58 protein-coding genes and 1 pseudogene (2 of these 59 running past the window's edge) are annotated in these 55,354 nt (G+C 62.9%); 32 read left to right on the forward strand and 27 right to left on the reverse strand.

The genetic code is table 11. The features are described 5' to 3' along the window. The 6 genes from M2396_RS11300 to dadA form a co-directional block, all read right to left on the reverse strand. Window positions 1-1,014: the 5' portion of an acetyl-CoA hydrolase/transferase C-terminal domain-containing protein gene (locus M2396_RS11300; protein WP_259074800.1), read on the reverse strand. The gene continues 849 nt to the left of window position 1, outside the view; the window shows 1,014 of its 1,863 coding nt (coding positions 1-1,014); its start codon is at window positions 1,012-1,014; the stop codon falls past the left edge of the window. A gap of 113 nt (window positions 1,015-1,127) precedes the next feature. Further along, on the reverse strand, window positions 1,128-1,550 hold the full coding sequence (locus M2396_RS11305; protein WP_224785531.1) for a cytochrome c5 family protein: 423 nt from the start codon (window positions 1,548-1,550) through the stop codon (window positions 1,128-1,130). A gap of 135 nt (window positions 1,551-1,685) precedes the next feature. Then, complete coding sequence (locus tag M2396_RS11310; RefSeq protein WP_101322907.1) at window positions 1,686-2,234, reverse strand: cupin domain-containing protein; 549 nt, start codon at window positions 2,232-2,234, stop codon at window positions 1,686-1,688. 109 nt (window positions 2,235-2,343) lie between these two features. After that, window positions 2,344-3,417, reverse strand: coding sequence for an alanine racemase (gene alr / locus M2396_RS11315; RefSeq protein ID WP_150572499.1), 1,074 nt, complete (start codon window positions 3,415-3,417; stop codon window positions 2,344-2,346). A 93-nt stretch (window positions 3,418-3,510) separates the two neighbouring features. Beyond that, complete coding sequence (locus tag M2396_RS11320) at window positions 3,511-3,864, reverse strand: RidA family protein (RefSeq protein ID WP_101322905.1); 354 nt, start codon at window positions 3,862-3,864, stop codon at window positions 3,511-3,513. Continuing rightward, on the reverse strand, window positions 3,836-5,137 hold the full coding sequence (dadA, locus tag M2396_RS11325) for a D-amino acid dehydrogenase (RefSeq protein WP_259074803.1): 1,302 nt from the start codon (window positions 5,135-5,137) through the stop codon (window positions 3,836-3,838). Before dadA ends, M2396_RS11320 begins: the two co-directional genes overlap by 29 nt. A gap of 155 nt (window positions 5,138-5,292) precedes the next feature. Between dadA and dadR the strand changes: the two genes are divergently transcribed. Further along, the gene (gene dadR / locus M2396_RS11330) at window positions 5,293-5,781 is read left to right on the forward strand and encodes a transcriptional regulator DadR (RefSeq protein ID WP_039581953.1); all 489 of its coding nucleotides are present in this window, start codon (window positions 5,293-5,295) and stop codon (window positions 5,779-5,781) included. A 3-nt stretch (window positions 5,782-5,784) separates the two neighbouring features. Here the strand turns inward: dadR and M2396_RS11335 are convergent, their stop codons facing one another. Beyond that, complete coding sequence (locus M2396_RS11335; RefSeq protein ID WP_101322903.1) at window positions 5,785-6,138, reverse strand: YkgJ family cysteine cluster protein; 354 nt, start codon at window positions 6,136-6,138, stop codon at window positions 5,785-5,787. A 208-nt stretch (window positions 6,139-6,346) separates the two neighbouring features. Between M2396_RS11335 and M2396_RS11340 the strand changes: the two genes are divergently transcribed. Continuing rightward, complete coding sequence (locus tag M2396_RS11340) at window positions 6,347-7,639, forward strand: FAD-binding oxidoreductase (RefSeq protein WP_259074808.1); 1,293 nt, start codon at window positions 6,347-6,349, stop codon at window positions 7,637-7,639. 12 nt (window positions 7,640-7,651) lie between these two features. Here the strand turns inward: M2396_RS11340 and M2396_RS11345 are convergent, their stop codons facing one another. Next, on the reverse strand, window positions 7,652-7,879 hold the full coding sequence (locus M2396_RS11345; RefSeq protein ID WP_101322900.1) for a DUF1127 domain-containing protein: 228 nt from the start codon (window positions 7,877-7,879) through the stop codon (window positions 7,652-7,654). Window positions 7,880-8,058: 179 nt separating this feature from the next. On the opposite strand from M2396_RS11345, the gene M2396_RS11350 reads away from it, so the two are divergent. Continuing rightward, on the forward strand, window positions 8,059-9,489 hold the full coding sequence (locus tag M2396_RS11350) for a PLP-dependent aminotransferase family protein (RefSeq protein ID WP_101322899.1): 1,431 nt from the start codon (window positions 8,059-8,061) through the stop codon (window positions 9,487-9,489). A 60-nt stretch (window positions 9,490-9,549) separates the two neighbouring features. Next, window positions 9,550-11,106, forward strand: coding sequence for a phospholipase D family protein (locus M2396_RS11355; protein ID WP_103435563.1), 1,557 nt, complete (start codon window positions 9,550-9,552; stop codon window positions 11,104-11,106). A 112-nt stretch (window positions 11,107-11,218) separates the two neighbouring features. Here the strand turns inward: M2396_RS11355 and M2396_RS11360 are convergent, their stop codons facing one another. Continuing rightward, window positions 11,219-12,358, reverse strand: a complete 1,140-nt coding sequence (locus M2396_RS11360; RefSeq protein WP_259074812.1) for an MFS transporter — start codon at window positions 12,356-12,358, stop codon at window positions 11,219-11,221. A 129-nt stretch (window positions 12,359-12,487) separates the two neighbouring features. Beyond that, window positions 12,488-13,981, reverse strand: a complete 1,494-nt coding sequence (locus M2396_RS11365) for an aldehyde dehydrogenase (RefSeq protein ID WP_101322896.1) — start codon at window positions 13,979-13,981, stop codon at window positions 12,488-12,490. A 197-nt stretch (window positions 13,982-14,178) separates the two neighbouring features. On the opposite strand from M2396_RS11365, the gene M2396_RS11370 reads away from it, so the two are divergent. Both M2396_RS11370 and M2396_RS11375 read left to right on the forward strand, forming a co-directional pair. Next, window positions 14,179-14,538 (forward strand): cupin domain-containing protein, encoded by a 360-nt coding sequence (locus tag M2396_RS11370; protein WP_150571452.1) that lies wholly within the window; start codon window positions 14,179-14,181, stop codon window positions 14,536-14,538. A 96-nt stretch (window positions 14,539-14,634) separates the two neighbouring features. Beyond that, on the forward strand, window positions 14,635-14,835 hold the full coding sequence (locus M2396_RS11375) for a hypothetical protein (protein ID WP_101322894.1): 201 nt from the start codon (window positions 14,635-14,637) through the stop codon (window positions 14,833-14,835). Window positions 14,836-14,970: 135 nt separating this feature from the next. Here the strand turns inward: M2396_RS11375 and rpmG are convergent, their stop codons facing one another. Both rpmG and rpmB read right to left on the reverse strand, forming a co-directional pair. After that, window positions 14,971-15,126 carry a 50S ribosomal protein L33 gene (gene rpmG, locus M2396_RS11380; RefSeq protein WP_021702025.1) on the reverse strand — a complete coding sequence of 52 codons (156 nt, stop codon included), beginning with the start codon at window positions 15,124-15,126 and terminating at the stop codon, window positions 14,971-14,973. Window positions 15,127-15,137: 11 nt separating this feature from the next. Next, window positions 15,138-15,374, reverse strand: a complete 237-nt coding sequence (rpmB, locus tag M2396_RS11385; RefSeq protein ID WP_101322893.1) for a 50S ribosomal protein L28 — start codon at window positions 15,372-15,374, stop codon at window positions 15,138-15,140. A gap of 361 nt (window positions 15,375-15,735) precedes the next feature. On the opposite strand from rpmB, the gene M2396_RS11390 reads away from it, so the two are divergent. Continuing rightward, window positions 15,736-17,328 carry an ABC transporter substrate-binding protein gene (locus M2396_RS11390; RefSeq protein WP_259074819.1) on the forward strand — a complete coding sequence of 531 codons (1,593 nt, stop codon included), beginning with the start codon at window positions 15,736-15,738 and terminating at the stop codon, window positions 17,326-17,328. A gap of 6 nt (window positions 17,329-17,334) precedes the next feature. Here M2396_RS11390 and radC read toward each other — a convergent pair whose 3' ends face one another. Then, the gene (gene radC / locus M2396_RS11395; protein ID WP_259074822.1) at window positions 17,335-18,015 is read right to left on the reverse strand and encodes a RadC family protein; all 681 of its coding nucleotides are present in this window, start codon (window positions 18,013-18,015) and stop codon (window positions 17,335-17,337) included. Between the two features lie 123 nt (window positions 18,016-18,138). On the opposite strand from radC, the gene coaBC reads away from it, so the two are divergent. From coaBC to M2396_RS11430, 7 genes and pseudogenes are all read left to right on the forward strand, one after another. Continuing rightward, entirely contained in the window at window positions 18,139-19,350 is a 1,212-nt protein-coding gene (coaBC, locus tag M2396_RS11400) for a bifunctional phosphopantothenoylcysteine decarboxylase/phosphopantothenate--cysteine ligase CoaBC (protein WP_101322890.1), read from the forward strand. A 5-nt stretch (window positions 19,351-19,355) separates the two neighbouring features. Next, window positions 19,356-19,811, forward strand: coding sequence for a dUTP diphosphatase (gene dut, locus M2396_RS11405; RefSeq protein WP_150571449.1), 456 nt, complete (start codon window positions 19,356-19,358; stop codon window positions 19,809-19,811). Window positions 19,812-19,948: 137 nt separating this feature from the next. Beyond that, window positions 19,949-21,322 (forward strand): annotated as a pseudogene (locus tag M2396_RS11410) (phosphomannomutase/phosphoglucomutase); the annotation flags it as partial. 29 nt (window positions 21,323-21,351) lie between these two features. After that, window positions 21,352-22,263, forward strand: a complete 912-nt coding sequence (gene argB, locus M2396_RS11415) for an acetylglutamate kinase (protein ID WP_150571447.1) — start codon at window positions 21,352-21,354, stop codon at window positions 22,261-22,263. Between the two features lie 150 nt (window positions 22,264-22,413). After that, window positions 22,414-23,094 carry a CsgG/HfaB family protein gene (locus tag M2396_RS11420; RefSeq protein WP_101322886.1) on the forward strand — a complete coding sequence of 227 codons (681 nt, stop codon included), beginning with the start codon at window positions 22,414-22,416 and terminating at the stop codon, window positions 23,092-23,094. Window positions 23,095-23,124: 30 nt separating this feature from the next. Then, on the forward strand, window positions 23,125-23,496 hold the full coding sequence (locus M2396_RS11425) for a DUF4810 domain-containing protein (RefSeq protein WP_188036955.1): 372 nt from the start codon (window positions 23,125-23,127) through the stop codon (window positions 23,494-23,496). Next, entirely contained in the window at window positions 23,493-24,152 is a 660-nt protein-coding gene (locus tag M2396_RS11430; RefSeq protein WP_101322884.1) for a DUF799 domain-containing protein, read from the forward strand. Before M2396_RS11425 ends, M2396_RS11430 begins: the two co-directional genes overlap by 4 nt. Before the next feature lie 52 nt (window positions 24,153-24,204). Here the strand turns inward: M2396_RS11430 and M2396_RS11435 are convergent, their stop codons facing one another. From M2396_RS11435 to pyrE, 4 genes are all read right to left on the reverse strand, one after another. Next, window positions 24,205-26,634 carry a TonB-dependent siderophore receptor gene (locus M2396_RS11435; RefSeq protein WP_188036954.1) on the reverse strand — a complete coding sequence of 810 codons (2,430 nt, stop codon included), beginning with the start codon at window positions 26,632-26,634 and terminating at the stop codon, window positions 24,205-24,207. A gap of 77 nt (window positions 26,635-26,711) precedes the next feature. After that, on the reverse strand, window positions 26,712-27,680 hold the full coding sequence (locus M2396_RS11440; RefSeq protein WP_150571445.1) for a FecR domain-containing protein: 969 nt from the start codon (window positions 27,678-27,680) through the stop codon (window positions 26,712-26,714). Next, complete coding sequence (locus M2396_RS11445; RefSeq protein ID WP_150571455.1) at window positions 27,673-28,191, reverse strand: sigma-70 family RNA polymerase sigma factor; 519 nt, start codon at window positions 28,189-28,191, stop codon at window positions 27,673-27,675. The genes M2396_RS11440 and M2396_RS11445 overlap by 8 nt, the downstream gene beginning before the upstream one ends. Before the next feature lie 105 nt (window positions 28,192-28,296). Further along, window positions 28,297-28,938 carry an orotate phosphoribosyltransferase gene (gene pyrE, locus M2396_RS11450; RefSeq protein WP_101322883.1) on the reverse strand — a complete coding sequence of 214 codons (642 nt, stop codon included), beginning with the start codon at window positions 28,936-28,938 and terminating at the stop codon, window positions 28,297-28,299. Between the two features lie 81 nt (window positions 28,939-29,019). Between pyrE and M2396_RS11455 the strand changes: the two genes are divergently transcribed. Next, the gene (locus M2396_RS11455; RefSeq protein ID WP_101322882.1) at window positions 29,020-29,799 is read left to right on the forward strand and encodes an exodeoxyribonuclease III; all 780 of its coding nucleotides are present in this window, start codon (window positions 29,020-29,022) and stop codon (window positions 29,797-29,799) included. A 44-nt stretch (window positions 29,800-29,843) separates the two neighbouring features. Here the strand turns inward: M2396_RS11455 and rph are convergent, their stop codons facing one another. Beyond that, window positions 29,844-30,566, reverse strand: a complete 723-nt coding sequence (gene rph, locus M2396_RS11460; protein WP_101322881.1) for a ribonuclease PH — start codon at window positions 30,564-30,566, stop codon at window positions 29,844-29,846. A 225-nt stretch (window positions 30,567-30,791) separates the two neighbouring features. Between rph and M2396_RS11465 the strand changes: the two genes are divergently transcribed. Beyond that, entirely contained in the window at window positions 30,792-31,655 is an 864-nt protein-coding gene (locus M2396_RS11465) for a YicC/YloC family endoribonuclease (RefSeq protein ID WP_150571444.1), read from the forward strand. Window positions 31,656-31,668: 13 nt separating this feature from the next. Further along, the gene (gmk, locus tag M2396_RS11470) at window positions 31,669-32,298 is read left to right on the forward strand and encodes a guanylate kinase (protein WP_101322879.1); all 630 of its coding nucleotides are present in this window, start codon (window positions 31,669-31,671) and stop codon (window positions 32,296-32,298) included. A gap of 34 nt (window positions 32,299-32,332) precedes the next feature. Here gmk and M2396_RS11475 read toward each other — a convergent pair whose 3' ends face one another. From M2396_RS11475 to M2396_RS11485, 3 genes are all read right to left on the reverse strand, one after another. Next, window positions 32,333-33,880: an APC family permease gene (locus M2396_RS11475; RefSeq protein WP_101322878.1), complete on the reverse strand. Its 1,548-nt coding sequence runs from the start codon at window positions 33,878-33,880 to the stop codon at window positions 32,333-32,335. Window positions 33,881-33,989: 109 nt separating this feature from the next. After that, complete coding sequence (locus M2396_RS11480; protein WP_101322877.1) at window positions 33,990-34,763, reverse strand: gamma-glutamyl-gamma-aminobutyrate hydrolase family protein; 774 nt, start codon at window positions 34,761-34,763, stop codon at window positions 33,990-33,992. 4 nt (window positions 34,764-34,767) lie between these two features. Beyond that, window positions 34,768-36,150, reverse strand: a complete 1,383-nt coding sequence (locus M2396_RS11485) for a glutamine synthetase family protein (protein ID WP_103435549.1) — start codon at window positions 36,148-36,150, stop codon at window positions 34,768-34,770. A 208-nt stretch (window positions 36,151-36,358) separates the two neighbouring features. Between M2396_RS11485 and M2396_RS11490 the strand changes: the two genes are divergently transcribed. From M2396_RS11490 to M2396_RS11510, 5 genes are all read left to right on the forward strand, one after another. Continuing rightward, complete coding sequence (locus tag M2396_RS11490; RefSeq protein WP_188036951.1) at window positions 36,359-37,234, forward strand: LysR family transcriptional regulator; 876 nt, start codon at window positions 36,359-36,361, stop codon at window positions 37,232-37,234. Window positions 37,235-37,490: 256 nt separating this feature from the next. Beyond that, window positions 37,491-37,754 carry a DNA-directed RNA polymerase subunit omega gene (rpoZ, locus tag M2396_RS11495; RefSeq protein ID WP_101322874.1) on the forward strand — a complete coding sequence of 88 codons (264 nt, stop codon included), beginning with the start codon at window positions 37,491-37,493 and terminating at the stop codon, window positions 37,752-37,754. Window positions 37,755-37,813: 59 nt separating this feature from the next. After that, window positions 37,814-39,922: a bifunctional GTP diphosphokinase/guanosine-3',5'-bis pyrophosphate 3'-pyrophosphohydrolase gene (gene spoT, locus M2396_RS11500; protein ID WP_259074839.1), complete on the forward strand. Its 2,109-nt coding sequence runs from the start codon at window positions 37,814-37,816 to the stop codon at window positions 39,920-39,922. Between the two features lie 24 nt (window positions 39,923-39,946). Beyond that, the gene (locus M2396_RS11505; protein WP_101322872.1) at window positions 39,947-40,327 is read left to right on the forward strand and encodes a RidA family protein; all 381 of its coding nucleotides are present in this window, start codon (window positions 39,947-39,949) and stop codon (window positions 40,325-40,327) included. A gap of 60 nt (window positions 40,328-40,387) precedes the next feature. Next, window positions 40,388-41,122 (forward strand): hypothetical protein, encoded by a 735-nt coding sequence (locus M2396_RS11510; RefSeq protein WP_259074840.1) that lies wholly within the window; start codon window positions 40,388-40,390, stop codon window positions 41,120-41,122. Window positions 41,123-41,174: 52 nt separating this feature from the next. Here the strand turns inward: M2396_RS11510 and M2396_RS11515 are convergent, their stop codons facing one another. After that, window positions 41,175-42,038 (reverse strand): NAD-dependent epimerase/dehydratase family protein, encoded by an 864-nt coding sequence (locus tag M2396_RS11515; protein WP_259074841.1) that lies wholly within the window; start codon window positions 42,036-42,038, stop codon window positions 41,175-41,177. 190 nt (window positions 42,039-42,228) lie between these two features. Here M2396_RS11515 and exbB point away from each other — a divergent pair, with 190 nt between their 5' ends. The 6 genes from exbB (at window position 42,229) to M2396_RS11545 (ending at window position 48,941) form a co-directional block, all read left to right on the forward strand. Beyond that, window positions 42,229-43,194 (forward strand): tonB-system energizer ExbB, encoded by a 966-nt coding sequence (gene exbB / locus M2396_RS11520; RefSeq protein WP_259074842.1) that lies wholly within the window; start codon window positions 42,229-42,231, stop codon window positions 43,192-43,194. A 3-nt stretch (window positions 43,195-43,197) separates the two neighbouring features. Continuing rightward, window positions 43,198-43,626 (forward strand): TonB system transport protein ExbD, encoded by a 429-nt coding sequence (exbD, locus tag M2396_RS11525; RefSeq protein ID WP_101322869.1) that lies wholly within the window; start codon window positions 43,198-43,200, stop codon window positions 43,624-43,626. Beyond that, window positions 43,623-44,357, forward strand: coding sequence for an energy transducer TonB (locus tag M2396_RS11530; RefSeq protein ID WP_101322868.1), 735 nt, complete (start codon window positions 43,623-43,625; stop codon window positions 44,355-44,357). The genes exbD and M2396_RS11530 overlap by 4 nt, the downstream gene beginning before the upstream one ends. 93 nt (window positions 44,358-44,450) lie before the next feature. Further along, window positions 44,451-45,377, forward strand: a complete 927-nt coding sequence (locus M2396_RS11535) for a hydrogen peroxide-inducible genes activator (protein WP_101322867.1) — start codon at window positions 44,451-44,453, stop codon at window positions 45,375-45,377. Between the two features lie 3 nt (window positions 45,378-45,380). Further along, complete coding sequence (gene recG / locus M2396_RS11540) at window positions 45,381-47,459, forward strand: ATP-dependent DNA helicase RecG (RefSeq protein ID WP_259074846.1); 2,079 nt, start codon at window positions 45,381-45,383, stop codon at window positions 47,457-47,459. A gap of 78 nt (window positions 47,460-47,537) precedes the next feature. Further along, window positions 47,538-48,941, forward strand: a complete 1,404-nt coding sequence (locus tag M2396_RS11545) for an aminoacyl-tRNA deacylase and HDOD domain-containing protein (RefSeq protein ID WP_259074849.1) — start codon at window positions 47,538-47,540, stop codon at window positions 48,939-48,941. Window positions 48,942-48,977: 36 nt separating this feature from the next. On the opposite strand, the gene M2396_RS11550 is transcribed toward M2396_RS11545, so the two are convergent. The 4 genes from M2396_RS11550 to M2396_RS11565 all read right to left on the reverse strand — a co-directional run bounded on the left by M2396_RS11550 (window position 48,978) and on the right by M2396_RS11565 (window position 51,389). Beyond that, the gene (locus tag M2396_RS11550) at window positions 48,978-49,355 is read right to left on the reverse strand and encodes a helicase (RefSeq protein WP_101322864.1); all 378 of its coding nucleotides are present in this window, start codon (window positions 49,353-49,355) and stop codon (window positions 48,978-48,980) included. Between the two features lie 153 nt (window positions 49,356-49,508). Next, window positions 49,509-49,850, reverse strand: coding sequence for an HU family DNA-binding protein (locus tag M2396_RS11555; protein ID WP_101322863.1), 342 nt, complete (start codon window positions 49,848-49,850; stop codon window positions 49,509-49,511). Window positions 49,851-50,039: 189 nt separating this feature from the next. After that, entirely contained in the window at window positions 50,040-51,188 is a 1,149-nt protein-coding gene (locus tag M2396_RS11560; protein ID WP_150571437.1) for an NAD(P)/FAD-dependent oxidoreductase, read from the reverse strand. Window positions 51,189-51,221: 33 nt separating this feature from the next. Then, on the reverse strand, window positions 51,222-51,389 hold the full coding sequence (locus M2396_RS11565) for a rubredoxin (protein WP_101322861.1): 168 nt from the start codon (window positions 51,387-51,389) through the stop codon (window positions 51,222-51,224). Window positions 51,390-51,571: 182 nt separating this feature from the next. On the opposite strand from M2396_RS11565, the gene M2396_RS11570 reads away from it, so the two are divergent. Both M2396_RS11570 and ubiA read left to right on the forward strand, forming a co-directional pair. Continuing rightward, the gene (locus M2396_RS11570; RefSeq protein ID WP_101322860.1) at window positions 51,572-52,129 is read left to right on the forward strand and encodes a chorismate lyase; all 558 of its coding nucleotides are present in this window, start codon (window positions 51,572-51,574) and stop codon (window positions 52,127-52,129) included. Then, window positions 52,129-53,019, forward strand: a complete 891-nt coding sequence (gene ubiA / locus M2396_RS11575) for a 4-hydroxybenzoate octaprenyltransferase (RefSeq protein WP_150572479.1) — start codon at window positions 52,129-52,131, stop codon at window positions 53,017-53,019. The genes M2396_RS11570 and ubiA overlap by 1 nt, the downstream gene beginning before the upstream one ends. A 54-nt stretch (window positions 53,020-53,073) precedes the next feature. On the opposite strand, the gene M2396_RS11580 is transcribed toward ubiA, so the two are convergent. Then, window positions 53,074-53,454 (reverse strand): hypothetical protein, encoded by a 381-nt coding sequence (locus M2396_RS11580; protein ID WP_101322858.1) that lies wholly within the window; start codon window positions 53,452-53,454, stop codon window positions 53,074-53,076. 150 nt (window positions 53,455-53,604) lie between these two features. Here M2396_RS11580 and phoB point away from each other — a divergent pair, with 150 nt between their 5' ends. Together phoB and phoR are read left to right on the forward strand one after the other, a co-directional pair. Continuing rightward, window positions 53,605-54,294, forward strand: a complete 690-nt coding sequence (phoB, locus tag M2396_RS11585) for a phosphate regulon transcriptional regulator PhoB (RefSeq protein ID WP_103435541.1) — start codon at window positions 53,605-53,607, stop codon at window positions 54,292-54,294. Window positions 54,295-54,343: 49 nt separating this feature from the next. Continuing rightward, a protein-coding gene (phoR, locus tag M2396_RS11590; RefSeq protein WP_101322856.1) for a phosphate regulon sensor histidine kinase PhoR crosses the window boundary here: on the forward strand, window positions 54,344-55,354 show its 5' portion. Its footprint extends 300 nt past the window's final position; the window shows 1,011 of its 1,311 coding nt (coding positions 1-1,011); it begins with the start codon at window positions 54,344-54,346; the stop codon falls past the right edge of the window.

Below are 55,354 nucleotides of genomic sequence, written 5' to 3' on the forward strand. Positions count from 1 at the left end.
ACCACCGTGCACCAGCACCCCGTGTTCATCGGCCGGGCGTCGCACCACGCCGGCTTCGGCCAGCGCCAGCAGGCCGTTGACGAACATTTCGCTGCAGCCATAGAGGCCTTGGGCGAAGCCATCCAGGCCGCCTTCACGTTCGATCAGCGCCAGCCACGGCTGGATATCCAGCTCGTCCAGCACGGCGCGGTAACCCTCGTTGTCGCCCTGGCGCGCCAACAACGCAGCAGTTACCGCATCGCCCATGGCGCCGATGCCGATCTGCAGCGTGCCACCGTCACGCACCAGGGCGCTAGCGTGCAGGCCGATGCAATGGTCCTGAGTCGCCACCGGCATGTTCGGGGTGGAAAACAGCCGGCGCTGCTCGGGCTCGTCGATCAACAAGTCGAAGGCCTGGCGCCCCAGTTCGGCAGCGCCGGGCATGTACGGCAGCTCGGTGTGCACCTGGCCGAGCAGAAGAATGGTCTCGCCGGCGGCGCGGCGCTTGGCGACCATCGGCAGCAGGTCGAGGGTGATGTCCGGGTTGCAGGCCAGGCTCAGGTGATCCGGGCGCTCCGGGGTTTCAGCCACCAGTTGCGCGATCAGGTTAAGGCCCTTGGCGTTGATATCGCGGGCGGCGTGGCTGTAGTTGCTGCTGACGTAGTCCTGCTGGGCCATGCAGCTGTGCAGCAGGCTGCCGGGCTGCATGAAGAACTGCTCGACGCGGATATTGGCGGGCAGTTTGTCGCCGCGCAGGTCGGCCAGGTAGTCGAGCTCTTCGTAGTCGGCGAAGACCCGTTCGATGAAGGGTTCGAGGAAGCGTTTCTGCAGGCCATCGCCCAATGGCGGCCGGCCGAGGCTGAGCGCGGTGTAGATGGTCAGGCGGCGTTCGGGCAGCTCACGGATGCGGGCATAGAGCGCGTTGACGAAGGCATTCGGTTTGCCCAGGCCGAGCGGCAGGCCCATGTGAACATGGGCGGGCAAATGGGCCAGAACGTGGTCTACGGCCTGGTCGATGCTGCAGCTGTGGGCCATCGGTGCCTCCTGTTACGTCCATGCGGTCAGGGGGTTGGACCGTGGGCGGGCGGGATTTGCTGCACCTGGCTTGGGATTGCTGGGGCTGCTGCGCAGCCCCAGCAATCGATAGGTCAAAGCCCGGACATCTTCTGAATCGCCGCCTTCAGCTCATCGTCCGAACAATCAGCGCAGGTGCCCTTGGGCGGCATGGCGTTGATCCCGGTAATCGCCTTGGCGAGGATCCCATCAAGCCCACCCTGATGATCGGCACGCTCTTTCCACGCAGCGGTATCGCCGATCTTCGGCGCATTGAGCAGGCCGGTGGCATGGCAGGCATTGCAGTGCTTGGCGATCACGTCATCAGCCGACTTGGCCGCGCCACCGCTGGCCACAGCCGCCACGGCCATGCCCTTGCATTCCTGGCCCTGAACACACACCTGGCCGACCGGCGCCAGGCGCTTGGCAATATCATCGTTGGTCGCCGCGTTTGCGGTGACTGCCCACAGGGCGAAAACGGCAGCTGGTATGGCCAGCATCTTCTTGATTTGGTTCACGCGTTCACCCTCATGGTGGCTGATCACGCCCGCAGCCACGAATTGCGGGCGTTGAAAAGTATAGCGGCTACACCACAGCCGCGAAACGACCACACAAGTGAAAGGGCTATTGGCGAATCAATACGCTGCGCTGGATCAAAAGTTCGACGGTGTCGCGGCACTGATCAAGCGTGCGGGCTCGGCAAACGGGTTGCGAAAACGGTGCGGGCGGGTGCTCTCGAAGTAATAACTGTCGCCAGCTTCGAGCACAAAGGTCTCGCTACCGACCACCAGCTCCAGGCGGCCTTCGAGGAGGATGCCGGTCTCTTCGCCATCGTGGGTGAGCATCTCGTCACCGGTGTCGGCGCCAGGCGGGTAGACCTCGTTAAGGAAGGCAATGGCGCGATTGGGATGCGACTTGCCGACCAGTTTCATGGTCACCGCACCGTCGGAGATGTCGATCAGCTCATGGGCCTTGTAGACGATCTGGGCCTGGCTTTCGACTTCCATTTCTACCGAAAAGAACTCGACCATCGACATCGGAATGCCACTGAGCACCTTGCGCAGCGAGCTGATCGAAGGGCTCACACTGTTTTTCTCGATCATCGAGATGGTGCTGTTGGTTACCCCCGCGCGCTTGGCGAGTTCCCGCTGGGACAGGCCCTTGAGCTTGCGGATGGCTTGCAGTCGTTCGCCGACGTCCAAAGCTTGCGCCTCCTTAAACGGTGGGGGTGGGGTCGAATGTGAACGATATCATGGCAATGCCGTTCAGTATTTACAACACTCCACACCCCTGCCCGTCCGCAGCACAGCTTTATTCGCCGATGTACTCCAGTGGCACCCGCTTCAGGTTGCAGAACAGCTGGTAAGGAATGGTCCCGGCATGCCCGGCCACGTCACTAGCCAACACCTGCTTGCCCCACAGCTCGACCGGGCTGCCCAGGGTCGCTTCGGGGACATCGGTCAGGTCGATGCAGAGCATGTCCATCGACACCCGGCCGATCAGTTGGCTGCGCTTGCCGGCCACCAGCACCGGGGTGCCAGTTGGGGCCTGGCGTGGGTAACCGTCGGCATAACCCATCGCAACCACGCCGACCCGGGTCGGCCGTGGACTGATGAACCTGGCGCCATAACCGACCGGTTGACCCGCAGGCAGTTCGCGCACACTGATGACCCGCGATTGCAGAGTCATGACCGGTTGCAGTCGGCTCGCCTCGGCCTGGGGCACCTCGAACGGCGTCGCTCCGTACAGCATGATGCCAGGGCGCACCCAGTCGCTCGGCACCTGCGGCCAGCCAAGCACGGCCGGTGAGTTGCGCAGGCTGCATTCGGCGCTGAGGCCTTGGCGCGCCTCTTCGAATGCCGCGAGCTGCTGCGCCGTGGCCTGCACATCAAGCTCGTCGGCGCGGGCGAAGTGGCTCATCAAGACGATGCGCGCCACCTTGCCGCTGGCCAGCAGGCGCTGATAGGCCTGCTGGTAATCCTCTGGATGCAGACCCACTCGGTGCATGCCGCTGTCGAGCTTGAGCCAGACCTTCAACGGCTTGGCCACAGCGCTCTGTTCGATCGCTTCCAGTTGCCACAACGAATGCACCACGCACCACAGATCATTGGCGCTGATCAGCGCCAGCTCGCTGGCTTCGAAGAAGCCTTCGAGCAACAGAATCGGCCCTTTGATGCCAGCGGCGCGCAGCTCCAGCGCCTCTTCGATACAGGCCACAGCGAAGCCATCGGCCTCGGCTTCCAAGGCAAGCGCACAGCGCACCGCGCCATGCCCATAGGCATCGGCCTTGATCACGGCGAGGGCTTTGGCACCGGACAGTTCACGGGCCAGACGATAGTTGTGGCGCAGGGCCTGGAGGTCGATCAGGGCGCGGGCGGGACGCATGGCGGCAGCCTTCTGGCAGTACGGGTTGTTGAATAAGCCCCCGGCACGGTGGGTGGGGAGTAGGTAGCCACCGCGCCGGGGTGAGGGAACGGGTTACGGCAGTGCAGCGACCACCGACAGCTCGACGAGGATTTCCGGCTCGCACAGCTTGGCTTCAACTGTGGCCCGGGCTGGCGCGACGCCGGCCGGCAGCCACTGGTCCCAGACCGCGTTCATGCCGGCGAAGTCGGCGTCGATGTCTTTCATGTAGATGGTCACCGAGAGCAAGCGGGTCTTGTCGGTACCGGCCTGGTCGAGCAGTTGCTCGATGGTCGCCAGCGTCTCACGGGTCTGCTGCTCGATGCCGGCGCTGAGGTCATCACCGACCTGACCTGCCAGGTACACCGTGCCGTTGTGGGTGACGATCTGACTCATGCGCTCATTGGTGAGCTGGCGCTGGATTGCCATGCTTGGCGAACTCCTTGTGGTTGCCATAACGGGAAATATCGAGGCCCTCAGCACTGATCTGCGGCTTGCGCTTGGCGATCAGGTCGGCCAGCAAACGCCCGGAGCCACAGGCCATGGTCCAGCCCAGGGTGCCGTGACCGGTGTTGAGGAACAGATTGCGGAAACTGGTTGCACCCACGATCGGCGTACCGTCCGGGGTGGCCGGGCGCAGGCCGGTCCAGAAGCTGGCCTGGCTCAGGTCGCCGCCGCGAGGATAAAGGTCGTTGACGATCATCTCCAGCGTTTCGCGCCGGCGCGGGTTCAGCGACAGGTCAAAACCGGCGATCTCGGCCATGCCGCCGACGCGGATGCGGTTGTCGAAACGGGTGATTGCGACCTTGTAGGTCTCGTCGAGAATGGTCGAGGTCGGCGCCATGCCAGGGTCGGTGATCGGCACAGTGAGCGAGTAACCCTTGAGTGGATACACCGGCGCCTTGATACCCAGTGGCTTGAGCATCTGCGGCGAGTAGCTGCCCAGTGCCAGCACGTAGCGGTCAGCGGTTTCCAGCTTGCCGTCGATCCACACGCCGTTGATACGATCACCGGCATGGTCCAGGCGTTGGATGTCCTGACCGAAGCGGAACTCGACACCGAGCTTGATGGCCATCTCGGCCAGCTTGTTGGTGAACAGCTGACAGTCGCCGGTCTGGTCGTTTGGCAGGCGCAGGGCACCGGCGAGAATGTCGGTAACCCCGGCAAGGGCCGGCTCGACACGGGCAATGCCATCGCGGTCGAGCAGCTCGTACGGCACACCCGACTGCTCGAGTACGGCGATGTCTTTTGCCGCCGCATCGAGCTGCGCCTGGGTGCGGAACAGCTGAGTGGTGCCCAACGCACGGTTTTCGTAGCTCAGGCCGGTCTCGGCGCGCAGCTCGTCGAGGCAGTCGCGGCTGTATTCGGACAGCCGCACCATGCGCTCTTTATTCACGGCATAGCGGTTGGCGGTGCAGTTGCGCAGCATCTGCGCCATCCACAGGTACTGGTCTACATCGCCAGTGAGCTTGATCGCCAGTGGGGCGTGGCGCTCCAGCAGCCACTTGATGGCCTTGAGCGGCACACCCGGGGCGGCCCAGGGCGAGGCGTAGCCCGGCGAGATCTGGCCGGCGTTGGCAAAACTGGTTTCCATGGCCGCCGCTGGCTGGCGGTCGACCACCGTCACCTCGAAACCTTGCCGGGCCAGGTAGTAGGCACTGGCGGTACCGATTACACCGCTACCAAGCACCAGAACTCGCATCGTCTATCCCTCGCACGCGGCACGCCGCGACATTTTGTTTATATGGCATGAATGGGCGCAGTATATGAAGGACCGGCCAGTGCATTTCACTATATAAAGGCCTATATTTGGCGACAATTCTTGGCCATGTCGGCTTTTACGGAGGGGCATCCCCTATGAGAACCCAGCATCAGAGCAAGCGTGAACTGGACAAGATCGACCGCAATATCCTGCGGATCCTGCAGAGTGACGGCCGTATCTCGTTCACCGAGCTGGGTGAAAAGGTCGGCCTCTCCACCACCCCGTGCACCGAGCGCGTGCGCCGCCTGGAGCGCGAGGGGATCATCATGGGCTACAACGCCCGGCTCAATCCGCAGCACCTCAAGGGCAGCCTGCTGGTGTTTGTCGAGATCAGCCTGGACTACAAGTCAGGGGATACTTTCGAGGAGTTTCGCCGCGCCGTACTCAAGCTGCCGCATGTGCTTGAGTGCCATCTGGTGTCGGGCGACTTCGATTATCTGGTCAAGGCGCGGATTTCCGAGATGGCCTCGTACCGCAAGCTGCTCGGCGACATCCTGCTGAAGCTGCCGCACGTGCGCGAGTCGAAGAGCTACATCGTCATGGAAGAAGTCAAAGAGAGCCTGTGCCTGCCGATTCCGGACTGAGGCTCAGACCAGCACCTGGCGGGTGCTGGCAATGAACTGGTGCACCAGTTGCTCCGCCTCGGGCTCGATCGGCTCGGCCGGGCCGCGCCCGCGCGGGCAGGCCAGGCGCGGCGTGGTGCCGAACAGACGGCAGATCATTGGCCGCTCAGCGTACACCGTGCAACCTTGCGCGCCGAGGTGCACGCAGTCGAGCCGCTCCAGCGCGGCGGCCTGCTCTTCAGCGGATTTACGCGGCAGTGCGGCCATTTCTTCCGCCGAGGTGGTCACCGGCCCGCAGCAGTCGTGGCAGCCGGGCTCGCACTCGAAAGAAGGGATCAGTTCGCGCAGAAAGTGGATCTTGTGGCGGTTGCAGGACATGGCGTGACAGGGATCTGGAAGGTGAAGTGGATTATAGGCCCATTCGCGGGTAAACCCGCTCCCACAGGGATCGGGCAAGGTCTGACTCTAGCGCTGTACCTGTGGGAGCGGGCTTGCCCGCGAACGAGGGCGCAGCCCTCGCCGGTTGCCGCAAGCCAAACCCCCGGCTTATGCTCGCCGCCTTCCATTCTCCGCCAAGGCCGATCCGATGATCCACAGCGCGCAGCACGCCGCCTCCTATTACGCCGCCAGCAGCGCGCCACAGACGGATCACCCGGCTCTGCAAGGCCAGCACAGCGCCGACGTGTGTATCGTCGGCGGTGGCTATTCGGGCCTGAACACGGCCATCGAACTGGCCGAGCGCGGCCTGTCGGTGATCTTGCTCGAAGCGCGCAAAATCGGCTGGGGCGCCAGCGGGCGCAACGGTGGTCAGCTGATTCGCGGGGTCGGCCATGGCCTTGAGCAGTTTTTGCCGGTGCTCGGCGAGCAGGGTGTGCACAGCCTCAAGCTGATGGGCCTGGAAGCGGTGGATATCGTCCGCCAGCGGGTCGAGCGCCATGCGATTGCCTGCGACCTGACCTGGGGCTACTGCGACCTGGCGAACAAGCCCGGCGAGCTGCAGGGCTTTGCCGCCGACGCCGAAGAGCTGCGCAGCCTCGGTTATGGCCATGAGCTGCGTCTGGTACCGGCAGAAGACATCCGCACAGTGGTCAACTCCGAGCGCTATGTCGGCGGCCTGATCGACATGGGCTCGGGCCACCTGCATCCGCTCAACCTGGCACTGGGCGAGGCGGCTGTTGCTGCGGGCTTGGGCGTGCGCCTGCACGAACACTCCGAGGTCACGCGCATCGACTATGGCCCGCAAGTGCAGGTGCACACTGCCAGCGGCACGGTCCGCGCCAGCACGCTGGTGCTGTGCTGCAACGCTTATCACAACGACCTCAACCGCGAACTGGGCGGCAAGGTACTGCCCGCCGGCAGCTACGTGATTGCCACCGAGCCGCTGGGCGAGAAACGCGCGCGGGCCTTGCTGCCGCAGAACATGGCGGTCTGCGACCAACGCGTGGCGCTCGACTACTATCGCCTTTCGGCCGATCACCGGCTGCTGTTCGGCGGCGCCTGCCACTACTCCGGGCGCGACCCGCAGGATATCGCCGGCTACATGCGGCCGAAGATGCTCAAGGTGTTCCCGCAGCTGGCGGACGTGCGCATCGATTATCAATGGGGCGGCATGATCGGCATCGGCGCCAACCGTCTGCCGCAGGTAGGCCGACTGGCCAGCCAGGCCAACGTGTATTACGCCCAGGCTTACGCCGGTCACGGCCTGAACGCCACGCACCTGGCCGCACGCCTGCTCGGCGAGGCGATCAGCGGCCAGCACAGCGGGCGCTTTGACCTGTTCGCCAAGGTGCCGCACATGACCTTCCCCGGCGGCCAGCACCTGCGCTCGCCGCTGTTGGCGCTGGGCATGCTCTGGCATCGACTCAAAGAGCTGGTGTAGGCGCCACGCGCTTCAGGCCTTCCAGAACGGCTTGCTGCCCTCTTGGCGCGCCTGCTCCCAGCTCAGGCCGATATCACGCAGTTGCTGATCATCGAGCTCGAGCAGGGCGCGCCGGGTACGCCAGCGGTGCAGCATCAGGCCAGCACCGCTAAAGCCTGCTTGAGCGCTGGCGACCTGGGGCTGATGCGCCTCAAGCTGTTCCACTGCGGGTTGCACGCGCACATCACTGAAAACACCCATTGCTGCTTGCTCCTGTTCCAGATCCACCGTGGAGAAAGCATGCGCGCCTGAGCCATAGCCAATACAGACGCAAAAAACCTTTATTATTCCCATACAGAATTGGCGGATCTGGCGCTGAATGCTGTATTTTTGCCCGATCTGTACTGGTCAGTCACCTCAAGCGCTGCAGGAGTATTGCCGTGACGCTGTATCTGAACCTCGCTGAGATGCTCGGCGCGCGCATCGAACAAGGTCTCTACCGGCCCGGCCAGCGGCTGCCGTCGGTGCGCGCGTTGAGTGTTGAACACGGGGTCAGCCTGAGCACCGTACAGCAGGCATACCGCATGCTCGAGGACAACGGCCTGGTCGCGCCGCGGCCAAAATCGGGGTACTTCGTTACCGACCATCGCAGCCTGCCAGCCCTGCCCGCCGTGACCCGGCCAGCGCAACGCCCGGTGGAGATTTCACAGTGGGAGCAGGTGCTGGAGCTGGTGCGCGGCACGCCTCGGCCGGACGTGGTTCAGCTTGGCCGGGGCATGCCCGACGTCAACAGTCCAAGCCTCAAGCCCTTGCTGCGCAGCCTGGCCCAGCTCAGCCGGCGCCAGGACATGCCCGGTCTGTATTACGACAACATCCACGGCAACATCGCCCTGCGCGAACAGATCGCGCGGCTGATGCTCGATTCCGGCTGCCACGTCAGCCCGGCCGACCTGGTGGTGACCACCGGCTGCCACGAAGCGCTGTCGACCAGCATCCGCGCGGTGTGCGAACCGGGCGACATCGTTGCGGTGGATTCGCCCAGCTTTCACGGCGCCATGCAGACGCTCAAAGGCCTGGGGATGAAGGCGCTGGAGATCCCCACCGACCCGACCACCGGGATCAGCCTGGAGGCGCTGGAAATGGCCCTGGAACAGTGGCCAATCAAGCTCATCCAGATCACCCCCAGCTGTAACAATCCGCTGGGCTACATCATGCCCGAGGCGCGCAAGAAGGCCCTGCTGACCCTGGCCCAGCGCTACGACGTGGCGATTCTGGAAGACGACGTCTACGGCGATCTGGCCTATAACTACCCGCGCCCGCCAACGGTCAAGTCGTTCGACGAAGACGGCCGCGTGCTGCTCTGCAGCTCATTCTCCAAGACCCTGGCGCCGGGCCTGCGCATCGGCTGGGTGGCGCCTGGGCGCTATCTGGAGCGGGTGCTGCACATGAAATACATCGGCACTGGCAGCACCTGCGTGCAACCGCAGCTGGCCATCGCCGACTTCATCGCAGGCGGCCACTACCACCCGCATGTACGCCGGATGCGCAGCCAGTATCAGCGCGGGCGCGATCTGATGAGCGACTGGGTGGCGCGCTACTTCCCGCCAGGTACCCGCGTCAGCCGGCCGCAGGGCGGCTTCATGCTGTGGGTCGAGCTACCGGAAAGTTTCGACACGCTGCGGCTGAACCGCGCTTTACTCGAACAAGGGGTACAGATCGCGGTGGGCAGTATCTTCTCCGCCTCCGGCAAGTACCGGCACTGCCTGCGCATGAACTACGCGGCGCGGCCCAGCGCCGAGATCGAGGCGGCGGTACGCAAGGTCGGCGAAACCGCCTTGCGCCTGCTGGTCGATGATCACAGCGAGGCGTAACTTTGCCCCACCTGGCATGGTCCATAGCACTCAGCCTTCTGCGCACAGGACGATTCATCCTTGAGACTTCAGCGAGCTTTGCCTCTCATGCTGGCGCTGCTGCTCGGCCTTTCTGGCTGCGCCAGCGTCAATCCGGTTCGTGAAGTCAGCCAGGCGCTACCGGCCAGTGATTCGGCCTTTGGCCGCTCGGTGCAGCGCCAGGCCGCGCCCTATGAAGGTCGCTCGGGCTTTCGCCTGCTGCCCAACAGCAACGAGGCCTTCCGCGCCCGTGCCGAGCTGATCCGCAACGCCCAGGCCAGCATCGACGTGCAGTACTACATCGTCCATGACGGCCTCAGTACCCGGGCGCTGGTGCATGAACTGCTGCAAGCCGCCGACCGTGGCGTGCGCGTACGGATTCTGCTCGACGACACCACCAGTGACGGCCTCGACACGCTGATGGCCACCCTCGCCGCCCACCCCAACATCCACATGCGCGTGTTCAATCCGCTGCACCTGGGCCGCAGTACCGGTGTCACCCGCGGCGTCGGCCGCCTGTTCAACCTGTCGCGCCAGCACCGACGCATGCACAACAAGCTGTTTCTGGTCGACAACAGCATGGCCATTGTCGGCGGGCGCAACCTGGGCGACGAGTACTTCGACGCCGAGCCCAACCTGAACTTCACCGACATCGACATGCTCGGCGTCGGCCCGGTAGCCGAGCAGCTTGGGCACAGTTTCGACCAGTACTGGAACAGCGCCCTCAGCCGGCCGATCGGCGATTTCCTCTGGAGCATGCCGGATGCCGACGACCTGCGCGCCAGCCGCCGGCGTCTCGAGGTGTCACTGGCCGAGGCGCGGATCAAACGCAAGGCGTTGTATGACCGGCTGATGGCGTATCAATCGCAGCCGCGCCTGGACACTTGGCGCAACGAATTGATCTGGGCCCACAGCCAGGCGCTGTGGGACGCGCCGAGCAAGGTGCTGGCGCAGGACGAACCGGATCCGCATCTGCTGCTGACGCGGCAGTTGGCGCCGGACCTGAACAACGTCAAGCAAGAGCTGATTCTGGTGTCGGCGTATTTCGTCCCGGGTGAATCGGGGCTGGTGTATCTGACCAGCCGGGCTGACGCTGGAGTGTCGGTGCGGCTGTTGACCAACTCGCTGGAAGCCACTGACGTACCTGCGGTGCATGGCGGCTATGCGCCGTATCGGCGTGCCCTGCTCGAACACGGAGTGCAGCTGTTCGAGCTGCGCCGGCAGCCGGGTGATCCGAGTGCCGGGCGCGGCCTGAATTTCCATGGCGGTTCGGATTCGAGCCTGCACAGCAAGGCGATCGTGTTCGATCGGCACAAGACCTTTATCGGTTCGTTCAACTTCGACCCACGCTCGGTGTTGTGGAACACCGAAGTCGGCGTGCTGGTAGACAGCCCGGAGCTGGCCGAATATACCCGCGAGCTGGCCTTGCAGGGTATGGCGCCGGCGCTGAGTTATCAGCCGCTGCTGGAGGACGGCAAGATGGTCTGGGTGACCGAGGACAACGGCCAGCGGCATGTGCTGAGCAAGGAGCCTGGCGGCATGTGGCGGCGGTTCAATGCCTGGGTGAGCAAGGCGGTGGGGTTGGAGAAGATGCTTTGATTTGAGACCGCTGGGGGGCTGCTGCGCAGCCCTTCGCGGGTGAACCCGCTCCCACAGGGTTTTGCAGCGCCCCCTAAACCCGCGAAGGGCTGCGCAGCGGCTCCAGCCATCTTCAGTCAGGCACCGGCTCGAACGCCCCAGGCCGGCGGGTCAGCAGGACCAACCCCGCCGCCCCCAAGGCCATGATCAACGGCAATGCATGCCCACTGATCCACTGGCTGCCCGCCCCGGCCAACAGCGGCCCGAGCAGGCAACCAATGCCCCACAACTGCGCCACATGGGCGTTTGCCCGCACCAATTCATCATCGCGGTAGCGCTCGCCGATCAGGATCAGCGACAAAGTGAACAAGCCACCGGCACTGGCACCGAACAATACCCATAGCGGCCAGATCAACGCGGTCTCCATCAACAACGGAATCGCCAGGCTGGACATCATCAACGTCAGCGCACAACCACTGAACAGGGTGCGCCGCGACATCTTGTCGGCCAGCAGGCCAATTGGCAGCTGCAACACCGCATCACCGACCACCACTGTACTGACCATGAACAACGCCACCTCAGTGCTAAACCCCTGCTGCAGGCAATACACCGGTAGCAGGGTCAAGATCATCGCCTCGAACGCCGCAAACAAGGCAATCGCCCAGGCAATCACCGGCAGTCGGCGGCAGAATCCGAGCAGGTCGCGGAAGGTCACGCTGCACGCTTCGGTGGTCGGCGCACCGCCACGGCCAAACAGCAGCAACGGCGCAAGGATCAACAACCCGGTGGCCGCCCAGAAGCCAAAGTCATCATCCGAACCGAGCATACCCAGCACCAGCGGCCCCGCCAGCTGGCTCAAGGCGTAGCTGCTGCCATACAGCGCCACCAGCCGGCCGCGCCACTGCTCGACCACCAACTGGTTGATCCAGCTCTCGCCAAGGATGAACACCACCGTCAGCGACATACCGATCACCAACCGCAGCGCCAGCCACAACGGGTAGCTGGGCAGCAGCGCAACCAGGGCGATCGACAACGCTCCGCCCCACAGGCAAAAGCGCATGGCGGCCGGCACGCCGACCCAGCCAGCCAGGCGGCTGGCCAGGCTGGCGCCGATCAGCACGCCCATTGCCGGCATTGCCGCCATCACGCCGATGGCGAAGCTCCCGTAACCCCAGGTTTCCAGGCGCAGCGACACCAGCGGCATGCTCACGCCCAGCGCGAGGCCGACGCTGAGCACTGAGGCCAGCACGGCAAAGTAGGTTGCCCAACGCATGACTGCCTCCCAGGCAGAATTGTCTTTCACCCAACAGCAGCAAAGCCCGCCCCCAAAGGCACGGCGCAGTCAGTGAGACTGACGCCGAACCGCCGGGAGCGGGCTTGCCCGCAGACGCTACCTAGAGGATTACAGCTTGATCCAGGTCGCCTTCAGCTCGGTGTACTTCTCCAGTGCGTGCAGCGACTTGTCACGGCCGTTGCCCGACTGCTTGAAGCCACCAAACGGCGCGGTCATGTCGCCGCCGTCATACTGGTTGACCCACACGCTGCCAGCACGCACGGCGCGAGCTGTCTTGTGCGCCTTGGAGATGTCCGAGGTCCAGATGCCTGCGGCCAGGCCGTATGGCGTGTCGTTGGCGATGGCGATGGCTTCTTCGGCGGTGTCGAAGCTGATCACCGACAGGACCGGGCCAAAGATCTCTTCCTGGGCGATCTTCATGGCATTGGTCACGCCGTCGAAGATGGTCGGCTGCACATAGGTGCCACCGGTTTCTTCAAGGATGCGCTTGCCACCGGCAACCAGCTTGGCGCCGTCCTGATGGCCGGCATCGATGTACGACAGCACGGTGTTCATCTGCTGGGTGTCGACCAGCGCACCGACTGTGGTGGCCGGGTCCAGCGGGTTGCCGGGGGTCCAGGCCTTGAGCGCTTCGACGACCATAGGCAGGAACTTGTCCTTGATCGAACGCTCGACCAGCAGACGCGAACCGGCAGTGCAGACCTCGCCCTGGTTGAAGGCGATGGCGCTGGCAGCGGCTTCGGCAGCGGCTTGCAGATCCGGTGCGTCGGCGAAGACGATATTCGGGCTCTTGCCGCCGGCTTCCAGCCAGATGCGCTTCATGTTCGACTCGCCGGCGTAGATCATCAACTGCTTGGCGATCTTGGTCGAGCCAGTGAACACCAGCGTGTCGACGTCCATGTGCAGGGCCAGCGCCTTGCCCACAGTGTGACCGTAGCCTGGCAGCACGTTGAGAACACCAGCCGGGATACCCGCTTCAATTGCCAGCTGGGCAATGCGAATGGCCGTCAGCGGTGACTTCTCGGACGGTTTGAGCACCACCGAGTTACCGGTCGCCAGCGCCGGGCCGAGCTTCCAGCAGGACATCAGCAGAGGGAAGTTCCACGGTACGATGGCGCCGACCACACCAACCGGCTCGCGGGTCACCAGGCCAAGCTGGTCATGCGGGGTTGGCGCGACTTCATCGTAGACTTTGTCGATGGCTTCGGCATTCCAGTGCAGGGCTTGCGCCGCGCCGGGGATGTCGATGCTGGAGGAGTCGCTGATCGGCTTGCCCATGTCGAGGGTCTCGAGCAGGGCCAGCTCTTCGACATTGCTGCGCAGCAGCTCGGCGAAGCGGATCAGTTTGGCCTTGCGCTTGGCTGGCGCCAGACGCGACCAGACGCCAGACTCGAAGGTAGCACGGGCGTTTTCAACAGCGCGATCGGCGTCGGCCACGTCGCAGCTGGCAACCTTGGCCAGGAAGCGTCCGTCCACCGGGCTCAGGCAGTCGAAGGTCTGGCCGGAAACGGCGTCGGTATACTCGCCGTTGATGAAGGCGCGGCCTTCGATCTTCAGTTGCTGGGCACGCTGTTCCCAGTCTGCACGCGTCAGGGTGGTCATAGGAAACTCCTCCTCTTGTTAAGGTGCAGCGCCGCACTGAAGATTCTCGGGCGCTGGCAAAAATTCTGGCCGGGCGACAAGCGCACGCGGGCAGGAGTTACCCTAAACCAGCCCGGATAAACTATCAATATATTTGACACCAAAGGCCCAAACGCCTACAGATGTTAATTTTATTAAACAACAACAGGGTTTGACCGATGACCATCTCCAGCATTATCGACTTTGCCCAGGTGCTGACCGAAGCGGAACGCTACCGCCCGGCGGCCGAGAAAATCCTCAAGGGCGAGCCGGATCAGGCTGTCTACAACCACTACTCAAGCCCATGCGGTCAGTTTGCAGCGGGCGTGTGGGAAGGCGCGGTCGGCCAATGGACGGTGAGTTACACCGAACATGAGTACTGCGAGATCGTCCACGGCGTATCGGTGCTGCGTGACAAGGCCGGCGATGCGAAGACGCTGCGTGCAGGTGACCGATTCGTCATTCCGGCAGGCTTCCACGGCACCTGGGAAGTACTTGAGCCCTGCCGCAAGATTTACGTGATGTTCGAGCAGAAGTAAGTCACGCCATGGCGTGCTGAACATGTACCGCAGCTTGGCAAGCGCTGCAGTGAATCATGCAAGCGTCCAATTTCGGACACTTCAAGGAGATTCACCATGACCACCGACATCCTCGGCCCTGCTCGTCACGTCATCGGCTCGCGTTATGTAGAAAGCGTCAAAGCCTACATTCTCGAGCTGACCGGCCTGCATATCGCAGTCGGCCCCAACGACATCAGCACCATGGATCTTCGCAGCGACCGCGTACTTATCCAGGCTGATGGCGACAACTGCATTACTGGCCTGGTGATTTCCTGAGCGCGCCGGGCAGGTCTTGAGCAAGGCGCTATAGCCGCAGACCAGCGCCTTGCTTGAACGATATCTGCCCAGCCATTCAGGCAAAAAAAAACCCGCTTCCGTGAGGAAGCGGGTTTTTTTCGGTCGCCGGATCAATTACTTGATCTTGGCTTCCTTGTAGGTCACGTGCTTACGGACGACCGGATCATATTTCTTGATCTCGATCTTGTCCGGGGTGGTGCGCTTGTTCTTGTCAGTGGTGTAGAAGTGGCCAGTGCCAGCACTCGATACCAGACGGATCAATTCACGCATGATGCTCTCCCTTAAACCTTGGCGCCAGCACGGCGGATTTCAACCAGAACGACATCAATGCCGCGCTTGTCGATGATACGCATGCCTTTGGCGGAAACGCGCAGACGCACGAAACGCTTCTCGGACTCAACCCAGAAACGGTGGTGCTGCAGGTTTGGCAGGAAACGACGACGGGTTTTGTTGTTTGCGTGGGAAATGTTATTCCCAGTCACCGGACCCTTACCGGTAACTTGACAGACTCTCGACATGCCTCAGCCCTCTAAAACCACATGCCCAACCCGGCATGGGTTGGCCGCTTAATCTCTCAGTCTATGGCGCTAGGCGCCGTGTTTCCGGGGGTCTTATCAACCTGATCCGCTTTCGCGACAGAGCGAGCCCCTAGAAAAGAGCGCTGCTTTATATCAGAAAGACTCGACCACAACAACAGAAAATGACTTTCTGCAGCAGGCCAAGCGAGTGCGGCAAGCATAACGACTAGGGTTGCAGGCTGTCGACCGCTCGTCGCTACGTTTGTAAAAAAGGGTGTGGTCATTTGTCAGTTCGCACACTAGGGTAGGACATTTCCAGACTGCACCGGCAGATGGGTCACTGATCAGCCAAGGACTTTACATGCGCGCCGCCGCTCGTTCCCTGTTGTTTTCATCCAGCCTGCTGCTGGCCGGCCTCGCCCAGGCCGCACCACTGGTGGTGTGTACCGAAGCCAGCCCGGAAGGCTTCGACGTGGTGCAGTACAACTCGCTGACTACCACCAATGCCTCGGCCGACGTGCTGATGAACCGTCTGGTCGAATTCGATGCCAAGCAGGGCAAAGTGGTGCCAAGCCTGGCGCTGAGCTGGACGGTCTCGGCCGACGGTCTGGTGTACGACTTCAAGCTGCGTGACGACGCCAAATTCCACAGCACCGCCTACTTCAAGCCAAGCCGGGCCCTGAACGCCGACGATGTGCTGTTCAGCTTCCAGCGCATGCTCTACCCCGCTCACGCCTGGCACAAGACCGCGCCCGGCGGCTACCCGCACGCGCAGTCGCTGCAGCTGGGTAGCCTGATCAAATCGATCGATGCCAGCGACCCGCACACCGTGCGCTTCACCCTGAGCCATCCGGATGCGACCTTCCTGGCCACCCTGAGCATGGGCTTTGCCTCGATCTACTCGGCTGAATACGCCGATCAGCTGCTCAAGGCAGGCACCCCAGAGAAGCTCAACACGCAACCGATAGGTACCGGCCCGTTCGTGTTCAAACGCTTCCAGAAGGACGCGCAGGTGCGCTACGAGGCCAACCCTGAGTACTTCGGCGGCAAACCTGCGGTCGGGCCGCTGATCTACGCGATCACCCCGGACGCCAACGTGCGCCTGCAGAAACTCAAGCGCAACGAATGCCAGGTGGCGCTTTCGCCCAAGCCGCTGGATATCACTGCGGCCAACGAGGACGCCAAGCTCAAGGTCGAGTCCACCCCTGCCTTCATGACCGCCTTTGTCGCCATCAACAGCCAGCATCCGCCGCTGGACAAGCCCGAGGTGCGTCAGGCGATCAACCTCGCCTTCGACAAGTCGAGTTATCTCAAAGCCGTGTTCGAGGGCACCGCAACCGCCGCCAACGGCCCTTACCCGGCCAACACCTGGAGTTACGCCAAGGACCTGCCTGGCTACCCGACCGACCTGAAAAAAGCCCAGGCGCTGCTGGCCAAGGCGGACCTGCCAGACGGCTTCAGCACCACCATCTGGACCCGCCCGTCGGGCAGCCTGCTCAACCCCAACCCCAACCTCGGCGCACAGATGCTGCAGGCGGACCTGGCCAAGATCGGCATCAAGGCCGAAATCCGCGTGATCGAGTGGGGCGAGCTGATCCGCCGCGCCAAAGCCGGCGAGCATGACTTGCTGTTCATGGGCTGGGCCGGCGACAACGGCGACCCAGACAACTTCCTCAGCCCGCAGTTTTCCTGCGCGGCGGTCAAGTCCGGGACCAACTTCGCGCGCTTCTGCGACAGCCGTCTGGACCAGCTGATCAACGCTGGCCGCACCACCAACGACCAAAGCGTGCGCAGCCGGTTGTATCAGCAGGCCCAGGCACTGATCCAGCAACAGGCTTTGTGGCTGCCGCTGGCTCACCCAACCGCCGCAACGTTGCTGGCCAAGGGTGTCGAGGGCTACCAGGTGAGCCCGTTCGGGCGGCTGGACTTCAGCAAGGTCTCGGTCACTCGCTAAGCATGATCAGCCGCTGATCCAGCCCTCCTCGGCCATGGACAGCGGCTCGCCCTCGCCGATGATCAGGTGATCGAGCACACGCACATCGATCAGCGCCAGCCCGCGTTTGAGAGTCATGGTCAGGTGCACATCATCCTGGCTCGGCTCGCTGCTCCCGGAAGGATGGTTGTGGCAGATGATCAGCGCCGCAGCGTTGTGCACCAGCGAGCGCCGGACTACCTCACGTGGGTACACGCTGGCCCGGTCGATGGTGCCGCGAAAGAGGATCTCGAACGCCAACGGCCTGTGCTTGGAGTCGAGAAACAGGCAGCCAAATACCTCACTAGGTTCATGGCGCAGCATCGATTTCAGGTAACGCCTCACTGCCATCGGGCTTTCCAGCGCGGGGGCACGTTCGATGGTGTCGTGCAGATAACGCCGCCCGGTCTCCAGCAGCGCCTGCAACTGCGCGTACTTAACCGGTCCCAGCCCAGGCTCACAGAGCACTGCGCTGCGTGGCGCCTCGAGAAACTGGCGAAGGCCGCCAAAGCGCACCAGCAAGCCGCGGGCAAGGTCGACGACATTACGCCCGGCCACCCCCGAACCCAGCAGCACGGCGAGCAATTCGGCATCGGACAATGCGGCTGCGCCGCGCTGTAACAGCTTTTCTCGCGGCCGTTCGTCGGCCGGCCATTCCCTGATGTTCATTACTGCTCCTTGAGTGCTGCTGCGGCGCGTTTAAGCCGTGTGTTAACCTATTTCGCTTCAAAAATGCGACGATCTGCCGCAGGCCCCATCGTCGTCATCCGCTTACTGAAAAAAGGCAAGCCTATGCAGCGGCTGTATCGCAAGCGCATCGTTCTCGGCGTCGGTGGCGGCATCGCCGCCTACAAGAGCGCCGAGCTGATTCGCCGACTCCTGGAACACGGCGCCCAGGTGCGCGTGGTGATGACCCACGGCGGTGCCGAGTTCATCACCCCGCTGACCTTGCAGGCGCTGTCTGGTCACCCGGTGCACATGGACCTGCTCGACCCTGCCGCCGAAGCGGCGATGGGCCACATCGAACTGGCCAAGTGGGCCGATCTGGTGCTCATTGCCCCGGCCACCGCCGACCTCATGGCGCGCATGGCCCAAGGCATGGCCAATGACCTGCTGACCACCCTGGTGCTGGCCACCGACGCCACCGTCGCCGTCGCCCCGGCGATGAACCAGGCGATGTGGCGCGACCCGGCGACCCAGGCCAACCTGGAACTGCTGCAAAGCCGTGGCATTCAGGTATTCGGCCCGGCCTCCGGCAGCCAGGCCTGTGGTGATGTCGGCCTTGGCCGCATGCTTGAAGCCACCGACCTGGCCTGGTGCGCCGCCGAGAGCTTCAAGCGCCAGGCACTGACCGGCAAGCACGTGCTGATCACCGCCGGGCCGACCCAGGAAAACATCGACCCGGTGCGCTACATCACCAATCATAGCTCCGGCAAGATGGGTTTCGCCCTGGCCGAAGCGGCTGCCGAAGCCGGGGCTCGGGTAACCCTGGTGACCGGCCCGGTGCACCTGCAGACCCCCGACCGGGTCAACCGGATTGACGTGGTAAGCGCGCGGGACATGCTCGCGGCGTGCGAAGCCGCTATGCCGTGCGACCTGTTCATCGCTTCGGCTGCGGTTGCGGACTACCGCCCGGAAGTAGTCGCCACGCAGAAGCTCAAGAAGGATCCTACGACCGGCGACGGCATGCTGCTGCAGATGGTGCGTAATCCGGATATCCTTGCGACCATTGCTGGCCGTGCCGACCGCCCGTTCAGCGTCGGCTTTGCCGCCGAGACCGAACACTTGCTCGATTACGCCACGCGCAAGCTCAAGGACAAGAACCTCGACCTGATCGTCGCCAATGATGTGGCCAACCCCAGCATCGGCTTCAACAGCGAGGAAAACGCCCTGACCGTGATCGACCGCCAGCAGCACCAGACCCTATTCGCGCAGACCAGCAAGGGCAAGATCGCCCGCCAGCTGGTTGCTTTTATCGCCGAACGACTCAAGCAGGTTCAATAAGTTACATGCACGCTCTTCAAGCCAAGATTCTCGATCCGCGCATCGGCGCCGAATTCCCCCTGCCGCAGTACGCCACGCCTGGCTCCGCTGGCCTGGACCTGCGCGCCATGCTGCAACAGGACACCGTTCTGGAGCCGGGCCAGACCCTGCTGATCCCGACCGGCCTGTCGATCTACATCGGCGATCCAGGCCTGGCGGCGTTGATCCTGCCGCGCTCGGGGCTGGGCCACAAACACGGCATCGTGCTCGGCAACCTGGTCGGTTTGATCGACTCGGATTACCAGGGCGAGCTGATGGTGTCGTGCTGGAACCGCGGCAATAGCGCTTTCACCATCAACATTGGCGAGCGTATTGCACAGCTTGTCCTGGTACCTGTGGTACAAGCGCATTTCGACATCGTCGAGGCCTTCGACGAGAGCCAACGTGGCGCTGGCGGCTTCGGTCATTCGGGCAGCCAATAACGGCCAGAGAACGATCGTTTGCGCCACGGATGGCGAACTCTCTGGCGAAAGTACCGTCCAAGCGTGCAGTTTGCGCCTACCCAGAAGCCTTAGACATTGGAGCTTTCCCAGAGATGAACGATATGGCCCAGCTGGTCCCTGCACTGCCTGAGAGCATCTTCCGCGCCTATGACATCCGCGGCGTGGTCGGCAAGACCCTGCACGCTGAAACCGCTTACTGGATCGGTCGTGCCATCGGCGCCCAGACCCTCGCTCAGGGCGAGCCGAATATCTCGGTTGGCCGTGACGGTCGCCTGTCCGGGCCGATGCTGGTCGAGCAACTGATCAAGGGCCTGGTCGAAGCCGGCTGCAAGGTCAGCGACGTTGGCCTGGTGCCAACCCCTGCCCTGTATTACGCCGCCAACGTGCTGGCCGGTACCTCCGGGGTGATGCTCACCGGTAGCCACAACCCGTCCGACTACAACGGTTTCAAGATCGTCATCGCCGGCGACACCCTCGCCAACGAGCAGATCCAGGCCCTGTTGACCCGCCTGAAAACAGATGACCTGAGCCGCGGCGAAGGCAGCGTCGAGCAGGTCGAGATCCTCCAGCGCTACCATCAGCAGATCGTCGGCGATGTGAAACTGGCGAAAAAACTCAAGGTAGTGGTCGACTGCGGCAACGGTGCAGCGGGCGTCAATGCCCCGCAACTGATCGAGGCCCTGGGCTGTGAAGTGATCCCGCTGTTCTGCGAGGTCGACGGCAACTTCCCCAATCACCACCCGGACCCGGGCAAGCCTGAAAACCTGCAAGACCTGATTGCCAAGGTCAAGGAAACCGGCGCCGATATCGGCCTGGCCTTCGATGGCGACGGCGACCGCGTGGGCGTGGTGACCAACACCGGCAGCATTGTCTACCCCGACCGCCTGCTGATGCTGTTTGCCCAGGACGTGCTGTCGCGCAACCCAGGCGCCGAGATCATCTTCGACGTCAAATGCACCCGTCGCCTGACCCCGCTGATCGAACAGCACGGCGGTCGCGCGCTAATGTGGAAGACCGGTCACTCGTTGATCAAGAAGAAGATGAAGCTGACCGGTTCCTTGCTGGCTGGCGAAATGAGCGGGCACATCTTCATCAAGGAACGCTGGTTCGGCTTTGACGACGGCATCTACAGCGCCGCACGCCTGCTCGAGATCCTGAGCCAGGCCGAGCAGGACGCCGAGAGCCTGTTCGCTGCATTCCCGAACGACATCTCTACGCCGGAAATCAATATTGATGTGACCGACGAGGGTAAATTCAGCATCATTGATGCACTGCAACGCGACGCCGACTGGGGTGAAGCCAACCTGACCACCATCGACGGTGTGCGGGTCGACTACGCCAAAGGCTGGGGCCTGGTCCGCGCCTCCAACACCACGCCGGTGCTGGTGCTGCGCTTCGAAGCCGACAGCGAGGCCGAATTGCAACGTATCAAGGATGTTTTCCGCGCGCAGTTGCTGCGGGTTGCCCCTGACCTGCAACTGCCGTTCTGACCGATTATCCGTACCCACTGGAGCCCTGCATGACCCTCGATCGCGAAGCCGCCTCCCATGTAGCCGAAGTCTTGTCCGAAGCGCTGCCTTACATCCGTCGCTTCGTCGGCAAGACGCTGGTGATCAAGTACGGCGGCAACGCGATGGAGAGCGAAGAGCTCAAGACCGGCTTTGCCCGCGACATCGTGCTGATGAAAGCGGTCGGCATCAACCCGGTGGTAGTGCACGGCGGTGGCCCGCAGATCGGTGACCTGCTCAAGCGTCTGTCGATCGAGAGCCACTTCATCGACGGCATGCGCGTGACCGACTCGGCGACCATGGACGTGGTCGAGATGGTGCTCGGCGGCCAGGTCAATAAAGACATCGTCAACCTGATCAACCGCCATGGCGGCAGCGCCATCGGCCTGACCGGCAAGGACGCCGAACTGATCCGCGCGAAAAAGCTCAAGGTCAGCCGCCAGACGCCAGAGATGACCTCGCCCGAGATCATCGACATTGGCCACGTCGGCGAAGTGGTCGGGGTCAACACCGACCTGCTCAACATGCTGGTCCGCGGTGACTTCATCCCGGTGATCGCGCCGATCGGTGTCGGCGCCAACGGTGAGTCGTACAACATCAACGCCGACTTGGTTGCCGGCAAGGTTGCTGAAGCGCTGAAGGCCGAGAAGCTGATGCTGCTGACCAACATTGCCGGTTTGATGGACAAGCAGGGCCAGGTCCTGACCGGCCTGACCACCGAGCAAGTCAACGAGCTGATCGCCGACGGCACCATCTACGGCGGCATGCTGCCGAAGATCAAATGCGCACTGGAAGCAGTCCAGGGCGGCGTGCAGAGTTCGCACATCATCGACGGTCGCGTACCGAACGCGGTGCTGCTGGAGATCTTCACCGACAGCGGTGTAGGCACTTTGATCACCAACAGCAAGCGCGCTTTGGCCTGATTTGTCGGGGCTGCTTGGCAGCCCTTCGCGGGCAAGCCCGCTCCCACAGGGCCAGCAGTGCATCCTGTGGGAGCGGGCTTGCCCGCGAAGGGCCGCAAAGCGGACCCGCAACACCCCTGCAAAAACTAATATCTACCCTGGAGAAAGCGCGTGAAATACGCATCACATGGACTCGTGCTGGCAGCCGTTCTGGCTGTCGGGTCCCTCGCCGGCTGCGCCACTGAAACGTCCAAAGCTGTTGCCGTGCAACAGGTCGAAAGCGTCAACCGCCCGTACAGCGGCCAACGCACCCCAATCGCTGTGGGCAAGTTCGACAACCGTTCCAGCTACATGCGCGGGATCTTCTCCGACGGCGTCGACCGCCTCGGCGGCCAGGCCAAGACCATCCTCATCACCCACCTGCAGCAGACCAACCGCTTCAATGTGCTTGATCGCGACAACATGGGCGAGATCCAGCAGGAAGCAACCATCAAGGGCATGGCGCAGAAGCTCAAGGGTGCGGATTTCGTGGTCACCGGTGACGTCACCGAGTTCGGCCGCAAAGAAGTCGGCGACCACCAGCTGTTCGGCATTCTTGGCCGCGGCAAGACCCAGATCGCCTACGCCAAAGTGGCGCTGAACATCGTCAATATCAGCACCTCGGAAGTGGTCTATTCGACCCAGGGTGCCGGCGAGTACGCCCTTTCCAATCGCGAGATCATCGGCTTTGGCGGTACCGCCAGCTATGACTCCACGCTCAACGGCAAGGTCCTCGACCTGGCCATGCGCGAAGCGATCAACAAGATGGTCGACGCGATCGACAACGGCCAATGGAAGCCTCAAGCCCGATAAGCTGAGCAGCACAACAAGGAAGACACCTTCATGAGCATCATCTCTCAAGGCTGGCGCCTGGTCGCCGGCGTTGTGCTGGGCAGCGTTCTGCTGACCGGCTGCGGCACCCCGCACAAACCACTGTATCAGTGGGAAAGCTACCAGCCGCAGGTCAACGAGTACTTCAAGGGCCAGGCCAAGGAAGAACAGGCCATCGCCCTTGAGCGCGACCTGGAGAAGATCAAGGCCAAGAATGGCGCCGTGCCGCCGGGTTACCACGCGCAGCTGGGGCTGATCTATTCCAGCCTGGGCAAGGACGACCAGATGATTCAGCAGTTCCAGACTGAAAAGGCCTTGTTCCCTGAGTCGGCCAAGTACATGGACTTTCTCATGAACAACGCGCGCAAAGGAGCCAAGCAATGATCAAGCGGATCACCCAACTGATCGTCGGCGCCTGCGTGCTGGCCTTGTTCGCCGGTTGCGCCGAGCGCCGCAGCGTGGACTACTCGGCGTACAAGCAGGCGCGGCCCAAGTCGATCCTGATTCTGCCGCCGCTGAACCAGTCGCCGGACGTCAAGGCCACCTACAGCATGCTTGCGCAGGTGACCTATCCGCTGGCCGAAGCGGGTTATTACGTAATGCCGGTGGCGCTGGTCGACGAGACCTTCCGCCAGAACGGCATGACTACGCCGTCGGATATCCATGAGCTGCCGACCAGCAAGTTGCAGGAAATCTTCGGCGCCGATGCCGGCCTGTACGTGACCGTGAGTGACTACGGCACCCGCTACATGGTGCTCAGCAGCGCGACCATCGTTACCGCCAGCGCCAAGCTGGTCGACCTGAAGACCGGCACCACGCTGTGGACCGGTAGCGCCACAGCGTCCAGTGAGGAAGGTCGGCAGAACCAGGGTGGCCTGATCGGCATGTTGGTGATGGCGGCGGTCAACCAGGTCATCAGCAGCGTGCAGGATGACGCCGGCTACCCGATTGCCGGCATGACCAGCGCGCGGTTGCTGTCACCGTATCCGAACGGCGGCATTCTGTATGGCCCGCGCTCGCCCAAGTACGGTACAGACTGAATCCATTGTCTTGCGAAGGGGCGCGAAAGCGCCCCCAGCAATCCCAACTTGATCAGAAGCTGTAACGGGCCGTCAGTTTGACGTTGCGTGGATCGCCGTAGATGTCATACGGGCTGTAAGCGCCATTGGCCACACTGCTGTAGTAGGTGCGGTCGAACAGGTTGTTGAGGTTGACCTGCAGATCCAGCTGCTCGCTGGCTTGGTAACCCGCCACCAGACCGACCACGGTGTAGGATCCCTGCTGGTTCTCCCACGCCGTGCTACCCGTGCCGCCCGCGGTACGAATGCGGCTCTGCTGGTAGACATCTCCCCCCACCCGCCAGCGCTGCAACTCACCCGGCAGGGTGTAGATGGTCGACAGCTTGAACAGCTGACGCGGCTTGGTCCGATCAAAGTCCTCGCCTTCGCGAGCTGGATTGGCATCACTGACATATTTGGTCTGGGTATACGTATAACCGGCGGCAAGCTGCCAGTTGTCGGTCAATGCGCCCTGCACTTCCAGGTCGATACCACGGCTGCGGACCAACCCTGACGCTTCATAGCAGGCACTGGCGGCACCTGCGCCGCAGCCTTTGGCGTCGGGCAGTTCCTGGCCACGGTTTTTCTGGTCGATCTGGAACAGCGCCATGCTGGCGTTCAGCGCCCCCTCGAAGTACTCGCCCTTGATGCCAATCTCGTAATTCTCGCCCACCACCGGTGTAAGCACCTTCCGGTCCAGGCCCTTGCTGCTCTGCGGCTTGAAGATATCGGTGTAGCTGACGTACACCGAATGGTGGACGTCCAGATCGTAGACGAGCCCGGCATAGCGGGTCAGATTGCGGGTGACCTTGTAGCTCGCTTCGCTGTTTTTGCTGTCCTCGAATTCGTACCAGTCGACACGGCCGCCAACAATCAACGACAGCGGCTCGGTCAGACGCAGACGGGTGCTGGCGTAGACGCTGTCCTGAGTGGTGGTTTCGGGACGGCCGTAGGCGCCAGTATCGAAGTCCGGTTTGACATGCCCGCGTGGATTCCAGGCAAACAGGTTGGTGCCCGAGTCAAGAAAAATGCCCCAGGGCGTGGTTGAGCGATAATCCAGCTTGCGCTTGCTGACCCCAAAGGTCAGGTCATGGCTCTGGCCGAGCAACTGGAAGGGGCCATTGAGCGCCAGATCATAGCCGGTTTCCTTTTGCTGCATGTCTTCCGCCCACAGATAGTGGCGATTGTAGGCCCACACCGAAGAGGCCAACACTTCAGTTTCGGTGGTCGCCTGCATCGCGGCCATGCGCAGCGTCCAGTCATCGCCCAGCCCCTGCTCGAGAGTGGCGAAATAACCGGTAGTGCGGTCGTCCGAGTATTCCCAGTCGTGCCCCAGGAAGGTGTCGCGGGGTAGCCCCAGATGGCCGCCGCCACGGGCCATGGGCAAGCCGCCCCAAATGTAGTTGGTGTGATTTTTCTGCCGGTAGGCGCCAACGGTCAGGGTGGTGCTGTCGCTGATATCGGCGTCTACCACGCCGTAGAAAAGGTCATGATCGCTCTCTACCGAGTCGCGAAAGCTTTTTGAGTCCTGTCGCGATACCACGGTGCGCGCGCGCAGGGTACCGTTCTCATTCAATGGGCCGCCGACGTCCAGCGTGCCGCCGTAGTCGTCCCAGCTACCGGCGGTGCCGGTAAGGGTGGCCTGAAACTGATGGGTCGGGCGCTTGCGTACCAGGTTGATCGCGCCCGCAGGGTTGCCCGCACCCTGGGTCAAGCCGGCAGCACCACGGACAATCTCGACCCGGTCATACATGGCCAGGTTGGCCTCGCCGCTGGGCACGTAGGTCAGCAAGCTGGTGGGAAAACCATCGTAGAGGACGTTGTCGACGTCAAAGCCGCGCGCACTGAAGCTGGGCCGGCCCGGGCCGCCAGAGTTGTTCAAGAACAATCCCGGCGCACTTTTGACCACATCGCTGATGCTGGTCATGGCCTTGTCGTCCATGCGCTTGCGAGTAACCACACTGACCGATTGCGGCGTCTCGCGTAGGGTCAGTGGCAGCTTGGTGGCTGTCTGCATGGCGCCTGTAGTGTAAGAACCGCTGTTCTCGGTGGTCTCGCCCAGGCCTTGGCCATGGATACTGGTAGCGCCCAGCTCAAGGCCGCTGCCAGCTTTCTGTGGGCTCAGCAGATACAGGCCATTACCCTGCGGCGCGGCTTGCAGGCCGGTCCCTTGCAGCAGTTGCTGCAGGCCGCCCTGCACACTGGCGGCGGCATTCAGGCCCGGGCTGCGCAAGCCTTCCACCAGCCCCGGCTCAATGGGCAGCGTGATACCGGCCTGGCTGGCGAAGTCAGACAGGGCATTGCTCAGGTTACCGGCTGGCACCTTGTACGTGCGCTGCTGCTGGGCAGCCTGCTCAGCAGCCTGCAGCGCCGCAGCAGTCAGGCCGCTGCCCGCGATGATCAAACCCAATGCAGCCGCGTGTACTGCCCGCGCCAGTGGTTGCGTGCCCTGCGTCGTCGCCATGTGTCCGTCCCTGCCCTGCAAAAGTGATGTAGTTATGGGAGGGACACGCAGCCTGAGAAAAACCCGCCAGCGATTTGCTAAACGTTCGCACGTGCCGTGACGGTGACCCAGTAGGCCGTTCGGTAAGTCACGCTGACCGGCAGGGTCTGGCTCAGGCCGCGCAGGATCTGGTCGGTGTCGCGCAGCTGAAACGTACCCGAGATCAGCAGCCCAGCGACTGCCGGATCACAGCGCAGGAGGCCGGAGCGATAGCGGCCCAGCTCGTTGATGAAGTCGTCCAGGCGCATTTTTTCTACACGCAGCGTGCCACTGAGCCAGTCGAGATGGTTCTGCGCCAGCGCCGTCGCGGGTTGCGCAGCCAGTGCGCTGATGTAGGTCTGCTGGCCGGCAGCCAGTCGCAACCGGCCTTCCTCACCTCGGGATAACTTCGGGCGCACTAGCGCGGCGCCATCCAGCGCAGCGAGATAGGTGCTTTGCGGGTACTGGCGCAGTACAAAGCGGCTGCCAAGCAGCTCCAACTGCGCTTCACTGGTCTCGACGATGAACAGCCGACTGGACGGCTGGCGGGGCAGTTCGATGAGTATTTCGCCGGCGATCAGGCGTACCCGGCGCACGCTCTCGTCGTAGTCGATATTGATGGCGCTGGCGGTGTTGAGCTGGATCTGGCCACCGTCGGGCAAGGGCACATTGCGCTGCTCACCACTGGCGGTGCGCTGGTCCGCCTGCCACTCGCGCCAGGGCAGACTGCGGTAAGCGGTAACGCCCAGCGGAGCCGCAACGATCAGCAATGCCAAGGTCTTGAGCACCTGGCGGCGCTCGACCGCTCGTGGCCGCTCCAGGGCGGTGCGCTCGGCATCACCGGCGAGCAACTGCGCTTGGGCACTGAAGCGCGCGGCCAGTTGCCAGGCACGCTCATGGTCGGCATGACGCGCACGCCACTCCGCGCCAGCGGCGTGCTCGGCGGGCCCGGCAGCGCTGTGCTGCAGGCGCACAAACCAGCTGGCAGCTTCGCGAGCGATGCGCCGGTCGATCGGTGTGTTATTCATACGGCAGGTTTTCACTGGCGAGCACGATGCACTCTTCGAATGCGCGCGCCAGATAGCGCTGCACCGAGCGCAAGCTGAGGTCGAGCCGGCTGGCGATCTCTTCCTGGGTATACCCTTCAAGCTGCGACATCAGGAACGCCTGGCGGGTCTTGCCCGGCAACACGGCGAGCACTTGATCGATCTCGTCGAGGGCTTCGAGCACCAGCGCCTGATGCTCCAGCGACGGCGACAACGCTTCCGGCGTCAGCGCCAGAGCGTCCAGGTAGGCCTGCTCCAGCGAACGCCGGCGGTACAGGTTGAGGCTCAGGCGGTTGGCGATGGTCGCCAGATACGCACGCGGAGCGGTGACGCACGACGGCTCGCCAGTGCCGCTGCGCAGCAGCCGCAGGAAGGTATCCTGCGCCAGGTCGGCAGCGTCGGCGGCATTGCCCAGGCGTCGGCGCAACCAGCCCTGCAGCCAACTGTGATGATGGCTGTAAAGTTGATCGATGGCCTGATGCTGAGTGTGAATCGCCGCTGAATTAGGATGCACAGGATATGACAAGCGTGAATGAGAATTGGTCTCATTCTACCAGCATAACCAGTGGCCCGCGCAAGCACGGGCCCTGCTGCGGGATCAGATCCCGTATTGCGCGCGGTACGCCTCGACCGCTGGCAAGTGCTGCTTGAGCTGCGGATCGTCAGCGAGGAACTCGAGCACCTGGGTCAGCGAAACGATGCTGACCACCGGGATACCGAAGTCGCGCTCCACTTCCTGGATCGCCGACAGCTCGCCGTTGCCACGCTCTTCGCGGTTGAGCGCGATCAGTACGCCGGCGGCTTTGGCCTGCTGCGCGCTGATGATCTGCATCACTTCACGGATCGCGGTACCGGCGGTGATCACGTCATCGATGATCAGTACATTGCCTTCCAGCGGTGCGCCGACCAGGCTACCGCCCTCGCCATGGGCCTTGGCCTCTTTGCGGTTGAAGCACCACGGCACGTCCAGCTGATGCTGGTCGGCCAGGGCGACCGCAGTGGCCGAAGCCAGCGGGATGCCTTTGTAGGCCGGGCCAAACAGCACGTCGAAGGGGATTTTGCTGTCGACGATGGCCGCCGCGTAGCAACGTCCCAACTGCGCCAGTGCCGAGCCGCTGTTGAACAGCCCCGCATTGAAGAAGTACGGGCTGGTACGCCCCGATTTCAGGGTGAATTCACCGAAGCGCAGAACGCCGCGATCGATGGCAAAACGGATGAAGTCGCGCTGATACGGCTGCATGAAAAAGTCCCAGACACCACGGATTTAGCTAAATGAGTTGAGCTCGGGTATCATACACGCACGAGATTTTTGGGGCCATTTATGCGGATCATCAGTGTGAACGTTAATGGCATTCAGGCTGCAGCCGAGCGTGGTTTGCTCAGTTGGCTACAAGCCCAGAATGCCGACGTCATCTGCCTTCAGGATACCCGCGCCTCGGCCTTTGAACTCGACGACCCAGCTTTCCAGCTCGATGGCTATTTCCTTTATGCCTGCGATGCAGAGGTGCCCGCCCAAGGTGGTGTGGCGCTCTATTCGCGGATGCAGCCCAAGGCAGTCATCACCGGCCTGGGCTTCGAGACAGCCGACCGCTACGGACGTTACCTGCAAGCAGATTTCGACAAAGTCAGTATTGCCAGCCTGTTGCTGCCTTCGGGCATGAACGGCGACGAAGACTTGAACCAGAAATTCAAGTTAATGGACGATTTCGGCAAGTACCTGGACAAACAGCGGCGCAAGCGTCGTGAATACATCTATTGCGGCTCGTTCTACGTGGCGCAGCAGAAGCTCGACATCAAAAACTGGCGCGACAGCCAGCAGTCACCTGGTTTCCTGCCGCCCGAGCGGGCGTGGATGGATTCGATCGTGGGTGACATGGGTTATGTCGACGCGCTGCGTGAAGTCAGCCGCGAAGGCGATCAGTACAGCTGGTGGCCCGATAACGAACAGGCCGAGATGCTCAACCTGGGTTATCGCTTCGACTACCAGATCCTCACGCCAGGCTTGCGCCGCTTTGTGCGCAGTGCCCGCCTGCCGCGTCAGCCGCGGTTCTCCCAGCATGCGCCACTGATTGTGGACTATGACTGGACTCTGACGATCTGACATACACTGGGGCCGCTTTGCGGCCCCAGCGGTTACAACTGCAATCAGTCAGCCAAAGCCGCATTCTGCAGGTCGTAGATTTCGTTCATGCCTTTCTGCGCCAGCGCCAGCATGGCGTTGAAGTCTTCAGGCTGGAACGGTGCACCTTCAGCGGTACCCTGCACTTCGATGAAGCCACCCGCGCTGGTCATGACCACGTTGAGGTCGGTCTCGGCCGCGGAGTCTTCCAGGTAATCCAGGTCAAGCACTGCTTCGCCCTGATACATGCCTACCGATACAGCAGCGATCATGTGCTTGAGCGGGTTGCCGCCCTTGAGGCCGCCGCGCTTCTTGATCACCGCCAGGGCGTCGACCAGTGCAACCATGGCACCAGTGATCGAAGCGGTGCGGGTACCGCCGTCAGCCTGGATCACGTCGCAGTCGACGTACAGGGTGACATCGCCGAGCTTGCTCATGTCCAGCGCAGCGCGCAGCGAGCGGCCGATCAGGCGCTGGATTTCGAGGGTGCGGCCACCCTGCTTGCCACGGCTGGCTTCGCGCTGGTTACGCTCACCGGTCGCACGCGGCAGCATGCCGTACTCGGCAGTCAACCAACCCTGGCCCTGGCCTTTGAGGAAGCGCGGCACGCCGTTTTCGACGCTGACCGTGCAGATGACCTTGGTGTCACCGAACTCGACCAGTACGGAGCCCTCGGCGTGCTTGGTGTAGTTGCGGGTGATGCGGATCGAGCGGAGCTGATCGGCGGCGCGACCACTTGGACGTTTCATTTGGGATACCTGTACTGGGATTCGAATCTGCCGAGCATTATAAAGCCCGCAGCCCGGCGAGGACATGCCTATCGTCGCAGGCGCCAGCCTGTCGACTACTCCTAGCTGCGGCCAAGGCGATCGATGACACGGCCGAAATTGGGCGCGCAGCCCACTCTGCGTTACAATCGCGCGCCTTGCAGCCTGACCCGGCTGCCCCATCATTCTTATGCGAGGTAGTCCGCCATGGTGCACAGCATGACCGCTTTTGCTCGCGTCGAGCGCGCCGGCAGCCAAGGCACTCTGGTCTGGGAGCTGCGCTCGGTCAACCACCGCTACCTGGAGCCGCATCTGCGCCTGCCAGAAGCCCTGCGCGAGCTTGAAAGCGCGGTGCGCGAAGGCCTGCGCCAAGGGCTGTCACGGGGCAAGGTCGAATGTACCCTGCGCCTCAATGAAGACAGCACCGGCAAGCCGCTGCAGGTCGACCGCGAGCGCGCCGCGCAACTGGTCGCCGCCGCCGAAACCGTCGCCAGCCTGATCAAGCAGCCCGCGCCGCTGAACCCGCTGGAAGTGCTGGCCTGGCCCGGCGTGCTGGTGGCCGATGCCAGCGATCCGCAGGCCCTCAATGCCGAAGCCATCGCCTTGTTCGACGAAGCGGTCCAGGAGCTCAAGGCCGGTCGCCAGCGCGAAGGCCAGGAGCTGGCCCGGCTGATCAACGAGCGCCTCGACGGCATGACCAGTGAAGTGACTACTCTACGCGCGCTGGTGCCGCAGATGCTGGCGGTGCAGCGGCAGAAGATCCTCGATCGCTTTCATGACATGCAGGCCGAACTCGACCCGCAGCGACTGGAGCAGGAGATGGTCCTGCTCGCGCAAAAAAGCGACGTCGCCGAGGAGCTGGATCGCCTCAACACCCACATCACTGAAGTGCGCCGGGTGCTCAAGTCCGGTGGTGCTGCAGGTCGACGCCTGGATTTCCTCATGCAGGAACTCAACCGCGAAGCCAACACCCTTGGCTCCAAGGCATTCGACCCGCGCAGTACGCAGGCGGCGGTCAACCTCAAGGTGTTGATCGAGCAGATGCGTGAACAAGTACAGAACATCGAGTAAGGCCATCCCGACCATGAACCACTGCAGCGGCACTCTCTATATCATCTCGGCGCCATCTGGCGCGGGTAAGACCAGCCTGGTTACCGAACTCACGGCGATCACTCGGGAAGACACGCATATCCGCGTATCGGTCTCGCACACCACCCGTGCAATGCGACCGGGCGAAAAAGACGGGGTCAATTATCACTTTGTCGACCGCGAGCAGTTCCAGAGCCTGATCGACAAGGGTGACTTCATCGAGCACGCCGAGGTGTTCGGCAACTTTTACGGCACCTCCCGCAGCGCCCTGCAATCCACCCTGGATGAGGGCTTTGACCTGATTCTGGAAATCGACTGGCAAGGCGCCCAGCAAGTGCGCGAACTGATGCCTGATGCCCTGTCGATCTTCATCCTGCCGCCGAGCCAGGATGCGCTGCGCCAACGCCTGACCGGGCGCGGCCAGGACAGCGAAGAGATCATCGAAGGGCGCATGAAGGAAGCGGTCAACGAGATGGTTCACTACGACGAGTACGACTACGTGATCATCAATGATGATTTCGATGCGGCGCTGGCGGACATCAAAGCGGTATTCCGCTCCAATCGCCTGCTGCTTGCAAAGCAAAAGCAGCGCCATGGTGCGCTGCTCGAGCAATTGGTTGGCTGATCTGTCTTGGGGCCGATAGCGGCCCCAAATCACTTCACTCCTGCAGTTGCAGCTTGGCCTGCTGCTGCAAGGTGGCGCCGAGGAAGAACGCCGGCAGGCGCAGCCGCGACAGCAGCATCAGGCAGATGCCCAGCAGCGAGATGATCGCCGCAATCACGAACACCAGCCCCAGCCCACCCACATGCGAGCCGCTGCCAAAATCTGGCGAAGCGCTGTCGATTGCCGTGCGCACGAAGATCACCGACAGGATTGCGCCACCCAGCAACGGGCAGACGCCGCGCATGAGGAAGTGCCGCAGGCTGCTGAACAGGCTGCGGCGGAAGTACCAGACGCAGGCAAAGGCAGTCAGCGAGTAATAGAAGCAGATCATCATGCCCAGCGCGGTGATGGTGTCGGCCAGCACGTTCTCGCTGAGGGTACGCATGGTCACGTAGAACAGTGCTGCGGCAATGCCCGCGCAAATGGTGGCGTAGCGTGGCGTCTGCGAACGCGGGCAGACCTTGGCGAAACGCTTTGGTACCGCGCCGTAGTAACCCATCGCCAGCAACGTGCGCGCAGGCGAAACGAACGTCGACTGCAACGACGCTGCAGTACTGGCCAACACCGCAATCGACATGAGGATCGCCAACGGGCCCATGACCGGGCCGGCCAGGTGAGCGAAGACGTTTTCCTGAATGCGCGGATTACCCAGGCCCAGGCCGACATCACTGATCCCGGCGAACTGCAGCGTGGCGATGGCGGTGAGCAGATACAGGCAGAGAATCAACAGCACCGTCCAGGTCGCTGCCTTGCCCGGCACTTCATCGCTGCCGATCGACTCTTCACTGACGGTCAGGCATACGTCCCAGCCCCAGAAGATGAAGATCGACAACGACAAGCCCGCAGCGAACGCCGAGAACGACTCGACGCCGAAAGGGTTGAACCAGGCCAGGTCAAACGCCAGTGGTGGTGGCGCGGTGGTTTCGCCGAAGGCAGCAAAGGCGAAACCGATCAGCACCAGCAACTGCAAGGCCACCAGGCCGTACTGCACTGTCATGGTGGTGCCCATGCCGCGACAACAGATCCATACCGCCAGTGCGATGAACACGCAACAGGTGATGATGTTGATCAGCAGATTGTCGGCCAACGCGGCCAGCGATTGATCGCCAGTGATCTGCGCGAGGAACAGATAGAAGAAGTCCACCGCCACGCCGGCCAGGTTGGACAGCACAATGGTGGTCGCCACCACCAGGCCCCAGCCGCCGATCCAGCCGATCATCGGGCCGAACGCGCGGGCCGACCAGGTGAACGAGGTGCCGCTGTCCGGTTCTGCCGCGTTCAGCTCACGGTAGCCGAGGGCAACCAACAGCATTGGCAGGAAGCCGACAATGAACACTGCTGGCAGGTGTGCGCCGACCTCACGCACGGTCGGGCCAAGCGCGCCGGTCAGGGTGTAGACCGGGGCAATGGTGGAAATGCCCAGCACCACGCTGGCCAGCAAGCCCAGCCGGCCCTTGGCCAGGCCTTTGCTGGCGCGAGGGGCGCTGCCGTCTGAAGCGGCCGCCGCACCGGGCGGGCGGCCGTTGTCTGTGTTTTCGCTCATGAGTATTCGCCGTCGATATTGGTATTGTTTTCACAGACCGCTGAGGGTCCGCTTTCACTCATTGAAAGCTTGCTGTCGGGGGTGAGTCATCCGAGACCTTCGGCTGACGTCAGACTGTTTTCTGGCGTGAAACCTCCCGCACAGCATGGGCCTTGCAGGCCTCGCGAAACGCCTTGAACAGGCGCAGCGAGACCGGGTTTTCGGCGAAACGCCACTCCGGGTGCCACTGCACGCCGAGCACCAGGCCCGGCGCGTCCAGCATCGACACCGCTTCGATCAGGCCATCCGGGGCCCGTGCTTCGACACGCAGGCCAGCGGCCAGACGGTCGATCCCCTGACTGTGCAGCGAGTTGACCTCGAACTGCTCAGGCAGGCCAAAACGCTCGAACAGCCCGCCCGCCTCAGTGCGCACCAGATGCCGAGGGCCGTATTGCTCCTCCAGCGGCGCGTCCTGCGGTTCGCGGTGGTCGAGGTAACCGGGCAGCTCCTGCACGCGCTGGTGCAGGCTGCCGCCCAGGGCCACATTCAATTCCTGAAAGCCGCGGCAGATACACAGCACCGGCACGCCGGCGGCGATGGCTGCGCGCAGCAAAGGCAGGGTCAGGCGATCACGCGCCTGATCATGGCGGGTGCCGGCAACGCTGGCGGCGCCATTGTAGTGGTGCGGCTCGACATTGGAAGGCGAGCCGGTGAAAACGATGCCATTGAGGATCGACAGCAGTGCCAGCGGGTCGCTGCCAACATCGCGCGCAGGCAGGATCAACGGGATCCCGGCATAGCCGGCCGCCTCCACGTACTTGTCGCCAACGGTGTGCGAAGCATTCTTGCCGACCTGCTGGCGGCAGGCGCTGACACCGATCAGAGGGACCACGTTTGCGCTCATGGGCTTACACCGTGTGCAGGTACCAGTTGTACTCGAGGTCGGAAATCGACACCTCGAACTCAGCCTGCTCGCTTTCCTTGCAGGCGACGAAGATGTCGATGTAGTCCGGGCTGATGTATTGGTTGAGGATCTCGCTGTCATCCAGCGCACGCAGGGCGTCGCGCAGGTTGTTCGGCAGGCTCTGTTCGAGCTGCTCGTAGGAGTTGCCCTCGATCGGCTCACCCGGCTCGAGCTGGTTGGTCAGGCCGTGGTGAATGCCGGCCAGGATCGACGCCATCATCAGGTACGGGTTGGCATCGGCACCGGCGACGCGGTGTTCGAGGCGCACTGCGTCACTGCTGCCGGTCGGCACGCGCACGGCCACGGTGCGGTTGTCCAGGCCCCAGCTCGGTGCATTGGGTACATAGAACTGCGCGCCGAAACGGCGGTACGAGTTGACGTTCGGGCAGAGAAACGCCATCGACGCTGGCATGGTTTCCAGCACGCCGGCAATGGCATGGCGCAGCGGCGCGCTTTCGAGCGGGTCTTCGCTGGTGAAGATGTTCTTGCCGGTCTTTTTGTCGAGCAGCGAGATGTGCACGTGCAGGCCGTTGCCGGCCTGGCCTGGATAGGGCTTGGCCATGAAGGTGGTGTCCATCTCATGGTCATAGGCGACGTTCTTGATCAGGCGCTTGAGCAGTATCGCGTAGTCACAGGCCTTCATCGGATCAGCAACGTGATGCAGGTTGACCTCGAACTGCGCCGGGGCGCTTTCCTTGACGATGGCGTCGGCCGGGATGCCTTGCTCGCGGGCGGCTTCGAGCATGTCCTGCAGGCAGTCGACGTACTCATCGAGGTCGTCGATCAGGTATACCTGGGTCGATTGCGGGCGCTTGCCGGAGATCGGTGAGCGTGGCGGCTGCGGCCGGCCGTTGAGGTTGTCCTGATCGATCAGGTAGAACTCCAGCTCGAACGCGGCGCAGATATCCAGGCCCAGATCGTCGAACTTGCTCACTACCTTGCGCAGCACCTCACGGGGGTCGGCGAAAAACGGCTCGCCTTCGATTTCGTGCATGGTCATCAGCAGCTGCGCGGTCGGGCGCTTCTGCCATGGCTCGTAGCACAGGGTGCCAGGGATCGGATAGCAGACCCGGTCGGCGTCGCCGATGTCCAGGCCCAGGCCGGTGCTCTCCACGGTCGAGCCGTTGATATCGAGGGCGAACAGCGACGCCGGCAAATTGATGCCACGCTCGTAGACCTTGTGCAGGCTGGCACGCTCGATACGCTTGCCGCGAACCACGCCATTCATGTCGGAGATCAGCAGATCAACGTACTGGATGTCCGGATGCGCCTTGAGAAAGTCGGACATCTCGCTGGAAGTGCTGGCGCGCGGGTTTACCGACGTCATGGTGTACATCCTTTGGGTGTGGAGCGGCGATGTGGAGAGATACGGCTGGCGCCTCATGGGCGACGATGGATGCTGCTGTTGTTCTTTTCACTGTCCCATCGTGGGGATTGTCGGCCCGACGGGGTGCATTGATTCCCGCAGGCCGTTTCACTATAAAATGGCCTCAACGCAACAGACATTGGCATTTCGGCAAGCAGAGCGTGCACCAATGCAATATCAGATAACTCATGCCGACCTTTCGCTAGTCTTGGCACTTGAGCGCGGTCGCTCGCTGGCCAAGGCCGCAGAGCTACTCAAAGTCGACGTTTCGACGGTGTTCCGCTCGATTCGCCGCCTGGAGTCGGCGTTGGGCACCGCGCTGTTCGTCAAAAGCCGCAAAGGCTACCTGCCCACCGACACTGCCCAGGCCCTGGCCGAGCAGGCTGAACGTGCCGAGCTGGCACTGGAAGCGGCAAGGATTGCCCTGACCAGCGGTGAGCAGGTGGTCAGCGGCACGGTGCGCCTGACCTGTACCGAGGCCGTTTTGCACAGCCTGCTGCTGCCGGCACTGGCGACGTTCATGCCCAATTACCCGGCGCTGTCGCTGGAGCTGGGCACCTCGAACACTTTCGCCAACCTCAGCCGGCGCGACGCCGACATCGCCCTGCGCCTGACCAACAACCCGCCGGAGCATCTGGTCGGACGCTGCCTGGGCTCGACCTCCTACGTTATCTGCGGCCATGCCGCCCTGCGCGAGCGGCTCGAGCAGTCGGTCAGCAGCGTGGCCTGGATCGCGCCGGATGACTCGATGCAGGACCACCCCACGGTGGTCTGGCGCAACCAGCAGTATCCCGGCCTGAACCCGCGCTACCAATGCAGCGGCATGTCGACCATCGCGCAGCTGGTGAGCACCGGCCTGGGCGTGGCGGCGCTGCCCGATTACATGGTCCACGACATGCCTGATGTCGAGGCGCTGAGCGCACCGCTGGCAGGCTGCGACACGCAGTTGTGGCTGCTGACACGCCCCGATTGCCGTGCGCTGCGCTCAGTGCAGACGCTGTTTGAGGAGCTGACCCCACATTTGCGCGCAGCATTGTTGCGATAAGCCGTTTGCGGCTGTTGTATTGCAGCCCCGGAAACCGTTATCGTCAGCGCTATCGAGGCGTCTGAAACGGTGCTTTCGCGCTGCGGGCCGGCCTTTGCGGGCCAGGCCAAAGCGGCATGATCGAGGCGGTTTCAGGACTGACGGGCAAGGCTGGCTATAAAACAGCCCTTCCCTATTGGCTGGTGATTTTTTAAACTACCCAGTCCACCGCCCATTATGGGCTGTACGCCCTACCGCATTGCTACTGAGGAAGACCATGGCCCGCGTAACTGTAGAAGACTGCCTGGAACACGTGGATAACCGCTTTGAGCTGGTCATGCTCTCCACCAAGCGCGCCCGTCAGCTGGCCACCGGTGGTAAAGAGCCACGCGTTGCATGGGAAAACGACAAGCCTACCGTTGTTGCCCTGCGCGAAATCGCTGAAGGCATCATCACCAACGAATTCCTGGCTGCCGAAGAGATCGTCACCGAAGATCCGGTATTCGCCGCGTTCGAGGACGAGTCCAACGAGGCTGTCTGATTGATGCCAGGTCGACGTCGCGCGGCAACCGGACTTCTTCCTCGGCAGGAGGTATACCCATGCCGAGCATAGACACCCTCGCCGAACGGCTATCGACCTACCTCGGTCCGGACCAGGTCAACCTGGTTCGGCGAGCCTATTTCTACGCCGAACAGGCGCACGATGGGCAGCGCCGCCGCAGTGGCGAACCCTACGTGACTCACCCGCTGGCAGTTGCCGGCATCCTCGCCGACATGCACATGGACCATCAAAGCCTGATGGCGGCCATGCTGCACGATGTGATCGAAGACACCGGCATCGCCAAGGAAGCCCTCAGCCAGCAGTTTGGCGAGACGGTGGCCGAGCTGGTCGATGGGGTCAGCAAACTGACCCAGATGAACTTCGAGACCAAGGCCGAGGCGCAGGCCGAAAACTTCCAGAAGATGGCCATGGCCATGGCGCGGGATATCCGCGTGATCCTGGTCAAGCTCGCCGACCGCCTGCACAACATGCGCACCCTGGAAGTGCTGTCGGGCGAAAAACGCCGACGCATTGCCAAGGAAACCCTCGAGATCTACGCTCCGATTGCCAACCGCCTGGGCATGCACAATGTGCGCGTAGAGTTCGAAGACCTTGGCTTCAAGGCGATGCACCCGATGCGCTCGGCGCGCATCCACCAGGCAGTCAAGCGCGCCCGCGGCAACCGCAAGGAAATCGTCGCCAAGATCGAACAGTCCCTGGCCAATTGCCTCGGCAGCGACGGCATCCAGGGCGAGATCAGCGGCCGCCAGAAACACCTCTATGGCATCTACCGGAAGATGCGCGGCAAGCGTCGCGCCTTCAACGAGATCATGGACGTGTACGCGTTTCGCATCGTCGTCGACAAGGTCGACACCTGCTACCGCGTGCTCGGCGCTGTGCACAACCTGTACAAGCCGCTGCCGGGGCGCTTCAAGGATTACATCGCGATCCCCAAGGCCAACGGCTACCAGTCGTTGCACACGACCCTGTTCGGCATGCACGGCGTTCCCATCGAAATCCAGATTCGCACCCGCGAAATGGAAGAGCTGGCCAACAACGGCATCGCTGCGCACTGGCTGTACAAGTCCAACGAGGAAGAGCAGCCCAAGGGCAGCCACGCCCGCGCCCGTCAGTGGGTCAAAGGCATCCTCGAGCTGCAGCAACGTGCCGGCAACTCGTTGGAATTCATCGAGAGCGTGAAGATCGACCTGTTCCCGGACGAGGTCTACGTGTTCACCCCGAAAGGGCGAATCATGGAGCTGCCCAAAGGCTCCACCGCTGTCGACTTTGCCTACGCGGTGCACACCGACGTCGGCAACAGCTGCATTGCCTGCCGCATCAACCGCCGCCTGGCGCCATTGTCCGAGCCCTTGCAGAGCGGCTCGACGGTGGACATCGTCAGTGCCCCGGGCGCACGGCCGAACCCGGCCTGGCTCAACTTCGTGGTCACCGGCAAGGCGCGCACGCACATCCGCCACGCGCTCAAGCAGCAGCGCCGCTCCGAGTCGATCAACCTTGGCGAGCGTCTGCTGAACAAGGTATTGACCGGCTTCGACAGCAGCCTGGAAAAGATCCCGCAGGAACGTATCCAGCCGATCCTCAACGAGTATCGCCTGGAAGTCATCGAAGACCTGCTCGAAGACATCGGCCTGGGCAATCGCATGGCCTACGTGGTCGCCCGTCGGCTGCTCTCGGCCGAAGGCGAACAGCTGCCAAGCCCGGAAGGCCCGCTGGCCATCCGCGGCACCGAAGGCCTGGTGCTGAGCTACGCCAAATGCTGCACACCGATCCCGGGCGACCCGATCGTTGGCCATCTGTCGGCCGGCAAAGGCATGGTCGTGCACCTGGAAGACTGCCGCAACATCAGTGAAATCCGCCACAACCCGGAGAAGTGCCTGCAGCTGTCCTGGGCCAAGGATGTCACCGGCGAATTCAACGTCGAGCTGCGCGTCGAGCTTGAGCACCAGCGCGGCCTGATTGCCTTGCTCGCCAGCAGCGTCAACGCCGCCGACGGCAACATCGAGAAAATCAGCATGGACGAACGCGATGGCCGCATCAGCGTGGTCCAGCTGGTGGTCAGCGTGCACGACCGCGTGCACCTGGCTCGTGTGATCAAGAAGTTGCGCACCCTGACCGGCGTGGTCCGCATCACCCGCATGCGTGCGTAAATCCGCCAACCGCAAGGAGTCACCATGACCAAGACCGTCATCACCAGCGACAAGGCCCCCGCCGCCATCGGTACTTACTCCCAGGCGATCAAGGCCGGCAACACTGTCTACATGTCTGGCCAGATCCCGCTGGATCCGACCACCATGGAGCTGGTCGAAGGTTTCGAAGCGCAGACCGTTCAGGTGTTCGAGAACCTCAAGTCGGTGGCTGAAGCTGCCGGTGGTTCGTTCAAGGACATCGTCAAGCTGAACATCTTCCTGACCGACCTGAGCCACTTCGCCAAGGTCAACGAAGTCATGGGCCGCTACTTCGAGCAGCCTTACCCGGCGCGTGCCGCCATCGGCGTGGCAGCTCTGCCCAAGGGCGCCCAGGTCGAAATGGACGCCATCCTCGTCATCGAGTGATGCCTGAGGTGACGGGCGCCCTGCCCGTCACCCTCCTCTCTGCCTGAAGGTCTCCCCACCATGCATCACGCCCTGCCCCTCGCGCTGGCAGCCCTGATTCTGGGCGGCTGCTCCAGCCACAAACCTGAAGACTACAACGGCACCTGGATCAATCAGGCAGCCATCGACGCCGCCGCCAAAGGTGGCAGCCTGCGCCAGGCGCTGGCAGCCAACGGCCCGGTGTCGGAAGTCCGTGTCGACGTCGCCAGCCAACAGGCCAGCTACCTCTATAACGGCTACGAGAACGTCAACGGCCGCCTGCGCCTGAGCGACAAGCAATGGCAAGTCGACTTCGACGGCGGCCCAAGCGCGCCACTGCAGCTCAAAGGCAAGGAGCTGGTTACCGTTACCGAAAGCGGCAAAGAGCAGGCATTCAGCAAGGCGCTGACGCCAGCCGCTGCCGATACACCGGTCGGTAGCACCTTCGAGAAGGCGCTATATGGCGCGTATCTGGGTGGCAACTGGAAGATCATCGAAGGCACCGGCAAAGGTGAGACCGTGCAGTTCAGCGACACCGGCAGCGTAACCGGGCTGCCCGGGCCGAATCGCTATGCGCTGTGCCTGGGCGGCGATTGCGCGACCATGGGCGGTGCCAACGACAGCCTGTGGCTGGAGCGCGATCAACGTGGCGCGCCGTTTATCTTCAAGCACAGCGGTGACCAACTGGAGATTTTCCAGGCTATCAACCGTGCCCAGCCGGACGAGATGCCGCAGCTGGCGCCCGGGCCGCGGCAGTGGTTGCTGGAACGTAGCTGATAGTAGGTGGCGTTGGGGCCGCATTGCGGCCCCAACGATTACTGGGTCCACCCTAAGGCTTGGCTGCCCCCCGCAAAATCGCCGCATAGCCTTCCTTGTAACTCGGATACACCGGCGCCCAACCCAACGCTCGCGCCCGGGCATTGCTGCAGCGCTTGCTGCCGGTGCGGCGCACGCGCTGTTCGTCCGACCATTGGGTAACGCCAAGGTACTCGCGCAACCAGGCGACCACATCGGCTAGCGGCGCCGGGTCGTCGTCGACGCCGATATAGCAGTCTTCCAAGGTAACGCCACGGGCATCCGCGGCGAGCAGATAGGCCAGCAGGCTCGCTGCGTCCTCAGCGTGAATCCGGTTGCCATACAGTGGCGGCTGCTGGGCAACCCGGTAGCCCTGGCGAACCTGGCTCAGCAGCCACTCACGGCCCGGCCCGTAGATGCCGGTCAGGCGCACCACGCTGGCGGGAATGCCGCTGGTCAACGCCACTTGCTCGGCTTCAAGCATGATTTTTCCGGAATAACCCGTAGGCTCGGTCGGCGCCGTTTCGTCGACCCACTGGCCATCCTGCTGAGCAAACACACTACTGCTGGAAACAAACAGCAGCCGCCGCGGCTGTTGCCCGCGCACCTGCAACCAGCTGAGCACATTACGCAGGCCATCGACGTAAGCCGCCTTATAACCGGCTTCGTCATGTTGGCTGGCAGCCACGCAGTACACCAGATAGTCAGGTGCACGCTCAGGCCAGGCCGCAGGAATCTGCGCATCAGTGAGGTCAGCTGCGACGGGCTGGACGCCTTCCGGCAATTGATCGATCGAACGCCGCAGGCCGCTCACATGCCAGCCACTGGTAAGCAGTTGCAGGGCCAGTCGGCCGCCGACATCGCCGCAGCCGACGATCAAAGCAGACAATTCCGACATCATTCAGCTCCACTGATAAAGGATCAGGCTAGCCGGATTGCGCGATCAACGGCTAGACAAAGGTAAAAAAAAGATACTGTATTACTTTTGTTAACAAGAATTAATTGCAATAATGGCGACCTATCTGTTCTCGGCCTGCCTCGGGGCCGTGGTGAACGTCAACTCATTCTACTCATCAGGTCCGGCCAGCATGACTCGTACTCAACCCTCCGCTTCGCCAACCCAGTCGCGCGCCTGGCGCGCCATTGCCGCGCTGATGTTCAGCCTGGTGCTGGCCCCGATCGCCATGGCCGATGAGCCAAATGCCACCGCTGCCACCACCCCAGCTGCCGCTACCGCGCCTGCTGCGCCCGCCGCTGAAGGCCAGGCCCCAGCCGCCGCACCTGCCGAAGGGCAAGCTCAGGCACCTGCCGAAGACAACGTGCAGCCGCTGGTCGAAGACACCTCGCTGGGCATGGCCCACGACCTGTCGCCATGGGGCATGTACAAGAACGCCGACATCGTCGTGAAAATCGTGATGATCGGCCTGGCCATCGCCTCGATCATCACCTGGACCATCTGGATCGCCAAAGGCTTCGAGCTGATGGGCGCCAAGCGCCGCCTGCGCGGCGAAATCGCAGCGCTCAAGCGCGTCTCCACCCTCAAGGAAGCTGCTGAAGCGTCCAACAAGGAAGGCACCCTGGCCCACACCCTGGTGCATGACGCCCTCGAAGAAATGCGCCTGTCGGCCAACGCTCGCGAAAAAGAAGGCATCAAGGAGCGCGTCAGCTTCCGCCTCGAGCGCCTGGTTGCCGCCAGCGGTCGTAACATGAGCAGCGGTACCGGCGTGCTCGCCACCATTGGTTCGACCGCGCCGTTCGTAGGTCTGTTCGGTACCGTATGGGGCATCATGAACAGCTTCATCGGCATCGCCAAGACCCAGACCACCAACCTCGCAGTAGTTGCACCCGGCATCGCCGAAGCACTGCTGGCGACCGCTCTGGGCCTGGTAGCGGCCATCCCGGCAGTGGTCATCTACAACGTCTTCGCGCGTTCCATCGCTGGCTACCGCGCACAGGTGTCCGACGCTTCGGCGCAAGTCCTGCTGCTGGTCAGCCGCGACCTCGACCACCAGGGTGGCGAACGCGTCGCCCCGCACATGGTGAAAGTGGGGTAAGCCATGGGCCTGCATCTTAACGAAGGTGGCGATGACCTCGCCGAAAACCACGAAATCAACGTTACGCCGTTCATCGACGTGATGTTGGTGCTGCTGATCATCTTCATGGTCGCAGCTCCCCTGGCCACCGTCGACATCAAGGTCGACCTGCCCGCCTCGACCGCCAAACCGGCGCCGAGGCCGGAGAAACCGGTGTTTGTCAGCGTCAAGGCCGACCAGAAGCTGTACGTCGGCGACGATATGGTTGCTCAGCCCAGCCAGCTTGGCCCGATGCTCGACGCCAAGACCAAGGGCGACAAGGAGACCACCATCTTCTTCCAGGCCGATAAAGGCGTGGACTACGGCGACCTGATGGAAGTGATGAACAACATGCGCGCGGCCGGCTACCTCAAGGTCGGTCTGGTAGGTCTCGAGACGGCAGCCAAAAAATGATCAAGACGCGGCACAAACTGGCGCGTTACAGCGGCAGCTTGGCGATCGTGCTGGGTGTCCATGCCATCGCTGTGCTGCTGACGCTCAATTGGTCGGTGCCTCAGGCCATCGAACTGCCCCCGGCAGCGATGATGGTCGAGCTGGCACCGCTGCCTGAGCCAGCGCCACCACCACCGCCCAAGGTCGCTCCGCAGCCTCCGACTCCGGTCGAAGAGCCGCCGCTACCGAAGTTGGTGGAGGCTCCAAAACCGAAAATCGCGATTGCCAAGCCGCCCAAGCCGAAGGCCAAACCGCAGCCGCCCAAGCCCGAGAAGAAGCCTGAGCCGCCCAAGGAAGCGCCACCTGCCGATGAGCAGGTAGTCGATACGCCGCCGAGCAATACGCCACCGCAGAAATCGGCAGCGCCAGCGCCAAGCATCGCCTCCAACAGCAAGGCCTTGCCGACCTGGCAGAGCGATCTGTTGCGTCACCTGGCCAAGTACAAGCGGTACCCTGAAGACGCCCGCCGGCGTGGCCTGCAAGGCATCAACCGGTTGCGCTTCGTGGTCGACGCCGACGGCAAGGTGTTGTCCTACTCGCTGGCTGGTGGTTCAGGCAGCGCAGCACTGGACCGAGCGACCATGGAAATGATCCGCCGTGCGGGCTCGCTGCCCAAGCCGCCGGCAGAGCTGCTGACCAATGGCTCGATCGAAGTGGTAGCACCCTTTGTCTACTCGCTGGATAAACGCTGACACTTTGTTTCTGTCACAAAAGCGCAAGTCTGATAACGTGCGTCTATCAATTGCAGCCGCTATGCTGGGGCTGCAACTTCATGGACGCACGTTATGACCCTCACTGAACTCCGCTACATCGTCACCCTCGCCCAAGAGCAGCACTTCGGCCATGCTGCCGAGCGTTGCCACGTCAGCCAGCCGACCCTGTCGGTCGGGGTAAAGAAGCTCGAGGACGAGCTTGGCGTGTTGATCTTCGAACGCAGCAAGAGCGCGGTTCGCCTGACTCCGGTCGGTGAAACCATCGTCGCCCAGGCGCAGAAGGTCCTGGAGCAGGCGCAAGGTATCCGTGAACTGGCCCAGGCCGGCAAGAACCAGCTGACCGCACCACTCAAGGTCGGCGCGATCTACACCGTCGGCCCGTACCTGTTCCCGCATCTGATTCCACAGCTGCACCGGGTCGCCCCGCAGATGCCGCTGTATATCGAAGAAAACTTCACCCACGTACTGCGCGAGAAACTGCGCAACGGCGAACTGGACGCAGTGATCATCGCCCTGCCGTTCAACGAGGCCGACGTGCTGACCCTGCCGCTGTACGACGAGCCATTCTGCGCGCTGATGCCGGCGGATCACCCGTGGACCGCACGCAAGACCATCGACCCGGCCATGCTCAACGACAAGAGCCTGCTGCTGCTCGGTGAAGGCCACTGCTTCCGCGACCAGGTGCTCGAAGCCTGCCCGACCCTGGCCAAAGGCAACGACGGCTCCAAGCACACCACGGTCGAATCCAGCTCGCTGGAAACCATCCGCCACATGGTCGCCTCAGGCCTGGGCATCTCCATCCTGCCGCTGTCGGCGGTGCACAGCCATCACTACGCACCAGGCATCATCGAAGTGCGCCCGCTGACCGCACCGACGCCCTTCCGCACGGTGGCGATTGCCTGGCGCGCGAGCTTCCCGCGGCCCAAGGCGATCGAGATCCTGGCCGACTCGATCCGGCTGTGTTCGGTGGTCAAGCCACCCGTGGAACAGTCGGCCTGAGTCATGAGCGAGCTGTCCAAGGTACCGGTCACTGAACTCAAGGGCGTCGGCGAGGCAATGGCTGAAAAGCTTGCCAAGGTCGGCCTGGAGAACCTGCAGGACGTCCTGTTCCACCTGCCCCTGCGTTATCAGGACCGCACCCGCGTAGTGCCAATCGGCCAGTTGCGCCCAGGCCAGGACGCAGTCATCGAAGGCGTGGTCAGTGGCGCCGACGTGACCATGGGCAAGCGCCGAAGCCTGGTGGTGCGCTTGGGCGACGGCACCGGCGTGCTGAGCCTGCGCTTCTACCACTTCAGCAATGCGCAGAAAGAAGCCCTCAAGCGCGGCACTCATATACGTTGCTACGGCGAGGCTCGCCCAGGTGCTTCGGGGCTGGAGATCTACCACCCGGAATACCGCGCCCTCAACGGCAGCGAGCCGGCGCCGCCGGTCGAGCAGACCCTGACCCCGATCTACCCGTCCACCGAAGGCCTGACCCAGCAGCGCCTGCGCCAGCTGTGCCAGCAAAGCCTGGCCATGCTCGGCCCGCGCAGCCTGCCAGACTGGCTGCCACCGGAGCTGGCCAACGATTATCAGCTGGCGCCGCTCGACGAGGCGATCCGCTACCTGCACAACCCGCCCGCCGATGCTGATCTGGAAGAGCTGGCGGTGGGTCATCACTGGGCTCAGCACCGCCTCGCCTTCGAAGAGCTGCTGACTCACCAGCTGTCCCAGCAGCGCCTGCGCGAGAGCTTGCGCAGCCTGCGCGCGCCGGCATTGCCCAAAGCCAGCCGGCTGCCTGCGCAGTACCTGGCCAACCTGGGGTTCAACCCCACCGGTGCCCAGCAAAGGGTCGGCAACGAGATCGCCTACGACCTTAGCCAACCCGAGCCGATGCTGCGCCTGGTCCAGGGCGACGTCGGCGCGGGCAAGACCGTGGTCGCCGCCCTGGCTGCCCTGCAAGCGCTGGAAGCCGGTTACCAGGTCGCCCTGATGGCACCCACCGAGATCCTCGCCGAGCAGCACTTCATCACCTTCAAGCGCTGGCTGGAGCCGCTCGGCATCGAAGTCGCCTGGCTCGCCGGCAAGCTCAAGGGCAAGGCCCGGGTCAGCGCCCTGGAGCAGATCGCCGGCGGCGCGCCGATGGTGGTCGGTACCCACGCGCTGTTCCAGGACGAGGTCAAGTTCAAGCATCTGGCGCTGGCGATCATCGACGAACAGCACCGCTTTGGCGTTCAGCAACGGCTGGCCTTGCGCAAGAAAGGCGTGGCCGGCGAGCAATGCCCGCACCAGCTGATCATGACCGCCACACCAATCCCGCGGACGCTGGCCATGAGCGCCTACGCTGACCTCGACACCTCGGTGCTCGATGAGCTGCCGCCCGGCCGCACCCCGGTGAATACCGTACTGGTGGTCGACAGCCGCCGCTTCGAGGTGGTCGAACGAGTCCGCGCCGCCTGCGCCGAAGGGCGCCAGGCGTACTGGGTCTGCACCCTGATCGAAGAATCCGAAGAGCTGACCTGCCAGGCCGCCGAAAGCACCTTCGAAGACCTCGGCGCGGCCCTGGGCGAGTTGCGCGTGGGCTTGATCCACGGGCGCATGAAGCCAGCCGAAAAAGCTGCAGTGATGGCCGAGTTCAAAGCCGGCAACCTGCAGTTGCTGGTGGCGACCACGGTGATCGAAGTCGGCGTCGACGTGCCCAACGCGAGCCTGATGATCATCGAAAACCCCGAGCGGCTTGGTCTGGCCCAGCTGCACCAGCTGCGCGGGCGGGTCGGCCGCGGTAGCGCCGCCAGCCACTGCGTGTTGCTCTATCACCCGCCGTTGTCGCAGGTCGGCCGCGAGCGTCTGGGCATCATGCGCGAGACCAACGACGGTTTCGTCATCGCCGAGAAAGACCTCGAACTGCGCGGCCCTGGCGAAATGCTCGGGACGCGCCAGACCGGCCTGCTCCAGTTCAAGGTCGCTGACCTGATGCGCGACGCCGACTTGCTGCCAGCCGTGCGCGACGCCGCCCAGGCGCTGCTTACGCGTTGGCCGGCACACGTCAGCCCGTTGCTCGATCGCTGGCTGCGCCATGGCCAGCAATATGGCCAGGTGTGACACAAGTCCCACTACGCAACCAGCCTGCCGTTCAGACTGGTTATACTTCGCGTTTAAAGAAACTATTGGATCCAGCTCATGACTGAAGTAGCCCTGGACGCCGCATCCCCGCAAGCACCGTCTGTTATCCGCCAACTGCTGGACAAGCTCGGCGTAGCTTACAAGGAGGTGCCGGAGCATCCGTCCCTGCCTGCAGCCTCGCGTGTTCAAGCGGTGCTGCTCGATGACGAAATCGGCGCGCTGCTGGTGCTGTTCCCGCACACTCAGTTGCTGGACCTCAATCGCCTCGCCGAGCTGACCGGGCGCAAGCTGCACGCCGTGCCGCTGACGCGCCTGAACCAGATGCTCGACAAGCACAAACTCAAAGCGCTGCCTGCCCTGCCGGCCCTGACCAGCTCGCCCTGCCTGTATGACGAACGCCTGCTCGAGGCCGAGGCGCTGTTGATCCAGTCGGGCGAACGCGGCCTGCTGCTGCAGATCGAGCGCGGCGCGTTCAAGCGCATGCTGAGCAAGGCCAGCGCAGGCAAATTCGGCCAGACCGTGGCGGACATCCAGCCCAACCTCAACCGTCCTGACGATGATCCCCACGAGATCACCCAGGCGGTGCAGGCGTTCACCGCGCGGCGGATCCAGAAGCGCCTGGAAGAAACCATCGAAATTCCACCACTGGCCGACACGGCGCAAAAGATCATCAAGCTGCGGGTCGACCCCAACGCCAGCATCGACGACATCACCGGTGTGGTCGAAACCGACCCGGCGCTGGCCGCGCAAGTGGTCAGTTGGGCCGGTTCGCCGTACTACGCCTCACCTGGCAAGATCCGTTCGGTAGAAGACGCCATCGTGCGTGTGCTCGGCTTTGATCTGGTGATCAACCTGGCACTGGGCCTGGCCTTGGGCAAGACCCTGAGCCTGCCCAAGGACCACCCGCAGCAGGCCACGCCGTACTGGCAGCAGTCGATCTACACCGCTGCCGTGATCGAGGGCCTGACCCGCGCCATGCCCCGCGCCGAGCGCCCGGAAGCTGGCCTGACCTACCTCGCCGGGCTGCTGCACAACTTTGGCTACCTGCTGCTGGCGCACGTGTTCCCGCCGCACTTCTCGCTGATCTGCCGCCACCTGGAGGTCAACCCGCACCTGAGCCATACCTACATCGAACAGCATCTGCTCGGCATCAGTCGTGAGCAGATCGGCGCGTGGCTGATGAAGCTGTGGGACATGCCTGAAGAGCTGTCCAACGCGCTGCGCTTCCAGCACGATCCTGGCTACGATGGCGAAATGGCGGTGTTCCCCAATCTGGTCTGCCTGGCGACCAGCCTGCTGCGTTCGCGCGGGATTGGCTCAGGGCCGCAGGAAGAAATCCCCGATGCCCTGCTCGAGCGATTGGGGCTGAGCCGCGAAAAGGCCGACGATGTCGTCAGCAAGGTGCTCGAAGCCGAAGCGCTGCTGCGCGAACTGGCCTCGCAGTTCCACCCTCCGCATTGAGCTGACCAGCACCGGGGCGTCAGGCGCCCCGCTCGCTCAGGCTTTGCGCTTGCGCGGTTTCAGGTACTTCATCAGGCCCTGGAACCAGATCACCAGCGCCGGATTGCCCTTGATCTGGATGTTCTTGTCCTGAATCCCCTGCATGAACGCCAGCTGTTTGTTGCTGGCCTGCAGGGTGGCGAAGCCGTAGGCGGCGTCCTTGAACGCAATCGCGAAGGCTGGCTGCGCATGTTGCCCGGCCTTGCTGCTGATGCGCTCGTTGCTGACGATGAAGTGACGGGCGACCTTGCCATCCAGGGTCTGCATCTGGAACACCAGATCCTTGTCCCGCAGCTGCTGCTGGAACGCCGGATTGTTGCGGCTGGCACGGGCCATCAACAAGCCCATGGCCCACAGAATAAAACGGAACTTCATCGGCAAGACTCGACTGTAATGTGACTGAAAGCGCTGAGTTTATCCTCTTTCAGAACACTTTATACAAGCCCGCCACCGTTACCCTATGGAAAGCAAAACGGACGCCATAAAGGCGCCCGTTGATTGGCTCTGCAACCGCTAGCAACGAGCCGCTTACTTTTTCTTCGCGGCAGCCTTGGCAGCGGGTTTGGCAGCGGCCTTGGCCGGTGCTGCCGCTTTGCCGGTCGGGTTGACCGTGTCCTTGAGACCCTTGCCTGGCTTGAACGCAACGGTGTTGCTGGCCTTGATCTTCACTGGCTCGCCAGTCTGCGGGTTTTTGCCAGTGCGGGCGCCACGGTGACGCTTCTCGAAAGTGCCGAAGCCAACCAGGGTAACGGTATCCTTATCGAGGGCCCCGGTGATGCTGTCGAGGATCGCATTGAGTACCTCATTGGCCTTTTCCTTGGTCAAATCAGCCTTTTCAGCGATGACAGCGGCGAGTTCTGGTTTGCGCATAGTGAAGCCTCTTGGACGGGAATTCTTGTTGTTATTGCCGTGCTGCCAGGGGAGGCAGCGCTCAAGGCGCCGCAGGCTCTAAACTGCGGCAGACGCGAGTGAGAATGGCACGCCAACCGGGACCGCGCCAGTATCAGCACGGCCATTGTGTCGGCAAGCCAACGGCATAAGCGACAGAACGCCAGCCATTTACGCCATAAGCGCCGGAAGCTGCCGATTTAGAGCGAGTTTTTCCATGACGGCGCTGCCTGTCAGGGCATAGCCGAGCAGCGCACCCGCCTCATCGCGGCAGGTCAGCTTGAGATCGGCGCCGTCACCTTCCACTTGCCACACGCCCATGCGGCCATGCGGCGGTGGCGCGACCACCAGTGGGCAAGCGGGGGTCTTCACGGTGATCGGCATCGGCCCGTATGCCACCGCCTGCGGATTGCCGGCCAAGGTCTGCGCCAGCGCGCGTACGCAGCTCATCAACGGCATCACGTACAACAGGTTGATGCCATCGACTTCGGCGCAATCGCCCAGGGCATAGATATTGCCGTGCGAGGTACGCAACTGACGGTCCACCACCACCCCACGATTGACCGCCAGCCCGGCCGCGGCGGCCAGTTCGGTGCGCGGGCGCAGGCCAATGGCCGAGACCACCAGGTCGCAGGCGATCACGCGGCCGTCGGACAAGTGCGCCTGCAAGCTAGCGCCATCGCGCTGTAGGCGGTCCAGCACGGGGCCTAGGTGGAAGCGCACGCCAAGGCTCTCCAGGCCTGCCTGCACCGCGCCTGCGGCGGCAGCCGGGATCAGGGTCGGCATCAGTTGCTCACAAGGGGCAACCACATCGACCTGGAAACCACCGAGGCTCATGTCGTTGGCAAACTCGCAGCCGATCAGCCCGGCGCCGAGAATCAGCACGCGCTGCTTGCCTGCCGCAGCGCGGCGAAAGCGGGCGTAGTCGACAAGGTCGTTGATCGCAAACACCGCATCGCTCGCGTCGCCCTGCAGCGGCAGCTGTACTGTCTGTGCGCCCAGCGCGAGAATCAGGTCACGGTACTCGACCACCTCTTCACCGATCCACAGCCGCTTGTGCCCAGGATCAATGCCGCTGATGCGCGTGTGCGTACGGATCTCCGCCTTGAGCTGATCGGCCATGGCCCCCGGCTCTGCCATGCACAGGCCGTCGGCGTCCTTGTTCTTGGCGAAGCCAGTGGACAGCATTGGCTTGGAATAGGAACGGCCGTCATCAGCGCTGATCAACAGCAGCGGCGTTTCGCCGTCGAGCTTGCGAAACTCCCGGGCCAGGTTGTAGCCCGCAAGGCCGGTGCCGATGATCACTACTGGGGAGGTCATGCCGTATTCCTTTTACGTTGCCAAGGGTTGCTATCAGGCGATTTCGATCATTTCAAAGTCGCTTTTGCCTACGCCACAATCCGGGCACAGCCAGTCTTCAGGGACATCCTGCCATTGGGTGCCCGGCGCGATACCGTCATCCGGCCAGCCCTCGGCTTCGTTGTAGATCAGGCCACATACAATGCATTGCCACTTCTTCATCAACAGCTCCTCATCCAGGTTCAGGCTTGGCCTTGCCGCTTATCGCACTGTTGCACGCAACAGGCTGAGTAATGGCTCGTGCGGCTGCCACGGGCTTTTTACTGGCCCAGCCTGCAGTATGCAAGCAGCGCAGGCAATCATGCTAAGCTCGGCGCCTCTCTGGCTGTAACAAGCATACCGACGTGTCGTACGAATCCCCGCTAGCAGCCGCTGTTGCGTGGCTGCCGTATCCACAGCTGGCAACCACGCTTGCCCAGCCGACCCTCGACTGGCTGTTCGATGAAGGCTCGCTGACCCGCCGCCTGACTGCCCTGTCTGCTGATCATTTCAGTGTCACCCCGTTGTTCCAGGGCTGGCAGCCGCTGCGCGATGACGAATGCCTGGCGCTTGGCCTTGAGCCTGGTGCGCAAGGCTGGGTCCGTGAGGTCTACCTGCGTGGCCATGGCCAGCCTTGGGTATTCGCCCGCAGCGTGGCCGGGCGCAGCGCGCTGGAGCGCGGTGGGCTGGACCTGGAAACCCTGGGCAGCCGTTCGCTGGGTGAGCTGCTGTTCTGCGATCAGGCCTTTGTGCGTCACCCTATCGAGGTGTGCAGCTACCCGCAGCACTGGCTACCGATTGAAGTCGCTGCTGCGAATCTGTGGGGCCGGCGCTCGCGCTTCGAGCGTGATGGCCTGCAACTACTGGTGGCCGAGGTGTTTCTGCCGGCCTTGTGGCAAGCCTCCAGCGAGGTAACCGGCTGATGTACCTGCAACTGCTGAAATCACTCAACCACCTGCACCCGCGCGCCTGGGACTTCGTCCAGCTGAGCCGCATGGATCGGCCGATCGGCATCTACCTGTTGCTGTGGCCGACCCTGACTGCGGTGTGGATTGCCGGCCAGGGCGCGCCGACGGTGGCCAATGTGCTGATCTTTGGCCTAGGCGTAGTGCTGATGCGCGCGGCCGGCTGCTGCATCAACGACTTCGCCGACCGCAAGGTCGATGGCCACGTCAAACGCACCGCCGACCGGCCGCTGGCCAGCGGTCGGGTCAAGCCACGCGAGGCGCTGGTGCTGTTCGCCGTGCTGGTGGCGGCGAGTTTCCTGCTGGTGCTGTGCACCAACGCCCAGACGGTTTGGTTGTCGTTCGGTGCGGTCGCCCTGGCGTTCTGCTATCCGTTCATGAAGCGCTACACCTATTACCCACAGGTGGTCCTGGGCGCAGCGTATTCGTGGGGTATCCCGATGGCCTTCACCGCCGCCGGCGGCGATCTGCCTGCCAGCGCCTGGCTGCTGTACATCGCCAACCTGCTGTGGACGGTGGGCTATGACACCTACTACGCCATGGTCGACCGCGATGATGATTTGAAGATCGGGGTCAAATCCACCGCGATCCTGTTTGGCGAGGCCGACCGGGCGATCATTCTTGGCTTGCAGCTGCTGTCGCTGGCCTGCCTGCTGCTGGCGGGCATCAAGTTCGGTCTGGGCGGCTGGTTCCACCTCGGCTTGGTGGGTGCGTTGGTGTGCTTTGCCTGGGAGTTCTGGTCGACGCGCAAGCTGGATCGCGACGCGTGCTTCAAGGCGTTTCTGCATAACCACTGGGCAGGCTTGCTGATCTTTATCGGCGTGGTGCTGGATTACGCCCTGGGCTGACTGCGCGCCCTGTGCCAGCGCTGTCAGGCGCTCGCGCAGGGCGCGGCGATGCCGTCAGGGCTTGGCTACATGCCAGACGTCCTTCATGCCATCGCCGGTGGTCTTGCCGGCTTCGGTGTCCTTGACGAAGGTGTACAGCGGCTTGCCATCGTAGGCCCACTGCATGCTGCCGTCGTCGCGCTTGATGTGGGTCCACTTGCCTGCCGCAGCCTTGTCATCTTCCTTGACCATCAGCGGCGGCCAGTTCTTGGCACAGTCGCCGTTGCACATCGACTTGCCGTCGCTGTCCTTGTCGAAGGTGTACAAGGTCATGCCCTTGTCATCCACCAGCATGCCGCCCTTGGCCATGCCCATGCCGCCATGCTCGGCTAGGGCTACCCCCGGCAGCGCCAAAACCGCGCAGAAGGCCATCCAGTTCAGCGTTGATCGTGTCATTGGATTTCACCGTATTTATTCGGGGGTTGGGATTTACAGCCTAGCTCAGCCGTCGATACTTGGCGTGGCAGCCCACGACTTGTCACACGACTGCAATAATTCCGTTATCTAATGCGGGCCAAGACATCCAATTCAGGAGAGGTTGAGAGCATGGTTGGCAGGAACATTCTGATCGTCGACGACGAAGCGCCCATTCGCGAGATGATCGCCGTTGCGTTGGAAATGGCCGGCTATGACTGCCTCGAGGCGGAGAACTCGCAGCAGGCCCACGCCATTATCGTCGACCGCAAGCCGGACCTGATCCTGCTCGACTGGATGCTCCCGGGCACCTCGGGCATCGAGCTGGCACGCCGCCTCAAGCGTGATGAACTGACCGGCGACATCCCGATCATCATGCTCACCGCCAAGGGCGAAGAGGACAACAAGATCCAGGGCCTGGAAGTCGGCGCCGACGACTACATCACCAAACCGTTCTCGCCGCGGGAACTGGTCGCCAGGCTGAAAGCCGTGCTGCGCCGCACCGGCCCGAGCGACAGCGAGTCGCCAATCGAGATCGGCGGTCTGCTGCTCGACCCGATCAGCCACCGCGTCACCATCGACGGCAAGCCAGCCGAGATGGGCCCAACCGAATATCGCCTGCTGCAGTTCTTCATGACCCACCAGGAGCGCGCCTACACCCGTGGCCAGTTGCTCGATCAGGTCTGGGGCGGCAACGTCTACGTCGAAGAGCGTACCGTCGATGTGCACATCCGCCGCCTGCGCAAGGCGCTGGGTGAGGCCTACGAAAATCTGGTACAAACCGTGCGCGGCACTGGCTATCGTTTCTCGACCAAAAGCTGAGCGACGCCTGCGCAGCTGGCTGCACACTGTTGTACAAGGACCGTAACAATTGAACCAGAACTGGCATGCGACCCTGATTCGCCACCTGCTGCTGTTGATCACCGTCTGCATCATTGGCGGCCTGGTCAGCGGCTACTATGGCTGGAGCTTTGCCATCGGCCTGGCGCTGTACCTGGGCTGGACCCTCAAGCAGTTGCTGCGCCTGCACGACTGGCTGCGCAACCATCAACCCGACGAAGCACCACCCGACGGCTACGGCCTGTGGGGCGAGGTGTTCGACAGCATCTACCACCTGCAACGCCGCGATCAGCGCGTGCGCGGGCGCTTGCAGGCAGTGATCGACCGAGTCCAGGAGTCAACAGCTGCCCTGCGTGACGCGGTGATCATGCTCGACAGCGACGGCAATCTGGAATGGTGGAACCGCGCAGCGGAAACCCTGCTCGGCTTCAAGACCCCGCAGGATGGCGGCCAGCAGGTAACCAACCTGGTCCGCCACCCACGCTTCAAAGAATACTTCGAAGCAGAAAACTACCTTGAGCCGCTGGAAATCCCCTCGCCGATCAACGACCGCATGCGGGTGCAGCTGCACATCACCCGCTATGGCAACAACGAGCACCTGATGCTGGTGCGCGACGTCACCCGCATTCACCTGCTCGAGCAGATGCGCAAAGACTTCGTCGCCAACGTCTCGCATGAACTGCGCACGCCGTTGACGGTGATCAGCGGCTATCTGGAAACCCTCTTGGATAACGTCGAAGACGTCAATCCACGCTGGACCCGCGCCCTGCAGCAGATGAGCCAGCAAGGGTCGCGCATGCAGACGCTGCTCAACGACCTGCTGTTGCTGGCCAAGCTCGAAGCCACCGACTACCCCTCGGACAACCAGCCCGTGGCAGTCGATGCGTTGCTCACCGCGATCAAGGCCGATGCCCAGGCGCTGTCTGGCCCGCGCCAGCAGAACATCAGCCTCGAGGCCAGCCCTGGGGTCTACCTCAAGGGCAGCGAGTCGGAGCTGCGCAGTGCGTTCTCCAATCTGGTGTTCAACGCCGTCAAGTACACC

This window comes from Pseudomonas sp. BIGb0278 (assembly GCF_024809895.1).
In the GTDB taxonomy this organism is placed as follows: domain Bacteria; phylum Pseudomonadota; class Gammaproteobacteria; order Pseudomonadales; family Pseudomonadaceae; genus Aquipseudomonas; species Aquipseudomonas shirazensis.

Coding starts and splice junctions, on each gene's coding strand:
- alr (WP_150572499.1), bottom strand. CDS start 3,417: ATGCGTCCCGCCCGCGCCCTGATCGACCTCCAGGCCCTGCGCCACAAC.
- M2396_RS11320 (WP_101322905.1), bottom strand. CDS start 3,864: ATGGCAATCCAGCGCCAGCTCACCAATGAGCGCATGAGTCAGATCGTC.
- dadA (WP_259074803.1), bottom strand. CDS start 5,137: ATGCGAGTTCTGGTGCTTGGTAGCGGTGTAATCGGTACCGCCAGTGCC.
- dadR (WP_039581953.1), top strand. CDS start 5,293: ATGAGAACCCAGCATCAGAGCAAGCGTGAACTGGACAAGATCGACCGC.
- M2396_RS11335 (WP_101322903.1), bottom strand. CDS start 6,138: ATGTCCTGCAACCGCCACAAGATCCACTTTCTGCGCGAACTGATCCCT.
- M2396_RS11340 (WP_259074808.1), top strand. CDS start 6,347: ATGATCCACAGCGCGCAGCACGCCGCCTCCTATTACGCCGCCAGCAGC.
- M2396_RS11345 (WP_101322900.1), bottom strand. CDS start 7,879: ATGGGTGTTTTCAGTGATGTGCGCGTGCAACCCGCAGTGGAACAGCTT.
- M2396_RS11360 (WP_259074812.1), bottom strand. CDS start 12,358: ATGCGTTGGGCAACCTACTTTGCCGTGCTGGCCTCAGTGCTCAGCGTC.
- M2396_RS11365 (WP_101322896.1), bottom strand. CDS start 13,981: ATGACCACCCTGACGCGTGCAGACTGGGAACAGCGTGCCCAGCAACTG.
- M2396_RS11370 (WP_150571452.1), top strand. CDS start 14,179: ATGACCATCTCCAGCATTATCGACTTTGCCCAGGTGCTGACCGAAGCG.
- M2396_RS11375 (WP_101322894.1), top strand. CDS start 14,635: ATGACCACCGACATCCTCGGCCCTGCTCGTCACGTCATCGGCTCGCGT.
- rpmG (WP_021702025.1), bottom strand. CDS start 15,126: ATGCGTGAATTGATCCGTCTGGTATCGAGTGCTGGCACTGGCCACTTC.
- rpmB (WP_101322893.1), bottom strand. CDS start 15,374: ATGTCGAGAGTCTGTCAAGTTACCGGTAAGGGTCCGGTGACTGGGAAT.
- M2396_RS11390 (WP_259074819.1), top strand. CDS start 15,736: ATGCGCGCCGCCGCTCGTTCCCTGTTGTTTTCATCCAGCCTGCTGCTG.
- radC (WP_259074822.1), bottom strand. CDS start 18,015: ATGAACATCAGGGAATGGCCGGCCGACGAACGGCCGCGAGAAAAGCTG.
- coaBC (WP_101322890.1), top strand. CDS start 18,139: ATGCAGCGGCTGTATCGCAAGCGCATCGTTCTCGGCGTCGGTGGCGGC.
- dut (WP_150571449.1), top strand. CDS start 19,356: ATGCACGCTCTTCAAGCCAAGATTCTCGATCCGCGCATCGGCGCCGAA.
- argB (WP_150571447.1), top strand. CDS start 21,352: ATGACCCTCGATCGCGAAGCCGCCTCCCATGTAGCCGAAGTCTTGTCC.
- M2396_RS11425 (WP_188036955.1), top strand. CDS start 23,125: ATGAGCATCATCTCTCAAGGCTGGCGCCTGGTCGCCGGCGTTGTGCTG.
- M2396_RS11430 (WP_101322884.1), top strand. CDS start 23,493: ATGATCAAGCGGATCACCCAACTGATCGTCGGCGCCTGCGTGCTGGCC.
- M2396_RS11435 (WP_188036954.1), bottom strand. CDS start 26,634: ATGGCGACGACGCAGGGCACGCAACCACTGGCGCGGGCAGTACACGCG.
- M2396_RS11440 (WP_150571445.1), bottom strand. CDS start 27,680: ATGAATAACACACCGATCGACCGGCGCATCGCTCGCGAAGCTGCCAGC.
- pyrE (WP_101322883.1), bottom strand. CDS start 28,938: ATGCAGCCGTATCAGCGCGACTTCATCCGTTTTGCCATCGATCGCGGC.
- M2396_RS11455 (WP_101322882.1), top strand. CDS start 29,020: ATGCGGATCATCAGTGTGAACGTTAATGGCATTCAGGCTGCAGCCGAG.
- rph (WP_101322881.1), bottom strand. CDS start 30,566: ATGAAACGTCCAAGTGGTCGCGCCGCCGATCAGCTCCGCTCGATCCGC.
- M2396_RS11465 (WP_150571444.1), top strand. CDS start 30,792: ATGGTGCACAGCATGACCGCTTTTGCTCGCGTCGAGCGCGCCGGCAGC.
- gmk (WP_101322879.1), top strand. CDS start 31,669: ATGAACCACTGCAGCGGCACTCTCTATATCATCTCGGCGCCATCTGGC.
- M2396_RS11475 (WP_101322878.1), bottom strand. CDS start 33,880: ATGAGCGAAAACACAGACAACGGCCGCCCGCCCGGTGCGGCGGCCGCT.
- M2396_RS11480 (WP_101322877.1), bottom strand. CDS start 34,763: ATGAGCGCAAACGTGGTCCCTCTGATCGGTGTCAGCGCCTGCCGCCAG.
- M2396_RS11485 (WP_103435549.1), bottom strand. CDS start 36,150: ATGACGTCGGTAAACCCGCGCGCCAGCACTTCCAGCGAGATGTCCGAC.
- M2396_RS11490 (WP_188036951.1), top strand. CDS start 36,359: ATGCAATATCAGATAACTCATGCCGACCTTTCGCTAGTCTTGGCACTT.
- rpoZ (WP_101322874.1), top strand. CDS start 37,491: ATGGCCCGCGTAACTGTAGAAGACTGCCTGGAACACGTGGATAACCGC.
- spoT (WP_259074839.1), top strand. CDS start 37,814: ATGCCGAGCATAGACACCCTCGCCGAACGGCTATCGACCTACCTCGGT.
- M2396_RS11505 (WP_101322872.1), top strand. CDS start 39,947: ATGACCAAGACCGTCATCACCAGCGACAAGGCCCCCGCCGCCATCGGT.
- M2396_RS11510 (WP_259074840.1), top strand. CDS start 40,388: ATGCATCACGCCCTGCCCCTCGCGCTGGCAGCCCTGATTCTGGGCGGC.
- M2396_RS11515 (WP_259074841.1), bottom strand. CDS start 42,038: ATGTCGGAATTGTCTGCTTTGATCGTCGGCTGCGGCGATGTCGGCGGC.
- exbB (WP_259074842.1), top strand. CDS start 42,229: ATGACTCGTACTCAACCCTCCGCTTCGCCAACCCAGTCGCGCGCCTGG.
- exbD (WP_101322869.1), top strand. CDS start 43,198: ATGGGCCTGCATCTTAACGAAGGTGGCGATGACCTCGCCGAAAACCAC.
- M2396_RS11530 (WP_101322868.1), top strand. CDS start 43,623: ATGATCAAGACGCGGCACAAACTGGCGCGTTACAGCGGCAGCTTGGCG.
- M2396_RS11535 (WP_101322867.1), top strand. CDS start 44,451: ATGACCCTCACTGAACTCCGCTACATCGTCACCCTCGCCCAAGAGCAG.
- recG (WP_259074846.1), top strand. CDS start 45,381: ATGAGCGAGCTGTCCAAGGTACCGGTCACTGAACTCAAGGGCGTCGGC.
- M2396_RS11545 (WP_259074849.1), top strand. CDS start 47,538: ATGACTGAAGTAGCCCTGGACGCCGCATCCCCGCAAGCACCGTCTGTT.
- M2396_RS11550 (WP_101322864.1), bottom strand. CDS start 49,355: ATGAAGTTCCGTTTTATTCTGTGGGCCATGGGCTTGTTGATGGCCCGT.
- M2396_RS11555 (WP_101322863.1), bottom strand. CDS start 49,850: ATGCGCAAACCAGAACTCGCCGCTGTCATCGCTGAAAAGGCTGATTTG.
- M2396_RS11560 (WP_150571437.1), bottom strand. CDS start 51,188: ATGACCTCCCCAGTAGTGATCATCGGCACCGGCCTTGCGGGCTACAAC.
- M2396_RS11565 (WP_101322861.1), bottom strand. CDS start 51,389: ATGAAGAAGTGGCAATGCATTGTATGTGGCCTGATCTACAACGAAGCC.
- ubiA (WP_150572479.1), top strand. CDS start 52,129: ATGTACCTGCAACTGCTGAAATCACTCAACCACCTGCACCCGCGCGCC.
- M2396_RS11580 (WP_101322858.1), bottom strand. CDS start 53,454: ATGACACGATCAACGCTGAACTGGATGGCCTTCTGCGCGGTTTTGGCG.
- phoB (WP_103435541.1), top strand. CDS start 53,605: ATGGTTGGCAGGAACATTCTGATCGTCGACGACGAAGCGCCCATTCGC.